Source organism: Streptomyces griseiscabiei, from assembly GCF_020010925.1.
Taxonomy (GTDB): Bacteria; Actinomycetota; Actinomycetes; order Streptomycetales; family Streptomycetaceae; genus Streptomyces; species Streptomyces griseiscabiei.
On record NZ_JAGJBZ010000002.1, the window covers coordinates 2,930,028 to 2,987,698 of the forward strand.

Annotated in this window: 47 protein-coding genes and 1 pseudogene (2 of these 48 cut by a window edge); 20 read left to right on the top strand and 28 right to left on the bottom strand. The window is 72.2% G+C overall.

Features of this window, described 5'->3' with window-relative positions; translation table 11 throughout:
• A protein-coding gene (locus tag J8M51_RS30005) for a bifunctional serine/threonine-protein kinase/ABC transporter substrate-binding protein (protein WP_267299594.1) crosses the window boundary here: on the top strand, positions 1-545 show its end. Its footprint begins 1,576 nt before the window's first position; only the last 545 of its 2,121 coding nucleotides appear in the window; its start codon lies beyond the left edge, outside the window; it ends in the stop codon at positions 543-545.
• Positions 546-575: 30 nt separating this feature from the next.
• On the opposite strand, the gene J8M51_RS30010 is transcribed toward J8M51_RS30005, so the two are convergent.
• From J8M51_RS30010 to J8M51_RS30035, 6 genes are all read right to left on the bottom strand, one after another.
• Positions 576-917 carry a VOC family protein gene (locus J8M51_RS30010; RefSeq protein WP_086760541.1) on the bottom strand — a complete coding sequence of 114 codons (342 nt, stop codon included), beginning with the start codon at positions 915-917 and terminating at the stop codon, positions 576-578.
• Positions 918-945: 28 nt separating this feature from the next.
• Positions 946-2,949, bottom strand: coding sequence for a GDSL-type esterase/lipase family protein (locus J8M51_RS30015; protein WP_086760543.1), 2,004 nt, complete (start codon positions 2,947-2,949; stop codon positions 946-948).
• A gap of 119 nt (positions 2,950-3,068) precedes the next feature.
• Complete coding sequence (locus J8M51_RS30020) at positions 3,069-4,049, bottom strand: phosphotransferase family protein (protein ID WP_086760544.1); 981 nt, start codon at positions 4,047-4,049, stop codon at positions 3,069-3,071.
• 157 nt (positions 4,050-4,206) lie between these two features.
• Positions 4,207-5,580 (bottom strand): DEAD/DEAH box helicase, encoded by a 1,374-nt coding sequence (locus tag J8M51_RS30025; RefSeq protein ID WP_086760546.1) that lies wholly within the window; start codon positions 5,578-5,580, stop codon positions 4,207-4,209.
• Between the two features lie 151 nt (positions 5,581-5,731).
• Positions 5,732-6,661 carry a phosphatase domain-containing protein gene (locus J8M51_RS30030; RefSeq protein ID WP_256965871.1) on the bottom strand — a complete coding sequence of 310 codons (930 nt, stop codon included), beginning with the start codon at positions 6,659-6,661 and terminating at the stop codon, positions 5,732-5,734.
• A 2-nt stretch (positions 6,662-6,663) separates the two neighbouring features.
• A complete protein-coding gene (locus J8M51_RS30035) occupies positions 6,664-7,872 on the bottom strand; it encodes an RNA ligase (protein WP_086760548.1) in 1,209 nt (402 codons plus the stop codon).
• Between the two features lie 611 nt (positions 7,873-8,483).
• On the opposite strand from J8M51_RS30035, the gene J8M51_RS30040 reads away from it, so the two are divergent.
• Entirely contained in the window at positions 8,484-9,269 is a 786-nt protein-coding gene (locus J8M51_RS30040; protein WP_086760550.1) for an alpha/beta fold hydrolase, read from the top strand.
• 18 nt (positions 9,270-9,287) lie between these two features.
• On the opposite strand, the gene J8M51_RS30045 is transcribed toward J8M51_RS30040, so the two are convergent.
• Positions 9,288-10,226, bottom strand: coding sequence for a C45 family autoproteolytic acyltransferase/hydolase (locus tag J8M51_RS30045; RefSeq protein WP_086760552.1), 939 nt, complete (start codon positions 10,224-10,226; stop codon positions 9,288-9,290).
• Positions 10,227-10,422: 196 nt separating this feature from the next.
• On the opposite strand from J8M51_RS30045, the gene J8M51_RS30050 reads away from it, so the two are divergent.
• On the top strand, positions 10,423-11,184 hold the full coding sequence (locus J8M51_RS30050; protein WP_086760554.1) for a carbonic anhydrase family protein: 762 nt from the start codon (positions 10,423-10,425) through the stop codon (positions 11,182-11,184).
• 24 nt (positions 11,185-11,208) lie between these two features.
• Here J8M51_RS30050 and J8M51_RS30055 read toward each other — a convergent pair whose 3' ends face one another.
• Both J8M51_RS30055 and J8M51_RS30060 read right to left on the bottom strand, forming a co-directional pair.
• On the bottom strand, positions 11,209-12,882 hold the full coding sequence (locus J8M51_RS30055) for an ABC-F family ATP-binding cassette domain-containing protein (RefSeq protein WP_256965872.1): 1,674 nt from the start codon (positions 12,880-12,882) through the stop codon (positions 11,209-11,211).
• Between the two features lie 360 nt (positions 12,883-13,242).
• Positions 13,243-13,572 (bottom strand): 2Fe-2S iron-sulfur cluster-binding protein, encoded by a 330-nt coding sequence (locus J8M51_RS30060; protein ID WP_086760558.1) that lies wholly within the window; start codon positions 13,570-13,572, stop codon positions 13,243-13,245.
• A 294-nt stretch (positions 13,573-13,866) separates the two neighbouring features.
• On the opposite strand from J8M51_RS30060, the gene J8M51_RS30065 reads away from it, so the two are divergent.
• Positions 13,867-15,027: a CaiB/BaiF CoA transferase family protein gene (locus tag J8M51_RS30065; protein ID WP_086760560.1), complete on the top strand. Its 1,161-nt coding sequence runs from the start codon at positions 13,867-13,869 to the stop codon at positions 15,025-15,027.
• A complete protein-coding gene (locus J8M51_RS30070) occupies positions 15,024-16,238 on the top strand; it encodes an acyl-CoA dehydrogenase family protein (RefSeq protein ID WP_267299595.1) in 1,215 nt (404 codons plus the stop codon). The genes J8M51_RS30065 and J8M51_RS30070 overlap by 4 nt, the downstream gene beginning before the upstream one ends.
• Positions 16,239-16,289: 51 nt before the next feature.
• Here J8M51_RS30070 and J8M51_RS30075 read toward each other — a convergent pair whose 3' ends face one another.
• The 4 genes from J8M51_RS30075 to J8M51_RS30090 all read right to left on the bottom strand — a co-directional run bounded on the left by J8M51_RS30075 (position 16,290) and on the right by J8M51_RS30090 (position 19,969).
• On the bottom strand, positions 16,290-17,189 hold the full coding sequence (locus J8M51_RS30075) for a LysR family transcriptional regulator (protein ID WP_086751325.1): 900 nt from the start codon (positions 17,187-17,189) through the stop codon (positions 16,290-16,292).
• Between the two features lie 106 nt (positions 17,190-17,295).
• Entirely contained in the window at positions 17,296-17,958 is a 663-nt protein-coding gene (locus J8M51_RS30080; protein ID WP_086751322.1) for a lysophospholipid acyltransferase family protein, read from the bottom strand.
• Between the two features lie 112 nt (positions 17,959-18,070).
• The gene (locus J8M51_RS30085) at positions 18,071-18,880 is read right to left on the bottom strand and encodes a methyltransferase domain-containing protein (RefSeq protein ID WP_086751320.1); all 810 of its coding nucleotides are present in this window, start codon (positions 18,878-18,880) and stop codon (positions 18,071-18,073) included.
• A gap of 75 nt (positions 18,881-18,955) precedes the next feature.
• Positions 18,956-19,969, bottom strand: a complete 1,014-nt coding sequence (locus J8M51_RS30090) for a hydroxyacid dehydrogenase (RefSeq protein ID WP_086751318.1) — start codon at positions 19,967-19,969, stop codon at positions 18,956-18,958.
• 311 nt (positions 19,970-20,280) lie between these two features.
• Between J8M51_RS30090 and J8M51_RS30095 the strand changes: the two genes are divergently transcribed.
• The 7 genes from J8M51_RS30095 to J8M51_RS30125 all read left to right on the top strand — a co-directional run bounded on the left by J8M51_RS30095 (position 20,281) and on the right by J8M51_RS30125 (position 30,045).
• Positions 20,281-21,609, top strand: coding sequence for an ABC transporter substrate-binding protein (locus tag J8M51_RS30095; protein WP_086751316.1), 1,329 nt, complete (start codon positions 20,281-20,283; stop codon positions 21,607-21,609).
• Between the two features lie 81 nt (positions 21,610-21,690).
• Complete coding sequence (locus J8M51_RS30100; RefSeq protein ID WP_086751314.1) at positions 21,691-22,644, top strand: carbohydrate ABC transporter permease; 954 nt, start codon at positions 21,691-21,693, stop codon at positions 22,642-22,644.
• On the top strand, positions 22,641-23,507 hold the full coding sequence (locus tag J8M51_RS30105; RefSeq protein WP_086751313.1) for a carbohydrate ABC transporter permease: 867 nt from the start codon (positions 22,641-22,643) through the stop codon (positions 23,505-23,507). The genes J8M51_RS30100 and J8M51_RS30105 overlap by 4 nt, the downstream gene beginning before the upstream one ends.
• A gap of 14 nt (positions 23,508-23,521) precedes the next feature.
• Positions 23,522-26,923, top strand: coding sequence for a Tat pathway signal sequence domain protein (locus tag J8M51_RS30110; RefSeq protein WP_086751311.1), 3,402 nt, complete (start codon positions 23,522-23,524; stop codon positions 26,921-26,923).
• Between the two features lie 74 nt (positions 26,924-26,997).
• Positions 26,998-28,599 carry a glycoside hydrolase family 43 protein gene (locus J8M51_RS30115; RefSeq protein WP_086751309.1) on the top strand — a complete coding sequence of 534 codons (1,602 nt, stop codon included), beginning with the start codon at positions 26,998-27,000 and terminating at the stop codon, positions 28,597-28,599.
• Positions 28,596-29,396: an alpha/beta fold hydrolase gene (locus J8M51_RS30120; RefSeq protein ID WP_086751308.1), complete on the top strand. Its 801-nt coding sequence runs from the start codon at positions 28,596-28,598 to the stop codon at positions 29,394-29,396. Before J8M51_RS30115 ends, J8M51_RS30120 begins: the two co-directional genes overlap by 4 nt.
• Positions 29,397-29,478: 82 nt before the next feature.
• Entirely contained in the window at positions 29,479-30,045 is a 567-nt protein-coding gene (locus tag J8M51_RS30125; RefSeq protein ID WP_086751306.1) for a hypothetical protein, read from the top strand.
• Between the two features lie 13 nt (positions 30,046-30,058).
• Here J8M51_RS30125 and J8M51_RS30130 read toward each other — a convergent pair whose 3' ends face one another.
• Positions 30,059-30,772, bottom strand: coding sequence for a hypothetical protein (locus J8M51_RS30130; protein ID WP_086751304.1), 714 nt, complete (start codon positions 30,770-30,772; stop codon positions 30,059-30,061).
• Between the two features lie 224 nt (positions 30,773-30,996).
• Here J8M51_RS30130 and J8M51_RS30135 point away from each other — a divergent pair.
• From J8M51_RS30135 to J8M51_RS30145, 3 genes and pseudogenes are all read left to right on the top strand, one after another.
• Positions 30,997-31,107, top strand: a pseudogene (locus J8M51_RS30135) (DUF2975 domain-containing protein); the annotation flags it as partial.
• Entirely contained in the window at positions 31,107-31,367 is a 261-nt protein-coding gene (locus J8M51_RS30140) for a helix-turn-helix domain-containing protein (RefSeq protein WP_086751302.1), read from the top strand. The pseudogene J8M51_RS30135 and the gene J8M51_RS30140, both read left to right, overlap by 1 nt.
• Entirely contained in the window at positions 31,364-31,867 is a 504-nt protein-coding gene (locus J8M51_RS30145) for a hypothetical protein (RefSeq protein ID WP_086751300.1), read from the top strand. Before J8M51_RS30140 ends, J8M51_RS30145 begins: the two co-directional genes overlap by 4 nt.
• Positions 31,868-31,885: 18 nt before the next feature.
• Here the strand turns inward: J8M51_RS30145 and J8M51_RS30150 are convergent, their stop codons facing one another.
• The 8 genes from J8M51_RS30150 to J8M51_RS30185 form a co-directional block, all read right to left on the bottom strand.
• On the bottom strand, positions 31,886-33,634 hold the full coding sequence (locus J8M51_RS30150) for an RICIN domain-containing protein (protein ID WP_086751297.1): 1,749 nt from the start codon (positions 33,632-33,634) through the stop codon (positions 31,886-31,888).
• A gap of 121 nt (positions 33,635-33,755) precedes the next feature.
• Positions 33,756-35,939, bottom strand: a complete 2,184-nt coding sequence (locus J8M51_RS30155) for a beta-galactosidase (protein WP_086751295.1) — start codon at positions 35,937-35,939, stop codon at positions 33,756-33,758.
• 67 nt (positions 35,940-36,006) lie between these two features.
• Complete coding sequence (locus tag J8M51_RS30160; protein WP_086751293.1) at positions 36,007-36,894, bottom strand: carbohydrate ABC transporter permease; 888 nt, start codon at positions 36,892-36,894, stop codon at positions 36,007-36,009.
• Positions 36,891-37,769, bottom strand: coding sequence for a carbohydrate ABC transporter permease (locus J8M51_RS30165; RefSeq protein ID WP_086751291.1), 879 nt, complete (start codon positions 37,767-37,769; stop codon positions 36,891-36,893). The genes J8M51_RS30160 and J8M51_RS30165 overlap by 4 nt, the downstream gene beginning before the upstream one ends.
• 6 nt (positions 37,770-37,775) lie before the next feature.
• Entirely contained in the window at positions 37,776-39,170 is a 1,395-nt protein-coding gene (locus tag J8M51_RS30170; RefSeq protein ID WP_086751289.1) for an ABC transporter substrate-binding protein, read from the bottom strand.
• 371 nt (positions 39,171-39,541) lie between these two features.
• Positions 39,542-40,615 (bottom strand): LacI family DNA-binding transcriptional regulator, encoded by a 1,074-nt coding sequence (locus tag J8M51_RS30175; RefSeq protein WP_216588396.1) that lies wholly within the window; start codon positions 40,613-40,615, stop codon positions 39,542-39,544.
• A gap of 160 nt (positions 40,616-40,775) precedes the next feature.
• A complete protein-coding gene (locus J8M51_RS30180; RefSeq protein WP_086754243.1) occupies positions 40,776-42,467 on the bottom strand; it encodes an amidohydrolase in 1,692 nt (563 codons plus the stop codon).
• Between the two features lie 91 nt (positions 42,468-42,558).
• Positions 42,559-44,073: an APC family permease gene (locus tag J8M51_RS30185; RefSeq protein ID WP_086754241.1), complete on the bottom strand. Its 1,515-nt coding sequence runs from the start codon at positions 44,071-44,073 to the stop codon at positions 42,559-42,561.
• A 147-nt stretch (positions 44,074-44,220) separates the two neighbouring features.
• On the opposite strand from J8M51_RS30185, the gene J8M51_RS30190 reads away from it, so the two are divergent.
• The 4 genes from J8M51_RS30190 to J8M51_RS30205 all read left to right on the top strand — a co-directional run bounded on the left by J8M51_RS30190 (position 44,221) and on the right by J8M51_RS30205 (position 48,178).
• Positions 44,221-44,913 (top strand): TetR/AcrR family transcriptional regulator, encoded by a 693-nt coding sequence (locus J8M51_RS30190; RefSeq protein ID WP_216588399.1) that lies wholly within the window; start codon positions 44,221-44,223, stop codon positions 44,911-44,913.
• A 179-nt stretch (positions 44,914-45,092) separates the two neighbouring features.
• The gene (locus J8M51_RS30195) at positions 45,093-45,533 is read left to right on the top strand and encodes a hypothetical protein (protein WP_267299596.1); all 441 of its coding nucleotides are present in this window, start codon (positions 45,093-45,095) and stop codon (positions 45,531-45,533) included.
• An 89-nt stretch (positions 45,534-45,622) separates the two neighbouring features.
• The gene (locus J8M51_RS30200) at positions 45,623-46,144 is read left to right on the top strand and encodes a hypothetical protein (RefSeq protein ID WP_236067554.1); all 522 of its coding nucleotides are present in this window, start codon (positions 45,623-45,625) and stop codon (positions 46,142-46,144) included.
• 81 nt (positions 46,145-46,225) lie between these two features.
• On the top strand, positions 46,226-48,178 hold the full coding sequence (locus J8M51_RS30205; RefSeq protein WP_267299597.1) for a copper resistance CopC/CopD family protein: 1,953 nt from the start codon (positions 46,226-46,228) through the stop codon (positions 48,176-48,178).
• A 69-nt stretch (positions 48,179-48,247) separates the two neighbouring features.
• Here J8M51_RS30205 and J8M51_RS30210 read toward each other — a convergent pair whose 3' ends face one another.
• From J8M51_RS30210 to J8M51_RS30235, 6 genes are all read right to left on the bottom strand, one after another.
• Positions 48,248-49,030: a DUF1775 domain-containing protein gene (locus tag J8M51_RS30210; RefSeq protein WP_398857132.1), complete on the bottom strand. Its 783-nt coding sequence runs from the start codon at positions 49,028-49,030 to the stop codon at positions 48,248-48,250.
• Between the two features lie 848 nt (positions 49,031-49,878).
• Entirely contained in the window at positions 49,879-50,565 is a 687-nt protein-coding gene (locus J8M51_RS30215) for a DsbA family protein (protein ID WP_086765006.1), read from the bottom strand.
• The gene (locus J8M51_RS30220) at positions 50,562-52,769 is read right to left on the bottom strand and encodes a bifunctional copper resistance protein CopD/cytochrome c oxidase assembly protein (RefSeq protein ID WP_267299598.1); all 2,208 of its coding nucleotides are present in this window, start codon (positions 52,767-52,769) and stop codon (positions 50,562-50,564) included. Before J8M51_RS30220 ends, J8M51_RS30215 begins: the two co-directional genes overlap by 4 nt.
• Complete coding sequence (locus tag J8M51_RS30225) at positions 52,759-53,361, bottom strand: copper resistance CopC family protein (RefSeq protein ID WP_086758411.1); 603 nt, start codon at positions 53,359-53,361, stop codon at positions 52,759-52,761. Before J8M51_RS30225 ends, J8M51_RS30220 begins: the two co-directional genes overlap by 11 nt.
• An 87-nt stretch (positions 53,362-53,448) precedes the next feature.
• Positions 53,449-54,120 carry a hypothetical protein gene (locus J8M51_RS30230; RefSeq protein WP_086758409.1) on the bottom strand — a complete coding sequence of 224 codons (672 nt, stop codon included), beginning with the start codon at positions 54,118-54,120 and terminating at the stop codon, positions 53,449-53,451.
• Positions 54,121-54,363: 243 nt separating this feature from the next.
• The gene (locus J8M51_RS30235) at positions 54,364-55,413 is read right to left on the bottom strand and encodes a LacI family DNA-binding transcriptional regulator (protein WP_256965398.1); all 1,050 of its coding nucleotides are present in this window, start codon (positions 55,411-55,413) and stop codon (positions 54,364-54,366) included.
• 216 nt (positions 55,414-55,629) lie between these two features.
• Here J8M51_RS30235 and J8M51_RS30240 point away from each other — a divergent pair, with 216 nt between their 5' ends.
• On the top strand, positions 55,630-57,671 hold the 5' portion of the coding sequence (locus J8M51_RS30240) for an alpha-L-rhamnosidase-related protein (protein WP_086758408.1). It continues 1,324 nt past the right edge of the window; the window shows 2,042 of its 3,366 coding nt (coding positions 1-2,042); the start codon lies at positions 55,630-55,632; its stop codon lies off the right edge, out of view.

Sequence of the window (57,671 nt, forward strand, 5' to 3'; positions counted from 1 at the left end):
CCGCCGACGAGGGCTTCACCGAGGTCGCGCGCCGGATCGCCGCGCGGCCCCGCGACGCCGTCCTGTTCGCCGGGGTGAGCCCCGACCGCGCCGCCGCCTGTGCCCGCGCGCTGCCCGAGGCGGGCCACCGGGGCGCCCGGGTCGCGGGCGAGCATGTCCTCGGCGCCGCCTTCCTCGCCGCCGGCGAGGGCTGGCGGATCGGCACGGGCTACACCGACGCGAACGCCGACCCCCGGACCAGGGCGTTCGCCGCCGCGTTCCGCGCCCGCCACGCGGGCGCCGCGCCCGGCCCCTGGGCGGCCGAGGCGTACGACGCCGTCCGGTTCGCCGCCCAGGGCCTCGCCTCCGTCGGGGACGACGGCCGCTCCGCCCTGCGCTCCGAACTCCTGCGCCGCCCCTGGCAGGGCATCACCCGCCGGATCGGCTTCGACGCCTCGCTGCAGTACTTCCAGGTCGGCGACGACAGCGGCGGCTTCCTGTTCCGGGTGTCCGGGGGAGCGGCCCGCTTCGTGGCGCGCTCCGACGACATCGGGAAGCGGAAGTGAGACCCCGCCGCCCGCCGTCACCCGGACCTGTCAGACGGGACCGCCGCCGAACGCGATCTCGTTCCCGTCCGGGTCGTGGTACGTGACCTTGCGGACGCCGTTCGCGTACGACTCGCGGCTGCTGGGCTCCAGCCCCCGCCCGGAGATGTGGGCGACACGGTCGTCGAGGTCGTCGACGAAGACGGTGTGCAGGGCGTGACCCGCGCGCCCCGGCCGGTGCTCGACATACACGTACCGGTGCTCCGCCAGCTCCCACACCGCCTCCGTGTCGTTCGGGAAGAACGTCGGCGGCGCACCGAACAACCGCTCGTACCAGGAGAGCGCCACGCTGTAGTCGTTCACGGGAATGCCTGCGAAGAGGACGACGGCCATGGCGCCATCGTAGGCCCGGCGGCCGGCCTCAGGCGCCGATCCGCGCGGCGATCAGCGGGGCGAGCCGGTCGGTGACGGCACGATGCCCCTGGTCGTTGGGGTGCACGGAGTCGGTGAGGTCACCGGAGCCCAGCCAGCCCGTGGTGTCGACGAAGGACACCCGGGAGTCCCCGCCCGCCACCGCCTCCCGCACGGCGGCCTCGGTCTGGGGCACGAACCGCCCCCGGAACGTCTCCAGGGCGAAGATCCAGGCCCCCGGATGCGCGGCGCGGACCTTGCGCAGCAGACTGGAGTAGCCGGCCTGGAACTGCGCCGAACTCACCCCGTGCCCCACGTCGTTGGTGCCCAGATTGATCACGACGGCGTTCGCCCGGTAGCGCGCGGGATCCCAGTCGGGCGTCGCCGCGTTCGGGTTGAGCTTGGTGTACTGCCGCTCCAGGCCCACACAGCCGTCCGCCGCCGCGACCAGACAGGCACCGCCCTGGGCGATCTGCGTGTGCTCGGTGCCGAGCCGCTCCCCGATCAGCCAGCCGTACGCGGTACGGGCGTTCTGCGAGCTGGTCGTGCCCACGGTGATCGAGTCGCCCACGAACTCGACCAGCCGGGTGGGCGCGGACGGCGCGAAGGTCGTCGCCCCGCTGTCCAGGACCAACCCCTGGAAGACGGCGTCACCGCGATAGGAGCCCGCCACCACCTGGTAGTTGACCTGCAGCGTGTGCCGGCCGGACGACAGCGCGGCCGGAGTCAGATTCACGGTCCCCTGCACGTCGTCGTAGAACCTCACGGGCCCGTCGTCGATCCGCGCCCAGAAGTCGATCGTGCCGCGCTGCCTCAGCTGGACGGTCCGTCCGGTGAAGCCGACGCGGTAGTAGGCACCGGCCCAGTACGGCGTGTACGCGGTGCTCGACGTGGTGGTGTCCCAGCGGCCGACGAACTTGATGTTCGGATCACCGGGCCGGCCCGGCGCCGCCGCCCGCGCCGAGGCGGACGCCGTGCCGTTCAGGGCGGCGCCGATCAGCGGGGCGAGCCGGTCCGCGAACTTGGTGTGGCCCGCCTCGTTCGGATGCCCGTTGCCGTCCTCGTAGTCGGCGCCGTCCGTCAGCCAGCCGCTCGTGTCGACGTGACGGACCCTGCCGTCCCCGGCGGCGTTGCGCGCGGCGACGGCCGCCCTCGTCTCGGCGACGTACCGCTTCTTGAGTGTCTGCACCGCGAAGAGCGTCGCGTCCGGGTACTTCGCGCGCACGTCCCGCAGGAAGGCGGTGTACGCCGCCTGGAACTCGGCGCCGGTCACCCCGTGCCCGATGTCGTTGGTGCCGAGGTTGACGACGACCGCGCTCGCCCGGTACCGGGAGAAGTCCCAGTCCGTGGCGCCCGTACTGGCCACCTTGAAGAACTGGCCGCTCAGCCCGGTGCAGCCGGACCGCGCGACGAGGCAGTACCCGGCGCGCGCGATCCGGGTGTGCCGCATGCCCAGCCGTTCGCCCGTCTTCCAGGCGTACGAGTCGAGCGCCAGCCGGTCGGTGAGGGCCCCGGCGGTGATGGAGTCGCCGACGAACTCGATCAGCCCCGGCGCCGCGCCCGGAGCGACCGTACGGGCCCCGGCGTCCAGCACCAGCCCCTGGAACACCGTGTCCCCGGACCGGTAGGTGATCCGCAGGGTGTGCGTGCCCGGGGCGAGGGGCCTCGGGGTGAGGTTGACGGTGCCGCGCACGCCCGCGTGGAACACGTCGGGGCCGCCGTCGACGCTGACGTAGAAGTTGACCGCGTCGCGCGCCTTCGCCTTCACCGTGGTGCCGGTGAACGACGTCCGGATGTACGCGCCGGTCCAGTTGGCGACCGCCGTCGTGCCGGAACCCGTGTCCCAGCGGCCGACGTAGACGATGTTCGGATCGGAGACCGAACCGTCGCCCGGCGCGGCGTGGGCGCGGGTGACACCGGCCAGTGACAGCAGACAGACGACGAGCGCCGTGGTGAGGACGGCCGCCAGGGCTCGTCCGCCGCGTCTGCCGGACCTGTGGGGGGAGGTCAGCATGGGGATCCTTTCTCACCGGAGGTGGGAGCGCTCCCATGAGCAGCCCTCCCAAGGAACCAGCGAGCCGGATCGTGGTCAAGGGGGCGTACGGTGAAGGAAGTTGACGCCCGCTGTCGGTCCTATGCGCCGGAGACCGTCGCCAGCGCCTCGCCACCGTGGTGCTCCGCGATGCCCCGCATGAACTCCCGGTCGGGGAAGTCCCCGTCGAGCAGCCGGAGCGGGCCCGCCGTGAGCGACAGCCGCTGGGTGAGGGTGTACAGCGCGAGCCGGTCCTCGTCGAGGCCCTCCACCGCGAGCGGGCGGTGGTGGCCGTCGGGATGGCGCAGCCGCAGGAACACGTGCTCCCACTCGACGTCGAAGTACAGCAGTTCGTCGATGTCGATCAGCACCGGGTCGCCGTTCCCGTCCACCAGGACGTGGTCGAACCCCAACTCGCCGTGCACGACCGAGAATTCGGCGCGCGGTCGCACCGCGGCGGCCAGCTCGCGCAGCCGTTCGTCGAGCCGGTCGCGGGCCTCGGCGATCCGCCGGTCGCGCGCCGCCGCCTCGGCGAGACAGCGCAGGGCGAAGGTGAGCGCGGCACTCTCGCACGTCGCCGCCGCCGGGCTTCCTCCCGCGTCGACCACGGCCACCTTGCCGAAACGCGGCGCCCGGTACGCCCGCATCGCCTCCAGGGCCTCCGCGAGCCGTGCCACCGTCGGCTCCGCCGCGCGCGGGTCTCGGTCGAACAGGTCCAGCAGGTTCTCGCCGGGGACGTCCTCCACGATCGCCAGGTCGGCCGGGTGGTGGGTGTGCCCGCGGTCGATCAGACGGATCTCGGGCACCCGCAGCCCCAGCGCGTCCAGCCGCCGGTGGGCCGCCTCGAACAGATCGAGTCCGACGCCGGGCGAGAAGGGGTCCGTGAGATCGCCGTCGCCCTCGGTCGCCGGCCAGTAGTTCTCCGACTCGTCCCACAGATAGGCGATCGCCGTCGTGGTGTCGTCCATCGTCAGGCGGTACACGCCCTTGGTGGTGCCGCCGGTGAGCCGCTCGACGGCCGCCAGCCGGCGCCCGGCCCCCAGCGCGGCGCGCGCCGCCCCCGCCCACCTGTCTCGCGCCACGTTCCCGTTCCGGGGAGCCACGCCCACCACCGCCTTCGCACTCGGCAACCCGGGCACCTTACGCGAGGCGCTGTCGGGCGCCGAACGATTCACCCGCGCCGACGGTCCCGGCATCAACACCGCCGGCGCCAACACCCTTGCGCCAACACCCCTGGCGTCAACGGCCCTTGCGCACCCGGGCCGCCGCGCGGGCCTCCGCCGCCTTCCGGGCCTCGGCGGCCTTGCGGGACTCCTTCGCCGGACGGCCCGGACGGGTGCCGAGGCCGCGGAAGGGGGCGTTGCCGCCGCTCTGCCTCGTCTCCGCCGGTGGACGCTTCGCCCCGGTGATGGCGGTCAATTGGGCCTCGCCGGAGCGCACTTGGGTGACGGTCGGGCGGACCTTGGCCTCGGACATCATCCGGTTCACGTCGCGCCGCTGGCTGTGGGTGACCAGGGTGACCACCTTCCCGGACTCCCCGGCGCGTGCCGTGCGCCCGCCCCGGTGCAGATAGTCCTTGGCGTCGGCGGGCGGGTCGACGTTCACGACGAGGTCGAGCGCGTCGATGTGGATGCCCCGCGCCGCGACGTTGGTGGCCACCAGCACGGTGATCGCCCCGTCCTTGAACTGGCCGAGCGTGTGCGCGCGCTGCGGCTGCGACTTGCCGCTGTGCAGCGCGCCCGCCCGTACACCGCTGGCCCGCAGATGACGGGTGAACTGGTCCACCGCGGCCTTGGTGTCCAGGAACATCAGCACCCGGCCGTCGCGCGCGGCGATCTCGGTCGCGGTGGCGTACTTGTCGGCGCCGTGGATGTTCAGCACATGGTGTTCCATCGTGGTGACCACGCCCGCGACCCGGTCGACCGAGGCGTGCACCGGGTCGTGCAGGTAGTCGCGCACCAACTGGTCGACGTCCCGGTCGAGCGTGGCGGAGAACAGCAGCCGCTGCCCGTCGGGGCGGACCTGGTCCAGGATCTCCGAGACCTGCGGCAGGAAGCCCAGGTCGCACATCTGGTCCGCCTCGTCCAGCACCGTGATCCGTACCTGGTTCAGCAGGCAGTCCCGGCGCGACACCAGGTCGGCGAGCCGCCCCGGCGTCGCCACGAGCACCTCGACGCCGGTCCTCAGCACTGCCTGCTGCTTGTTGATCGACAGCCCGCCGACCACCGTCCCCAGCCGCACCCCCAGCGTGCGCGCGTACGGGGTCAGCGCGTCGCTCACCTGCTGCGCCAGCTCCCGGGTCGGCACCAGCACCAGCGCGAGGGGCCGCTTCGACTCCGCCCGCCGGCCCGCCGTACGGACGAGCAGCGCCAGCCCGAACGCCAGCGTCTTGCCCGAGCCGGTCCGCGCCCGGCCGAGGACGTCGCGTCCGGCGAGCGCGCTCGGCAGGGTCGCCGCCTGGATCGGGAACGGCTCCGTCACCCCGAGGTCGGTCATGGTCCGCAGCAGCTCGGGCGGCAGGCCGAGCGAGTCGAAGGACTCGGCCGGGGGCGCGTCGGTGGGCTGCGGCGGCCCGGCGGGGGCGGACTCGGAGGCGGACGGCTTCGCGTTCAATGGGGAACCTTTCCTGTGATGGCGCCCGGAACGCGCCGGGGCCCGTACCCCTCGGTACGGGCCCCGGCGGTGTCGAAGCGTGCCCCCATTTTACCAGCGGGCGCACGGGGGCGGACCGGCCCGCGCACTGCCCGCCCGATCGGCCCGGTGGTCAGAAGGCGCCGTAGTTGACCTGCCAGGTCGGCAGCCCCATCCGCCGCCACACGGCGACGACCCGGTCCCGGTCGTCCAGCGAGACCCGCACCGCGAACCGGTGCCGGACATGCCGGTCGAACAGCTCCGCCTTCACCACGTCGTCGCGGCGCTGGTCCTTGGCGGCCCGCATCCACAGCTCGTCGTACGGCACCTCGTGCGCGCGCAGCCACGCCTCCGTCAGGCCGCGATGCTCCTCACCGCGCCCGGAGAGCAGCACGATCACATCGCCGTCGGCGCTCCGGAAGGAGCGCAGCGCCCCGCGCACCGACTCGTTGAGCAGGTCCTCGTCGCAGCGCGTGAAGTCGTAGGCGCCCCGGTCGCCCCGGAGGGCGAGCGTGCCGTCGATGTCGCACATGACCGCCGACGGCAGCGCGGGGTCGGCGGTGTACGGCTCGACGGCGGGCTCGTCGTTCAGCCATTCCGCGGTCAGCCGCCAGCCGCCCCTGCGGGACTTGGCGTGCTTGTCGGCGAGGAGCCGGATGATCTCCTCACCGACCGGCCGCTCCCGCTCGGCGTCGCGCCTGAGGCACTCTTCCACCGGTACGTCGGTGAAGTCGTGCACCACGAACGTGGCCAGCCCCGCCACCGCCGCCTTCAGCCGCTTCGGGATGTGCGGCGTCATGTGCGTGTTGTCCACGACGACGTCGAAACCGCCCTCCACGGCCGCGCGCACCGCCGCGTCCTGGATCGCCAGCACGGTCTGCTCGTGCGCGTACGACCGGCGCTCGGCCCCCTCCGGCAGCGGGACGTCGAGCATCTGCCGCAGATCGTCGAGGTTGACGCGGCGCATCCGCCCCTCGGACTCCGCCTGCAGCCTGCGCGCCGCCGTCGTCTTCCCCGAGGCGGGCAGCCCCGACATGACGTGCACCACGGGCACGGTCGGCACGATCAGTTCTCCTCGTCGTTCTTGAAGGGGTCGGACGCCTCCGGCCGGGTGGAACGGTACGTCACGAGCTCGGTCGGGCGGCCGTCCAGCCGCTGGAACATGGCGGGGCGCACGGCGGCGTCCGGCAGCTCCCGCACCGCGCGGGCGAACGCGCCCCGGTCGCCGGTGAGATGCGCCAGCGACCGGAACGCCTCGTCGATCGCCCGCTCCCGGTCCGCCACCTGCTTCTCGATGCCCGCGACCACCCCGCGCACCCAGGCGTCGAACTCGTCCGGCACCTGCTCCAGCAGCGCGTCCAGGGGCCGGCCGCCGGACGCGGCGACGTCCTCGGCCGAGCAGTTCAGCGCCTGCGCGATCTGCTTGGCGGGCAGCCCCGCGAACCGCTGGACGCCGTGCCCGCGCCAGATGTCCCGCTCGGTCACCCCGGTCAGCACCCTGTGCAGCCGTACGTACTCGGCGAACTTGGCCTTCGCCCGCACGCCCGAGGCGAAGCGCAGCACGAAGCCCTCGGCGTCGGTGCCGGTGGCCGCGCTGCCGCCGGGCAGCCGGTTGCCCTCGGTCATCGCCAGCAGTTCGGCGAGCGGCACGGCGGGCCGGACGGTGACGACCGAGCCGATGCCCTGCCAGCCGGCCGCGGCCTCCGCGAGGGCGATCTCGGTGCCGTCCTTCGCGAACGCGGCCAGCAGCACCACGTCCCGCCGGTCGCCGTAGTCGACGACGATCCGGTTCTCCGGGTACAGGATCTCCGCCAGGTACGTCACCCCGGGCACCAGACCGGAGGTGTCCTTCCCGTCGAGCAGCCGCTGCGCCCAGGTCGCCTGCACACTGATGAACGACCCCTTGGACGCCACCCGCCACCGGCCCGCGTAGTGGAACACCACCGCGAGGCTGCCGTCGACCTTGTCGTACACCTCGAACGGCTCGTCCGGGAGCGCCGTCGCGTACGGCTGACCCGCCTCGTGCTCACCGACGTTGAAGAACTTCGGCAGCGGCAGCGCGACGATCTCCCCGGTGGCGTCGTCGGCCACGAGTCCCCGGCAGCGCGTGGTCACACGGTTCCAGACCCGCTCGTACTGGCAGGTCCTGGTGTACGTGTAGATGGACAGCGGCAGTTCCGGGTGCGACTTCCGCGTGACGTGCCCCGCTTCGAGCGCCGCGGCGAGTTCCTCCGGCGGCAGCAGGCCATGAAGAGTCAGGTGGGCCCGGCTCATGTGTTCCTCCCCTTGGTGGTCCCCGATTGTCACGTGGGGGAGGCGTTGTACGCACGCGGGTTTTCGGGGACCCCGCAGCTCAGTGGCCCAGGCGCCCTCCGACGCCCTCATCCCCGCCCGTGCTCACGGACCAGCCGCTCCAGGTACTTGATCAGCCTGACGTCGTTGCGCACAAGGCGGTCCCGCTCGTCCTCCGGCAGCGAGGCCAAGGGGTCGACGACGACCTGTGCGCGGGGTACGTGGACCAGCGAGCCGCAGTGGATCCGGCAGCCCGTGCACCACGCGAGCCCGACGCAGCGCTCGTACGCGGCGGATTCGGGCGGGTGGAAGCGGTAGTGGTACGAGCGGACGGGCGTCCCGCAGTCACCACAGACCCGCCGGTCCCCGTCGGCGACCGTGTCCCAGGTCGCGACCCGGCGCCAGATCAGCCGTGCGTTCCGCTCTCTTCAAGTCCTCGGGTCCGTCATACCGGCCATAGTCCCCCACAACAGGGGCCGAGCGGGAGGGACTTACGGGTACTGACACACTGTCGAGGACTGTCGGCGTCGAGGACTGTCTCTCCCCTCCCCCCCCGAGTCGACGCGGTACCGGAACGGGAAGGAAGTACGGCGATGACCCCGATCCATGTGACGGTGTGGGACGAGACCGGCGGTGGGGGAGCGCCCTCGGTCCTCGTGCACAACATCTTCACCTGGGGTGGCGACGAGCTGTACGGCTTCGCGGCCCAGCGGCCGTTGGCCGACCGCCACCGGCTGCTCCTGGTGGACCGACGGGGCTACGGCGACAGCCCCGACACCGAACGCGGTGACTTCGACACCGACGCGGACGACCTGGTCGCGCTGCTGGAGGCCCAGGACGGCGGCGCGCACCTCGTCGGTCACGGCAACGGCGGACTGATCGCCATGCTGGCCGCCGGACGCCGCCCCGACCTCGTCCGCTCACTCACGCTGATCCAGCCCTCCGCCTTCGCGGCGGCGGCCGGGCACCCCGTGATCGAGACCATGATGCGGCGGGTGCGGGAGGGCGCCGCCGTGCCGGAGTCGGTGACACCGGAGCAGTATCTGCGCGCCTCCACGGAGGGCATCGGCATGGCCATGCCCGACCCCACCCCGAGGCGGCTGCGCGCCGTCGCCACCTCGATGCGCGAACGCCCCGTCTGGGAGGCGACGGCGCCCCTCGAACCCTTGCGCACCGCACCCTGGCCGACCCTGATCATCTGCGGGACCTGGGAGGACGCCCCCGAGCTGTACCGCACCTACGTCGGCGAGCCCCTGATCGCCTGCGCCGAGGCCCTGGCCGACACCCTCGCCGCCCGCCTCCTCCGCGTCCCCGGCCACTACCCCCACACCCAACAGCCCGCCACCGTCAACGCGGCCCTGCGCGCGCTGTGGTCCTGAGCGCCGGGAAGGCCACGCTCACCGGCCCAGTGCCACGGTCCGGGCGCCCGGAGTGAACGCGTCGAAGGACTGTTCCCAGGACTCGTCGGGCCAGTGGTAGGTCACACGGCCCTCCGAGGGCCGGTAGTGGGCGGTGTAGACCGTGCCCAGTCCCTCGTCGTACGCGTACTGGTACAGCGGAGGCTTCAGCATCGCCGCCACGTCCGAGCCCGCGGCGCGGACACCGGCCAGCCGCTCCTGGGTCCGGGAGAACCGCTCCTGCTCGTCGGGCACCGGCAGATGCTGGTGGTTGGCGGCGCAGGCGTCCGGCGCCTCGGTCAACGGGATGTCGGGTCCCACGAACACCGTCACCGCGCGTTCGCGGTCGACGAGGGTGACGTTCTGCGGGATGCCGACGGGTATGGTCCGCAGCCGCTCGACCGCCTCCCCGACGGTGTCGCAGGTCTCCAGCAGATAGCGCAGCACGATGAGGATGGCGAAGCCGGGGCCGTGGACGAACCGCCCGCCGAAGGTGAGCGACACCGCGAGCCCGGCGTCGTTCATCCCGTCCAGCAGGCCCCAGCCCGCGTCCTGCATACCGATCACCGGCCGGAGGAAGTGGGAGGCGACGATCGTGCCCTCGCACTCGTCGGGACTGAAGTCGTAGTTGCGCAGCAGGCTGCCCGGGCCGCCGATCTGTGTGCAGCCCGAGAAGAACGGCCGCAGGACGGCGAGGGTCAGGAAGGTGTCCCCGCCCGGCCGGTCCAGCTGACGGGCGAGCCGGTCGAGCACCGGGACCAGCTCCGGCATGTGCTCCTCGAACAGGTTCCTGGCCCGGGCCGCTCCCTCCGGAGTGCGGCCCTCGTCGCTCGTCCAGCTCTCCGCGAGCGGCCACAGTTCCTGTGTGTGCGCGGCCCACCGTCCGTCGGCGCCGTCACCGACGTCCATGGCGCGAAAGGTCATCTGCTGTGGGCTCATCACGGCCGCTCCCTCGTGTGTCCGTGCCAGGTCCCGGGCAACCTAGCCAATTCCGCAGGCAGTTCGCCCCTCCTGCCGTCAAGTTCGCGCCGTCTGTTCAGCAGTTCAGGTGAGGTTGTGCGTCCTGGGGCGGCGGGACGGGGAGATATGGGGCGATTCCAGCCCGGAGTTTCCGACTCAGTCGAAGGTGCCGCCCATGTCCCAGACCGCGTCCGCGTCGTCCGCCGTCGATACCTCGTGCGAGAAGCTGAGCCCGGTGGACATCCGGCCGGAGGACACCGACTCCTCGGCTCTGCCGCCCCTGCGGTTCCGTCATCCGAGGGAACTGGTGCTGGACCTGCACTTCGACGATCCCGGGAAGCCCCGGCGCCGACCTCCGCGCGACCGCGCGCGGGGAGACGGATACGACTGTGTGCGGACCGACGAGGGCAGTGTGAAGGCCGCGCCGCAGAAGGGTGACGAGTGCCTGCTGTGGGTGGGCGACGACCTGTTCGCCCTGGTCGACGTGCACTGGCACACACCGTCCGAGCACACGGTCGGCGGAGTGGCGTTCCCGATGGAACAGCACATGAAGTACCGGCGCGTGGACGGTGACACCGGCGCCGCCGAGGGGGACGGCGAGTTCACCGTCATCGGTGTCTTCGTCCACCCGGGGCAGCCCAACGACTCCCTGGACCGTCTGCTGACCTCGGCCCGCCGATCGGACGGGCACTGGACGGTCGGCGGGGTCGGACTCGACGCACTGCTGCCGTCCTGCACCGAGTCCTACCGCTACGTCGGCTCCACCACCACCTGCCCCTACATCCCGGGAGTGCGCTGGACTTTGCTGACCCACCCCGTCCAGGCATCCGCCGAGGCGCTGGCCCACTACCGGAAGGTCTTTCCCAAGGGAAACGCCCTGGAGACACAGCCGCTCCGGGACCGACGCGTCCTCAGCGACCGACACCGCTGGTGGTAGCGCCGGGCCCGTGCGACGGGGTGGTCAGCCCTGGTCGGGAGCGAGCGCGGCCCGCCGTGCCGACGCCCGCTCGGGCGGGCTGAGCCGCAGCCGCGGCCAGTCGTGGATGTCGCGCCGCAGCTGCCGGTCGTGCGTGGCGACGACGACCGCCGCGTCCGTGGCCCGCAGGGCTTCGGTGAGCTCGTCGACGAGGGCGATGGACAGGTGGTTGGTCGGCTCGTCCAGCAGCAGGACATGCGGGCGGGTGGCGAGCGCCAGCGCGAGGTCGAGCCGGCGCTGTTGCCCCGTCGACAGGTCGGCCACCGGTTTCCCGGCGTCGCGCGAGGTGAGCAGACCCAGCGCCCCGAGCCCGACGACCTCGCCCTGCTGGAGGACCCCGGCGGTCACCAGCCGTGCCGTGTGCGCCTCGTACAGATCCCGGGCCCGTCGCCGCGTCGGGTGCGGCGACTCCTGCCCCAGGAGGTGCAGCCGGACGGTACGCGCCCGGTGCACCCGGCCCGTCGTGGGCGCGAGCCGCCCCGCCAGGACCGACAGGAGCGTCGACTTGCCCGCCCCGTTCGGCCCGGTGACGGCCAGCCGGTCGCCGGACGCCACCGCCGCGGTCGTCGGCCGGTGCAGCCGACCGTCCACGCTCACCTCCTGCGCCCGCAGCAGCGGGGCGCCGGGCCGGGCGGGCAGCTCGGGCATGTGGAACCGCCGGGGCGGCACGGGCGCGGTGACCTTGTGGTGTTCCAGGTCGTCCTGGCGGCGGTGCACGGAACGGGCCAGCGCACCGGCCCGGGTGGCCCGCTGGTGCTTGCCGGTGCCCTTGTCCGGGCGCCACCCCGTGACCAGCCTGTTCCGTGCCTCCGACAAGGCCTGTTCCAGCCGGGTCTGTTCGGCCCGCTGCTGCTCGTACTCGGCCTCCCACCGCACCAGTTCGGCCTCCCGGCCCTCGCGGTAACCGGCGTATCCGCCGCCGTGGACCTGCGGACGGCCGTCCCGTGTGGGGTCGAGGTCGAGGATCGTGGTGGCCACGTCGGCGAGCAGCGCCCGGTCGTGGCTGACCACGACCACACCTCCCGCGTGGGCGCGCAGCCGGGTGGTCAGATACTCCAGCCCGGCGAGATCGAGGTGGTTGGTCGGCTCGTCGAGGAGCAGGAAGTCGTACTCGGCCCCCAGCAGACAGGCCAGCCGGATCCGATAGCGCTGGCCGACGGAGAGCGTGGCGAGAGGGCGGCCGCGGTCGCCGACGGCGCCGAGTCCGACGAGGGCGACGTCGACCCGGCGGTCGGCGTCCCAGGCGTCCAGCGTCCGCGCCGCCTCCAGCGCGTCGGCGTACGCCTCGTCCGCGCCGGGCCGCTCCTCGGCCAGCGCCGTGGCCGCCGCGTCCAGGGCCGCGAGCGCCGCACGGGCGTCGGCCAGGTGCTCGTCGATGACATCGCCGACCGTACGCTCCTCCTCCGCCGGCATCTCCTGCTCGGCCAGCGCGAGGGTGCCCACCCGGTGGACCTCCCCCTCGTCGGGGGTCAGGACACCGGCCAGGACGTGCAACAGGGTCGACTTGCCGCGTCCGTTCTCGCCGACCACACCCCACCGCGATGCGGGGGACACCTTCATCTCGACGTCGTGCAGCACGGTGCGCCCACCGCGATCGACACGGACGGCGGCGCAGGTCAACTGGGCCCGGGCGCGGGCAGGCAGGGCTGGGGCAGTCACGTTCTCTTCCTCCGGAAGGAGGCACACCTCACCCCTGGGACCACCGGGGGAGTGCACCGTCTCTGACGAACGACCCGGCCGCCGTGGAAGGAAAAACGGAAGGCAGCGGAGCGGGGTCGCGGGCGAACTCGTGGCCCGTCGCTCACCACCCGTGCGAGGACGGGTGAGTACGGAGCGGGGCCGACGGCCCGGTCAGAGATAGAAGACGTGAATCATGCGCCGAGCGTAGCAACCCGCCGAAACGGACGGCCACCGAATATCGAACCCCGGGAAGGACCGCACCGGGACCGCACGGGACCGCAGGGGTACGTGCGGATACGTGCGGATACGTGCGGGAGACGGATGCCGAGCCGCGGCCGGTCATGTCTGGGAGTGCGGGACCCTCACGACGACATCGGCGGTCCGCTCCGTCAGACCGAGTTGGCAGCTGAGCCGGCTGCCGGCCTCGCGGGGTGCGGCCGTGCAGTCGAGGAGTTCGTCCTCGTCGGGGGTGACGGGGGAGAAGGGGGCCTCGGTGTCCTCGCCGAGGTCGACATAGACATGGCAGGTGGCGCACATCAGGTTGCCGCAGCACTCGGCGACGATGCCGCGCACTCCACCGGTCACGGCGCCTCGCATCACGGTGGTGCCGGGGGCCAGATCGAGGACGGTCTCGGTGCCGTCGGGCTGGGCGTAGGTGACTTTCGGCATGATCGGACTTCCTTTCGTGAGTGGGGGCGTCCGCCGACTGTGACCCACGGGAAGAGCCCCCGGTAAGCCCGTGGACACCCGGAATTCCTGATGCGCTGCATCAGGAATTCCAGGGTTGGGAGCGGTGTCGAGGCCGTGGACCCGGTGCGGTCCGTGGGCCCGGTGCACGCGGCGGTACATGCGGATCTCGCGCACAGACATGCGTCAACGCGTCGTTGACGTGCCGAGTCCCGCCGCACGACGCTTGACGCCGACCGGACAGGACAGGGCGGGAAGAACGACGAGGAGCCGAGGATGCCGACGGGTGCGCTGGACGGGGTGCGGATCGCGGACTTCTCCCGGGTGCTCGCCGGGCCGTACGCGACGATGCTGCTGGCCGACCTCGGCGCGGAGGTCGTCAAGGTGGAGCGGCCCGGCACCGGGGACGAGACCCGCTCCTGGAGGCCACCCGTCGACGCGACCGGGACCTCGACGTACTACCTGGGCGTCAACCGGAACAAGCGGTCGGTCGCCCTCGACCTCACCACGGACGAGGGCCTCGTACGGGCCCGGCGGCTGATCGCACGCTCCGATGTCCTGGTCGAGAACTTCCGCCCCGGCACCATGGAGAGACTGGGACTCGGCGCCGAGGAACTGCGGGCCGCCGACCCGGCGTTGGTGTACTGCTCGATCACGGGCTTCGGCACCGGCCCCGGCGCCCCGCTCCCCGGCTACGACCTGCTCGTGCAGGCCGTCGGCGGCCTGATGAGCGTCACCGGCGAGCCCGACGGGGACCCCACCAAGGTGGGCGTGGCACTCGTCGACGTCATCACCGGGCTCCACGCCTCGCTGGGCATCCTGGCCGCGCTCCGCCACCGCGAACGCACCGGCGAAGGGCAACTGGTGGAGGTGACCCTGCTGGGCTCGCTGCTGTCGGCGATGGTCAACCAGGCCTCCGGATATGTCGCCGCCGGGGTGGTGCCGGGACGGCTCGGCAACGCCCACCCCAGCATCGCCCCGTACGACACCTTCCGTACGGCGGACCGGCCGATCGCCCTCGCCGTCGGCAACGACCGGCAGTTCACCGCGCTGGTCACCGCCCTCGGCCGGCCGGAACTCGCCGAGGACGGCCGCTTCCGCACCAACCCCGACCGGGTGGCCCACCGCGCCGAACTCCGGGTCGCCCTGGAGCAGGCGACCGTGACCAGGCCGGCGGACCACTGGGCCGAGGCGCTGCCCGCCGTCGGCGTACCGGCCGGGCCGGTCAACTCGCTCGACGAGGCCTTCGCCCACGCCGAACGGCTCGGCCTCGGCGCCCTCGCCGATGTCGCCGGGACCCTCCAGGTCGCCCACCCGATCCACCTCAGCGGCTCACCCGCCCGGTACCGGCTCCCGCCGCCGGAGCTGGGCGAGCACACCGAGGCCGTGTTCAGCCCGCCCGAGGAAGAGACGACTAGGGAAGAGACGAACATATGACCGCCTCTGAAGCCACCGCTGAAACCGCAACGGAAACCGCAACTGAAGCCCCCACCGCTGCGACACTCGACCTCGACTGCGCGCACCTCTTCACCGCCGAGGAGACCGCCTGGCGCGACAAGGTGCGCGCCTTCGCCCGTGAACGCATCGCGCCGACCGTCGACGCCGACTTCGAGGACCGGCACTTCCGCCGCGAACTCGTCCAGGAACTCGGCGGGTTGGGCGTCCTCGGCATGCATCTGCGGGGGTACGGGTGCGCCGGCGCGAGCGCGGTGTCCTACGGGCTGGCCTGCCTGGAGCTGGAGGCCGCCGACAGCGCCTGGCGCACCTTCGTCTCCGTGCAGGGCTCCCTCGCGATGTCCGCGATCGCCAAGTGGGGCTCGCAGGAGCAGCGGACACGCTGGCTGCCGGAGCTGGCCGCCGGGCGGGCCATCGGCTGCTTCGGGCTCACCGAACCGGACGGCGGCAGCGACCCCGGGTCGATGCGGACGACGGCCCGGCGGGAGGGCGGCGACTGGGTGCTCGACGGGGCCAAGCGCTGGATCGGCCTGGGCAGTGTCGCCGATGTCGCCGTGGTCTGGGCGAACACCGAGGACGGCGTACGCGGCTTCCTCGTCCCCGCCGGCACACCCGGCTTCACCGCGACGGAGATCACCAACAAGCTCTCCCTGCGCGCCTCCATCCAGTGCGACCTGGTCCTCGACGGCTGCCGGCTGCCCGCCGACGCCGTCCTGCCGGGCGTCACCGGTCTGCGCGGGCCGTTCAGCTGTCTCAACGAGGCCCGCTACGGCATCGTCTGGGGCGTCATGGGCGCGGCCCGGGAGTGCCTGGAAGCCGCCGTCGAACGCTCCCGCACCCGGCGGGTGTTCGGCAAGGCGCTCGCCGAACTCCAGCTCACCCAGCAGAAGGTGGCGGACATGGCGGTGGAGTACCAGAAGGGGCTGCTGCTCGCCGTGCACATCGGCCGGCTGAAGGACGCGGGAGCACTCGCCCCGGCGCAGATCAGCGTGGGCAAGCTCAACAACGTCCGCGAGGCCCTCCGGATCGCCCGCACCGCCCGTACGATCCTCGGCGGCGACGGTGTGACCAGCGACTTCCCCGTCATGCGGCACATGGCCAACCTCGAATCGGTGCGCACCTACGAGGGCACGGACGAGGTGCACGCCCTGGTGATCGGCCACGCGGTCACCGGCCACCGCGCCTTCTCCTGACCCCTTCCTGACCCCTTCGCCCGGCCCTTCGGCCGCCCCGTGCGGCATGCGTCATCCGTCGTCCGACGCGACGGCCCGCAAGCGGCGGATCACCCGGCGGACGGCGGGGGAGTTCTCGTCCCGGCGGTGCACGCCGACCAGCCGGGTGGTGAGGGACACGTCGGCGAGCGGCCGGTGGACCACCCCGGGCATCCGCACCCGGCACACCGACTCCGGTACGAGGGCGACGCCGAGGCCACCGCCGGCGAGGGTGAGGGCGGCGACGAAGTCCTTGACGGGCGGGGCCAGCCGGGGCGGGAAACCACCGGCGTCCGCCACCTGGCCGAGCTGGTCGCGGAAGTCGTGCTCCTCGTCGAAGTGGGGCACCACGAACCGCTCCTCGGCCAGCTCGGCGGCGGGCACGGCCGAAAGACCGCCGAGCCGGTGCTCGGCGGGCAGGGCGAGCACCATCTCCTCCGTCAGCAGACAGACCGCCGTCAGTTCCGGCGGATACTCCGGCCGCCACCGCAGGAAGCCCACATCGATCCGGCCCGAGCCGAGCGCCGCCAGCTGCGCCGGGGTCTCCAGCTCCCGCACCCGCAGCGTCACGTCCCGCTCGTGCCGTCCGCAGTCGGCCAGCACCCGGGTCAGTACGCCGGAGAAGGCGGCGGAGGCGACGTACGCGATCTCGGCCTCGCCCAGCTCGCCCCGGCCCGCCCGGCGGCCCACGGCCTCGGCCCGCGCGACCTGCGCGAGGGTCAGCCGGGCCTCCGGCAGGAACAGCTCGCCCGCGCCGGTCAGCCGGATCCGGGAGCGGCGGCCACGGTCGATCAGCCGTACCCCCAGCTCCGTCTCCAGCGCCTTGATCTGGGCGCTCAGCGCGGACGGCGCCAGATACAGCCGGTCGGCGGCCTGACCGAAGTGCAGATCCTCGGCGACCGTCACGAACGACGTCAGCCAGCGCAGCTCCACAGTGGCCCCTCGCTTCCGCGGCGTCTCGCGTCGCGATCCTCGTCCCCACGACCCTCGCACTCTACGAAGGCCGGCGCCGCGGCGGGAACGTACCCGTGCGCCGGTGTCACGCGGCGAGCGCGGCCGGTTCGCCCAGGTGGGCGGCGGCCGTGCGCCAGGCGGCCGTCACCGCGGCGTGCGCCTGCCGGGTGTTCGTGGTGTGTCCGGCGGCCAGGGTGAGGGGTGCTCCGACGTGGACGTGCAGGTCGGGGCGGCGCAGGGGCGCGGTGAACAGTCCCGCGAGCTGTTTGGCCGTGCTGCCGGAGGTGACCCGGCGCGCTCCGGCCTGGCCGACCGGGACGACGGGCGCGCCGGTACGTTCAGCGAGCCGGGTCAGGCCGCTGCGGAACGGTGCGGGCGGCGCCTCCGCGGCGTCCTTGCGGAGCGGGATGCCGCCCTCGGCGTAGATGAGGATCGTCCGGCCGTCCGCCAGCGCGGCGGCGGCGAGGTCGAGCGCGTCGGCGGCGCGCGGGTCCCCGCGGTACACCGGGATGTGCCCGCCGCGGTTCAGCGCACGGCCGAGCACAGGGACGCGCCACAGACCGGCGGCGCCCATGACGACCGGCTGGACGCCCAGTCGGTGCAGCGCGGCGAGGACGATCGCGGGATCGGCGAGCGAGGTGTGGTTCGCGACGACGATGCTGCCCGGCGCCCACACGGCCGCGGCGTCGGCGGTCACCGTGAGACGCCCGAACGCGGGTACCAGGACGTCGGCGAGGCGGCTGAACATGGGGTCACTCCCGGTCTCTACGAGGATGACCTCATCGTCGGGGCGCGGACCGCCCCGGATCTTGAGTGCGCGTACTCAACTTCGGGCGTGCCCGTACCCAGAGCGCGGGTGGTCACGGCCGGGGTTTGCGGCCCCACGCCGAGATCATCGGGGAGGTCGCCAGATCCAGGCCGCCCGCGGCGATGCCGGCGAGATGGGTGTCGATCTCCTCGCGCGTCGCGTGCCCCTTGGCGATCAGCTGCTCGCGGACCTGCCGCACGGTGGCCGTCTCCAACGCGGTACAGGCCGGGCCCGACAGGGGGAAGTAGGCGTCCGCCCGCACCTCGGTGAGGCCCGCCTCGCGCAGCAGACGCGGGAGGCGGCGGCCGTAGGACAGATCCGCGCCGCGCTCGGCGAGCAGCTTGCGGAAGCCGTGGCGGAGCCTGTTGGCCAGCCGCTGTTCGGGACCGTGCTCGTCGGGACAGATCAGGGGCTGGAGCGCCGGGTCGGCGTCCTCCAGCAGCAGCCACCCACCGGGGCGCAGGGAGTCCACCATCACCCGCAGGGCCCGCTCGCGGTCGGTGACGTGGACCAGCACCAGCCGGGCGTGGACCAGGTCGAAGAGGCCCTCCGGGGGCTCGTCGGCGGCGACGTCGTGCCGGCGCACCTCGACCTGCGGCGCGGTCGCGGCGGCCTGCGTCCACGAGGTGTCGATGTCCGTCGCCAGCACATGTCCCGTGGGCCCGACCCGCTCGGCGAGTCCCCGGACCACCGAGGGGCCCCCGGCCCCCACCTCCCAGCAGCGCCAGCCCGGTGCGATCCCCAGGTCGTCGACATGACGGAAGGTGGACGCGTCGAACAGCGCGGCGAGCGCCCCGAAGCGCTCACCCGCCTCGGAGCGCCGGTTGTCGAGGAGATAGCCGTCTTCGGTGTGCTCGCTCATGCCCCGATCATGCCGCGCCGGGGTGTCCAGCACTTGCGGGTGTCTCGGGCGGTGCCGGCGCGGGCCGGGCCCCGGTCAGGCGCTGATCGTCAGCTCTCCCCGGCGCACCCCGTGCGACAGCGGCAGTCCGGCCGTGAGCCGCTCCAGTTCCTCGACGACGGTGCCGCCGAGGCGGGCCAGCTCGTTGCCGAGGGAGCCCGCGATGTGCGGGGTGAGGAAGACGTTCGGGAGGCGGTAGAGGGGGGAGTCCGCGGGCAGCGGCTCCGGTTCGGTGACATCGAGCACCGCGCTGATCCGGCCGCCGACCAGTTCGGCGGTCAGCGCCTCGGGGTCCACCAGGGCACCGCGCGAGGTGTTGATCAGTACGGCGCCGTCGGGGATGAGCGCCAGCCGGTCGCGGCTGAGCATCCGGTGGGTCTCCGGGGTGTCGGGCGCGTGCACGCTGACGATGTCGCTGGTGCGGAGCAGTTCGTCGAGGGGGAGGGGCACCGCGCCGAGCGCCGCCGCCCCGGCCGCGTCCACGTACGGGTCGTACAGGCCCACCCGGAGGTCGAAGGGGCGCAGCAGTTCCAGCACCCGGCGGCCCACGCGGGACGCGCCGATGATCCCGACCCGCCGGCCGAGGTTGCCGACCGCCGTGTACTCGTCCGGCGCGGGATACACCCGCTCGGCCCGGAAGCGTTCCCGCAGCCCGAAGGCGTCCTTGCCGGCGAGCAGGATCGCGGCGAGCGTGTACTCGGCCACCGGCAGCGCGTTGGCCCGGACCGCGCTGGAGACGGTGAGCCCCCGGTCCCACACCGCGTCGCCGACGAGCCCGCGCACGCTGCCGGCCGCGTGCAGGACGGTCCGCAGCCGGGGCGCCGCGTCCAGGACGACCGCGTCGACGCGGGGGCAGCCCCAGCCGGTGATCAGCACCTCGGCACGGGCCAGCGCGGGGGCCGCCGCCAGATCGGCGAAGTCCTGGACGACGAGTGCGGGATCGACGGTCACCAGCCGCCGCAGCCGGTTCATGAGAGGCGACGGGAACAGCTCCGGCAGATGCACCGGGTTCATGGCGAAGACGGCACGGGGAAGCGAGTGCGGGGGCATGGCGCTCCTGCTGGGACAGGGGACAGGGAAGTAAACGATTACTAAGCTAGAGAGTCGCTGACGGGCAGGTCAACGTTCGTTCGGTCGTCATTCTGTGTGGCCGCTTTGTCTACCGAACGTCACGTGAATGATAAACGTGCAGGTAGATGCGGTCCCTCCGGTAACACCGTGGAAGGCACGACGAAACAAACCGGCCTCGCCTCTTGTGGTTTCGGCCGTGCACGCCCTACCGTCCACAACAACCGGTTACTGCCCTGACCGCGCCGGTTCCCCCACCCCAAGCGCCGTCCTGTTCCGTCCGTGGAGGACCGATGTCCCAGTTCCGTGCCAGAGCCCTCGCCTCGGCCGCCGCAGCGGCGTCCCTGTCCCTTCTGCTGGCCGCCTGCGGGGGCGGCGACTCCGGATCCGACTCCAGCGCGAAGACCACCAAGGGCAAGGTCACCCTGGAGTTCTGGAGCTGGACCGACGGCATCGAGGCCCAGACCGAGGTGTGGAACAAGGCCCACCCCGACACCCAGGTCAAGTTCGTCAACCCCGCGGGCGAGACGGCGTACCAGAAGCTGCGGGCCGCGGTGAACGCCGGCACCGCCCCCTGTCTGTCGAAAATGGACGGGATGAACCTGGCGAACTTCGCCGCCGACGGTCTGCTCACCGATGTCACCAAGATCGCCGCGCCCTACAAGGACAAGTACACGGCCGCCGCGTGGAACGCGGTCAGCCCCGGCGGCGCCACCTACGGCATCCCGATGGGTTCCTCGCCGCTGTTCACCGCCTACCGCGCGGACCTGTTCGAGAAGTACGGCATCGAGGCGCCGAAGACCTGGGACGACCTGATCGCCGCGGGCAAGAAGGCCCAGAAGGAGAACGACAAGGTCAAGATCTTCAACATGGCCGGTGAGGACCCGAGCACCCTGGTCGACCTGTCCTGGCAGGCCGGAGCCCAGTGGTACAAGGTCGAGGGCGACCACTGGGTCGTCGACTTCACCTCGCCCGAGGCACTGGAGGCCGGTGACATCGTCCAGCAACTGGTCGACGGCGACCTCGCCTCGGGCGCCTCCTACGCCGACCCGGGCGTCTTCAAGACCTGGGACCTCGGCACGACCATCGCGATGACGACCTCGACCTGGCAGCTGCCGATCTACGACACCAACTTCCCCAAGTCCAAGGGCCGGTGGCAGCTGGCGGACGCCCCCGTCTTCGACACCGCCGAGCCGCGGACCTCCTCCAACTTCGACGTGCTGGCCGTCCTCAAGGGCTGCAAGTACCCCGACCGCGCCGCCGAGTTCGCCTCCTGGCTGTCCAGCAGCGAGGAGTCGCTGACCGCGCTCACCGACCCCGCCTCCAAGTCGGGCCTCTTCCCGGCCGTCCCGGACGTCACCCCGTACGTCGACAAGATCATCCCCACCGAGATGTTCAACGGGAAGTCCGACAGCGCGAAGGTGATCACCGACGCCGCCTCCCGGGTCGGCGACCAGTGGCAGTACGGCCCGAACTACGCGGCCATGTACTCCGAGATGCAGAAGCAGTGGGGCAAGGTCATGAAGAAGGAACTCACGGTCAAGGCGATGCTCGAAAGCCTCCAGAAGTGGACCGTCGACGACCTGAACGGCAAGGGCGTCAAGGCCGTCGCCGGCAGCTGACGCCGACGGAGGGCGGAGCGGTCGAGCCCCGCCCTCCCCGGCCCGTCGAACCACCCTCACCCGGAGACATTGGAGACACCCGTGTCCACCCTGACGCGACCGGCGAAGGCCGCGACCGACTCCCCGGCCCGGCGGCCCTCCCCCCGCCGGGCGGGGAGGCGGGGAGCCTACAAGGGGCTGCTGTTCATGCTCCCCTTCCTGCTGGGCTTCCTCGCCACCTATGTCGTGCCGATCGGCTACGCCTTCAGCCAGAGCCTGCACGAGAAGAAGAGCAGCGGCCTCGGCTTCGGCCCCACCCGGGTCGTCTACACCGGCTTCGCCAACTTCGCCTCGGTGCTGGGCGACAGCGCGTTCTGGGCGAGCATGGGACGCACCCTGCTGTTCGGCGCGGCACAGATCACGGTGATGCTGGGCATCGCCCTGCTGCTGGCCCTCCTGCTCGACGGGGTGGCCGCCCGCGCGGTGCGCTTCTTCCGCGCCGCGCTGCTCATCCCGTACGTCATCCCCGCCGTGGTCTCCACCCTGATGTGGCTGTTCCTCTACAGCCCGACGGGCAGCCCGCTGCTGGACCTCGCGGAGCGCGCCGGCACGGAGATCTCCTTCTTCGGCGGCCTCAACACCTATCTCTCGCTGGGCAATCTGCTCACCTGGCAGGGGATCGGCTTCAACATGATCCTGATCTCCGCCTCACTGCAGGCCCTGCCCCGCGAGCTGTACGAGGCGGCCCGGCTGGACGGCGCCCGCGAGTGGCGCATCGCCTGGTCGATCAAGATCCCGAACATCACCGGAATCCTGGTGCTGACCGGCATGTTCTCCCTGATCAGCCGGCTCCAGCTGTTCGGCGAGCCACTGATCATGCGGCAGATCGCCCCCGAGTCCATCAACACCGACTTCACGCCGATGATGGAGATCTACGACAAGGCCTTCAAGGTCGGCGACTACCAGTACGCCGCCGCCGAGTCCCTGGTCCTGGCCGTCGTCACCGGCATCCTCGCCTTCGTCTTCTACCGCGCCACGAACAGGAAGATGTCATGAGCAGTGTCGCTTCCGGGGGCGGCGTCCGCCCCTCCCGCCGTGCGGTGGTGCTCACCACCGGGTTGCTGGTGGTCTTCCTGCTCTACTCGCTGGCCCCGACCTGGTTCCTGATCGTCTCCGCGACCAAGGACCAGACGGACCTCTACTCCACGTTCGGGCTGTGGTTCTCCGACAACCACCTCGGCGACAACCTGCACGACATCGCGACCTACCACGACGGGGTGTTCCTGCGCTGGCTGGGCAACTCCGTCCTCTACTCCACCCTCGGCGCGGCCGGCTCCACCCTCGTCTCGCTCGCCGCCGGGTACGGACTGTCGAAGTTCGACTTCCGCGGCCGGGGCGTCGCCTTCGCCGTCATCGTCGGCGCCTCGCTGCTGCCGAGCACCCTGCTGGCCTTCCCGCTGTACCTGGTGTTCTCCGAGGTCGGGATCACCAACACCATCTGGTCGGTGCTCATCCCGTACTTCATCAACCCGTTCGGGGTCTACCTCGGCAAGGTGTACGCCGACAGCTCGGTCCCCGCCGAACTGATGGAGGCGGCCCGAATCGACGGCGCGAGCGATCTGCGGGTCTTCGTCTCGATCGCCCTGCCGCTGATGCGCACCGGCGGCATCACCATCTTCATGCTCGAGTTCATCAACATCTGGAACAACTTCTTCCTCCCCCTGTTCATGCTCAACGGTGAGCGCACCTTCCCCGTGACCCTGGGCCTGTACTCCTGGCTCCAGCAGGCACAGACCGCCCGTGACATGAACACCCTTGTCCTCACCGGGTCCCTGCTGTCGATCGTCCCGCTCGCGGTCTTCATGTTCACGCTCCAGAAGTACTGGCGCAGCGGAATTCTCATGGGCAGCCTCAAGTAAGAAGGAACAGAGCCGTGTCCCACGCCCCCAGAAGACGTGAAGTGCTCAAGTACGCCGGAACGACCGGCGTCGCCGCCGCCGGCCTCGGTCTGCTGAACTCCCAGCCTGCCGCCGCGGCACCGGCCACCCCCGCGGCCCTCAGGAAGGCCGTGTGCAAGCCCCTCGACATCGTCGTCCTCGGCAACGCGAAGTCCGAGTCCGCGCACGGCCTCACCGCGACCCTCTCCGACACCGTCACCGGCGGCCTCGGCCAGAGCGCCCGGGTCCTCAACCCCACCGAACCGGCCGGCTACTGGGGCGGCACCCTCACCTTCGACGTCGCCGTCAGCCCCACCGACACCACCTATGTCACAGTCCGCCTGTGGGGCGACGACCACGACGACACCTCCGAACAGGCCGGCTCCGGCACGAACATGTGGCGCCTGCAGCTCTTCGTGGACGGCCTCCAGGTCGGCTACCAGGACGAGGGCGCCGTCGACAGCCTCGACATCCTCGACACCGCGCCGCGCGCCCCGGGCCGCTTCTTCTTCCACACGCTGCCGCTGCCGGAGCGCATGACCGCCGGCAAGAAGAAGGTGACGCTGGAGATCCGCGCCATGGGACGCATCTGGTCGTACGGCCAGAACCCCGAGCAGCTGTACCGGACCATGACGACGCCCTCGCGCGGCATCTACCGGATCTACACCCACACCGAGCCGTACTTCATCCCGCCCAAGGGCGAACGGCAGGGCCCCGCACCGGAGTTCAAGCCCCGCACGGTCGAGGGCGCCGAGGTGCTGGAGGCCGTGCGCGCACGCGTCGACAAGGATCAGAAGAACTACCTCACCACCGCCAACCCGGCCGGTATGGACGCCTGGGCCTTCCAGTCCCTCGCCGAGGGCTACCTCTGGTCCGGCAGCCCCGCGTACCGCAAGCCCGCCGCCCTGGACCGGGTCCTGCGGGCCATCGACGGCCGCTACACCGCCTGGAAGTCCGACGCCTCCGTGCTCACCGGCTCCGACCAGCAGTGGCAGGGCTTCGGACGCGTCGGCCTGGTCCTCGCCCTGCTCTGGGAACACCTCGGCGACCGCCTGGACCAGAAGGTCACCGGCTCCCCGTACGAGATCTCCAACCCGGGGTTCGAGGAGGGTGACGAGACCCCGATGGGCTGGGAGGTGCCGGGCTGGGGGAAGACCGCCGACGCCACCTGGACGCGGGACACCGGTGTCTCCCGCTCGGGCTCCGCCTCTCTCAAGGTCTCGGCGAGCGCGGCGAACGGCTTCATCACCGTGTACAACTCGCCCAAGACCCGCGTGGGCAAGGGGAGGTACACCTACGGCGCCTGGGTCAGGACGGACGGTGTCACCGGGACGGGCGCGCACATCGACCCGCTGTTCTTCGACAAGGACGGCAAGCTCGTCGGCAGCGACCACCGCCAGTTCGCCGCCACCGGCACCCACGGCTGGGAGTACGTCTCCATAGACCTGGACACCCCCGACGGCGCCACCCAGATGGAGATGCACCTGCGGCTGTCCGGCCCCGGCACCGCCTGGTTCGACTCCGTCGGCCTGGTCGAGCCGACCGAACTGCGCAACCCCGGCTTCGAGCAGGGCACCGGCACCCCGTCCGGCTGGGAGGTGCCGGGGTGGGGCAGGACCGCCGACGCCTCCTGGACGCGGGACACCTCCGTCAACCGCTCCGGCTCCGCCTCACTGAAGCTGGCGGCCACCGCGTCCAACGGCTTCGTCACCGCCTTCAACACGGCGAAGGTCCAGGTCGGCGAAGGCACGTACACCTATCGCGCCTGGGTCAGGACGGACGGTGTCACCGGGACGGGCGCGCACATCGACCCGCTGTTCTTCGACAAGGACGGCAAGCTCGTCGGCAGCGACCACCGCGCGTTCGCGGCCACCGGCACCCACGACTGGGAACAGGTCTCGATCGACCTGGAGACCCCGGCCGGCGCCACCCAGGCCGAGTTCCATCTGCGGCTGTCCGGCCCCGGCACCGCCTGGTTCGACGATCTGACCGTCACCGCGCCGAAGAGCACCGGCACCACCGAACAGCCGGTGCGGCGCGCCGCGTACACCGACATGCTCAGGTCGAGCCTGGACTACTGGCGGCAGCACTTCCCCCACTACACCAACCAGTCCCAGATCTGCGCCATCGGCCTCTACCAGGCCAACCGGGGCCTCAGGCTCCTCGACCCGGACCTCGCACTGCCGGAGGACCGGGCCCGCGACTACATGTACCAGTCGCTCGGTATGAAGCCCTACCTCGGCCGCGAGGACAAGGACGGCAACCCCACCAAGCCCCTCGGCGAGACCTACCACCAGGTCACCCGGGCCGGACTCACCCGCGAACTGGGCTATGTCGGCAGCTACGGCGAGGTCACCGACTGGCTGGTCATGATGTACGAGTCGGTCACCCGCGGCCACGACGCCCGGGAGGCGCCCGAACTCCGCGAACAGATGGTCAGGATCATCAAGGCGCGCGGCCGGTTCCGGGTGGTCGACGTCGACGAGACCGGCGCCCGCGTCTCCCGCATCGAGACCGTCATCGGCTGGCGCAACGAGGTCTACCCCGGTGAGATCGCCTACGCCTCCCGCACCGCCTGGGACTCCCACCCCGTGATGTCCGCCGCCGTCTTCAAGGACCCCGACATCGTCGGCTGGACCCAGGAGATGGTGGAGGACGGCCAGTTCCACCGCCAGCTCGACCTGCTCGTCCACCACACCTGGACCCGTGTCGGCCTCGCCGCGCTGCGTCTGGTCTCCCGCGACTGGGACACCTTCCAGTCCCTCGCCGGCCGCCCGGCCCGCGTCCCGACCGCGTGGGAGCGGCCCGACTTCGTCTTCGCCGACGAGGAGAACGGCTGCCTGGCCGTCAAGAACGGCGAGGAACTGCTCTTCGCGTCCCTGTACTGGCGGTCCCGGCAGGGCGTCAACGACTATGCGCGCGTCCACCACCTCACCCCGGTCGACCAGCGCTCGGCCACCGTCCGCCAGCGCTCCGCCGGCACCACCGACGAGACGTTCACGGCACGCGACTGGGTCCTGTGGGACTACGCCGTCAACGATCCCGGCGCCGGACACCTCCCGCCGGGCGGCTTCCCGCCACCGGGGGACACGCTCCACCAGTCCCAGAAGGGCGACGTCCACCACCTCGCCCCGATCCCGGACGACATCCCGGACCCCGCCCTCGGCGTCCACTTCGACGGCGTGGAGACCATGCTCGTCGGCCGCGCGCCGTTCTACCTCTGCGAGTACGGCGACTATCTGATCGCCATGAACACCACCACCGACCGGACGTTCACCCTCCCCGCCCGGCAGGACTTCGGCCCCGCCCGTGACCTCGCCACCGGCAGGACGATCGGCGCCGGGCAGCGGCCCCGGCTCGGACCGCTGAGCACGCTCGTGCTCCACCGGGGCCGCTGAGCCGGTGCTGTGCCGGGGCCGCCGACCAACCCCCCCCGCTGTCCGCCCTCTGATGTCCCACCGCGGAGCGTTTCGTGATCCACAACCCCGTCCTGCGCGGATGCGAACCCGACCCCGCCGTCCTGCGGGTCGGCGACGACTTCTACCTCGCCACCTCCACCTTCGAGTGGTACCCGGGTGTCCGCGTCCACCACTCCCGGGACCTGGTGAACTGGCGTCCGCTGGGCGGGGTCCTGGACACCCGACGCCTCCTCGACCTCACCGGCGTCCCCGACTCCGGAGGCATCTGGGCCCCCGGACTGTCGTACGCCGACGGCCTGTTCCACCTCGTCTTCACCGTCGTCGACACCTACGCGGAGGGCTGGAAGGACCTCCCCAACCACGTCACCACCGCCCCGTCGATCGACGGCCCGTGGTCGGACCCGGTCCCGCTGCACGGCCGCGGCTTCGACGTGTCCCTGTTCCACGACACCGAGGGCGACGGCCGCAGCTGGCTGCTCAACATGCGCTTCGACTGGCGGCCGGAGCGGGAGTCGTTCGCCGGCATCGAACTCCAGGAGTACGACCGCACGACACGGAAGCTGCTGGGCGCGCCCCGGACGATCTCCGTGGGCACCGCCGCCGGGGTGGCCGAGGGCCCGCACCTCTACCGCAGGGGCGACTGGTACTACCTCGTCCACGCCGAGGGCGGCACCGGCTACGAGCACGGGGCGGCGGTCGCCCGCTCCCGGGACCTGTTCGGCCCCTACGAGCCCGACCCGGCCGGACCGCTGCTCACCTCCCGGCACGATCCGGCGCTGGAACTGCAGAAGGCCGGGCACTGCTCGCTGGTCGAGACCCAGGACGGCCAGTGGTACGCCGCCCACATCACCGCCCGCCCCTACACCGAGCGCGGCCGGTGCGTGCTCGGCCGGGAGACCGCTCTGCAGCCGGTGACCTGGACCGAGGACGGCTGGCCGCGTATCGCCGGGGCCGTCCCGGCCGTTGTCGTCCCGGCGCCCGCCCTCCCATCGGCCCCGGTACCCGAGCCGCCCGCCACCGACCGCTTCGACGCTCCGGCCCTCGGCCCGCAGTGGTCCACCCTGCGCCGCCCGGCGGGCCCGGAGTGGGTGGAGCCGCTGCCCGGACGGCTGCGCGTCCGGGGCGGTCAGTCCCCGGCCGGCCGACGGACCCCCAGCCTGGTGGCCCGGCGGGTGACGGCACGCAGCTGCGTGTTCGAGACCGAGCTGACCTTCGTACCCGGCTCCGTCGACCACATGGCCGGACTCACCGCGTACTACAACACCCGCAACTGGCACTACCTGTACATCACCGCCGAGGACGACGGCTCCCCGGTGCTGCGGGCCCTGAGCTGCGCGGCCGGCGCCCTCACCGCGCACCCGCCCCGGATCCCCCTGCGCCCCGGACACCCCGTCGTCCTGCGCGCCGAACTCGACGGCCCCGCTCTGCGGTTCTCGTACGAGACGAAGGGCGGGAGCCATCAGACGGTGGGCCCGGACCTCGACGCGACCGTGCTGTCCGACGAGCACGCCGACGAGTTCCACGACGGACAGCTCAGAGTGCTCGGCTTCACGGGGGCGATGCTGGGACTCTGGGTCCAGGACCTCGACGGCTCCGGCGTGCACGCGGACTTCGCCCACGCCACGTATCGCACCACCCCGGACGACCACTCATGACACTGCACGACCTGGGCCGCATCCGCCTCTTCTGCACCTCCCTCGGCCCCGACGACGCCCCCACGCTGCTGCTGGTGCACGGCTGGGGCGGCGACGGACGGGAGTGGTCGCCGCACGCGGAGGCGCTGGCCGACCGGTTCCGGATCCTCGTCCCCGATCTGCGCGGCCACGGCCGCTCCGAGGTGCCGGACGAGGGCAACACACCGGCGGAGATGGCGGAGGACCTGGCGGCGCTGCTCGACACCCTGGGCGTCGGGCCGGTCGTCGCCGTAGGTCACTCCATGGGCGTCCAGGTCGTCAACCTGCTCGCCGTCCACCACCCGGGGGCCGTGCGGTCGGTCGTCGCCCTGGACCCCGCCCACGGCGCGCACGAGGCCGAGGTCGCGAAGATCCCCGGCCGGCTCGCCGAGTACCGGGCGCACGGCGCACGCGCCGCCGCCGCCTTCGTGGCCGGTGCCTTCTCCGCACAGGCCCCGCCCGGCCTGCGTACGGCACACCTGCGCACCATGCTCGGCACACCGGACCATGTGATCGCCCAGGCCTACGCCGGTATGTACACCGACCCCGGTGCGGTGGGCGTCCGCCCGCACAGCGAGGAGTATCTGCTCCGCCGCCCTCAACCGGCGCTGACGGTGTGGACGTTCGAGAAGGCCGCCGAGTGGGAGCGAGGCACGCTGCGGGTGCCCGGCTCCCGCGTCGAGTACTGGCCGCACACCGGCCACTATCTGCACGAGGAGCGCGCCGAGCGCACGATCCGTCTCCTGCGCGACTGGGCCGCCGGCCGGACGTCCGGCTGACGTGTACGTGGAGGTACGTACCCGCACACGTAACCGCTGAGCTGGGCGTCCTCGCTCCGGTCCGCTCGACTAGCCTCGCCCCATGTCACTCACCGTCGAGCAGTTGACCGGATACGTGGAGCGCGACCTGGACGCCGATCTGGCGCGCTGGTTCCCCGACGGTCCCCGCGTCGAGATCCCCGCGTCGACCCGCCCGGTCGAACCGTTCCTCGCCAGGCTCCCGCCCGCCGCCGCCACCGCGCTGGCGAGTTTCGACCGCCGGGTCCGCTCGGGGACCCTGGCGCGGTTCTTCGACATCGACGAGTGGTCGTACGCCTTCGACTTCGCGAAGAACGACGCGGTGATCCTCGACACCGACTACGAGACGGAACTCTCCGACGACGACGTCTGGTCCCTCGGCGCCGACGGCTCGGGCAACCACTTCGTCGTCCTCACCAGCGGCCGGATCGCCGTGTGGTTCCACGAGGAGCAGGTCATAGAGGCCGACACCCAGTACGACGGCCTCGACGTCTTCCTGTGGTCACTGGTCCGCTACCACGCGGTGCGCGCCGGCGTCCTCCACCGGGCCGACGTCGAGGACGACTTCCGGTCCCTCGCCCAGCCCGGGGCGCTGGCCCCGGAGATCGGACTCCTCGCCTACATGTCCTGATCACGGCCGTCCGTCACAACCGCCACCACCACGCCTCCAGTTCGTGATCGTCGGCGAACTCCACGGGAACCGCGTAGGGCGACCGCCGGGCGGTGGCCAGTGCGCCGGTGCGGCGGACCACGGCGCGCAGATCCCGCACGGCGGGCATGCCGGCGAGTTCGTCGACGTCGAAGGGGCAGCCCGCCGGGCCGCCGAGCAGGGCTTCACAGCCGAACGCGTACCACTCGCCGACGAGTTCGGGCTCGCCCCGCTGCTCGGCGGCGACGGCGATCTCACGGACCACGTCGATGAGCGGGGTCGGGCGCGGCGGATCGGCATCGGCACCGCGCAGCTCCCCGGCGGAGACCATCCGGCGCCACAGATCGGTGCCGGCGTCGCAGTAGAGGAACGGCGGATCGACATAGCCGTCCTGCAGCCGGCCGTCGTAGCCGTGGAAGTCGGGCGCGTCCTCGTCGAACGTGCGCAGTGCGGTGAACTCCGTCAACGCGTCCAAGTGGGCGGACCGTTCGGCATGGTCGGGATGCCGGTCCAGGGGGAACCGGTACACGTATCCGCGCCGCAGCGAGATGTCCCGCACACGAAAGCGTGTGAACGAGCAGTCGAACCCGTCCTGGAAGTCGTAGAGTCTCGCGATCCAGTCCCGGACGCGTGGATCGTCCGCCGGGGCGTGACGGTCCAGGAGCCGGATCGAGTCCGCCACCAGATCCTCGATCACATGCTCGGACATGGGTCCCCGTCCTCCGCGTCGCTCATCGGCCTCCCCGCATCCAACCAGCCCCCACCGACACCGACACCACGGCCCCGGACGAGACCGGGCCCGCCTCGGACGAGGTGAGCAGCCGGAAGCCACTTGGCTGATCTATCGATTCTCGATAGATTTCTATCGCTGGGCGAGTGGGTCTCCGGATGGAGGAGGGCGTCGTGGGAAAGCTGACGATGCTGGTGTTCGTGGTGCTGGGGGTGGCCCTGATCGTTCTCGTCCTGCGGATGCTGCTCGCCCAGGCCGTCCACCGCGACATCGAGGCGACGCGGATGCGGGCCGAACCGGCCGAGGTGATCTGATGCCGATCGCCGTCGACATCGATGTGATGCTGGCCCGCAGGAAGATGTCCGTGGGCGAACTCGCCGACCGCGTCGGGATCACCCCCGCCAATCTGGCCGTGCTCAAGAACGGCCGGGCCAAGGCGGTCCGCTTCACCACCCTCGCCACCCTCTGCGAGGTCCTCGCCTGCCAGCCGGGAGACCTGCTGCGCTGGGAGAGCGACACGGGGGACACCGACGCCGAGGGCGCCGACACCGCCGCGACAGGGGTGCGGCCATGACCGCGCACGCGGAACGCCCGCTCCTCTTCCTGGACGTCGACGGCACACTGCTGCCCTACGGCGGCGCGAGGCTCCCCTCGGTCGCCGAGGAGTGGGTCGCCTGGCAGCACACCTCGAACCCCCAGCTGGCGAAGATCGACCGCGAGCACGGCCCGCGCCTGCTGCGGCTGCCCTGCGAGACGATGTGGGCCACCGCGTGGATGCACGACGCGAACGACGTGGTCGCCCCGCTGCTCGGGCTGCCACCGCTGCCGGTGGTGGACCTGCCGGAGGCGCCGGAGGAGGACCGCGCCGATCTGCTGCACTGGAAGACCCGGGCGCTCGTCCGCACCGCCGCCGGGAGGCCGTTCATCTGGGCCGACGACGAGATCACCGGCCTCGACCGGGCCTGGGTGTCACGGCACCACCCGGGGCGGGCCCTCCTGCACCGCGTCGCATCCGAAGTGGGGCTGACACCCGCCGACTTCGCCGTGTTCCGGAGCTGGCTGGGCGGCGGGTGAGCGGCTGCCTCGGGTCCGCTACCGCACGAGCTTCCAGTCCTGGGAGCCGTCCGAGGCCGCGTTCCGCAGGGTGAGGGGTGCGTCGGCGGACGCGCCGGTCAGGTAGAGGTCCTTGTTCTTGACCGACTGCAGCTTGACGTGACCGTTCGCGGACTGGACGACGTTCCACGTGCCCGTGGCGGTGTCGTCGACCCACTGGCCGATGCGCTGGCCGGCCGTCGCGCTGCCCGTCCAGACCGACGCCGCCCGGCCGCCCGACTTGTTGAGCAGGGTCACACCGCCGCCGGATTTGGTGACGACGTGCCAGTACTGGGTGGCCGGGTCGGCCGCCGTTCCGGCGTCCTCCAGGACGACGTCGGGGACGTCACCGTTGCCGATGTTCGCGTCGGTGCTGTTGTTGCCCGTGCCGATCACCTGGCCGGTCTTCCGGTTCACCAACTGCCTGTAGTCGCCGGCGGAGTGGCCGAGGTCGACCTCGGCGTGCGCGATGACCGACGTGCCCTGGTTGTTGAGGATCACGACGCGGCCGGTGCCGTCCACGTACTGCAGGTTCCGGCTGTAGCCGGCCCGCGAGGTCGTCTGGAACTCCTTCCACACGCCGTCGGAGCGTCCGCTGTCGTTGACCCAGACGTTGCCGCTGCCCGCGGCGTTGTAGACCAGGCGCCCGTCGGGAAGCCGGATGAGGACCGGACTGCCGCCTCCCGCCAGGGGACGCGAACCGGCGACGACCGGCAGCGCGTCGACCCCCATGCCGGTGGCCGACCCCTGGAAGAACTTCAGCGGGTCGTCCGCGATCCGGTACCGGGTGTTGGCCCCGCCGCCCCAGTATTCGTAGGTCAGCAGCCACTTCTCGTCGGCCGTCGGCACGAGGTTCGTCATGCCGGGCCTGCCGCCGCCGATCTCCGTCTTGCCGCCGCCCATGTCCTCGGTCAGGCCGGCGATGTCGACGACCGGCTCGCTCCACCTCTTGCTCTTGCCGTTCCAGGTCTTGTGGACCAGGATCTGGCCGTGCGAGTCCTTGGCGGTGTCGTTCGCCGGGTCCGGCTTCGGGACCCCGGTCGCCGGGTCGAAGCCGACGTAGTCGTTCTCGTCGGAGTAGAAGCAGACCAGCTTGTTCTTGCGGACCATCAGGTACGGCTCCCACAGGGGATCCACCTGCTTGTACGTGTTCGCCTCGGCGACGTTCTGCCCGACCGCGCCCGCGCTGCCGCCCTGCCAGCCGCCGGTCGCGACGATGTTGAGGATCTTCCAGGTCGAGCCGTTGTCGGTGCTGGAGTACAGGGCGATCGCCATGTCCTCGCGGTCACCGTCGTTGGACGGCGTCCAGCTTGGGTCGGCCGCCTTGCGCTCCTTGTAGTACCGGTCGTCGCCCGACACCACGCTCGCCAGGAGCAGCGTGCCCGCCGCCAGATCGCCGACGCGGTCCGGAAGCACGTACAGGAACGGGTTCGTCCAGTTGCTGGTGTACTTCGCGTACTGAGGGTCGTCGGAGAGGTACGCCGGGGCCTTGACCTCGGACAGCGGCCGCCACGTCGTCCCGTCGTCGTCGCTCTTGTAGACCGGCAGGGTCTGCCGGTCGGCGCTCCCCGTGGCCGTCACGACGGTGGACTTCTCGAACGACGCGACCAGGCGGCCGTTCGGCAGCTGCGCCGACTTGGGGTAGACCGCGCAGTTGCCGCGCCCCTTGAGGCAGGGTTCGCTGCCGAGCTGGTACACGGTCCCGCCCGTCGGGGCGTACGCCTGGGCGGTCAGGGGCATCGCGAGCATCGCCGACGCTCCGACGACACCTCCCAGCGCTCTGCCGAGTCTTCTTCTGTGCACAACCACTCCTTCGGGGATGGAACAGGACGGACGGTGGTCCCGGGCCCCGGTGCTGGGCCCCGGGCCCTCAGGCCCCGGTGTCGGTGCCGGTGCCGGTGCCGGTGGCGGTGGCGGTGGCGACGAGTACGCGCACGTCCCACGGCCCCAGTTCCAGCGGTGTCCCCGCCGGAAGGGCCGTGCCGGTCAGCGCGTCGGACAGGGACACCGGCACGGGAACGCTCGCGGGCTCCCAGGACCAGTTGTGGACGATGTGGACGCGGCGCCCGTCGGGCGAGGTGCCGGTGGTGGCGGTCACGGACTCCGGGAGGGCGCCCCAGGCGTGGCGGGCGGCCGGCGCCAACCACTCGGCCAGGGCCCGGCCGAGGGCACGGCCGGGAACCGTACCGACCTGGGTGACCCGGCCCGCGCCGTGCCGGTGGGTGGTGACGGCGGGCCAGCGCCCGAAGTGCGGGTGGTCGTAGGTGACGAGCGGCTCGGCGTCGGTGACCGTCAGCCCGTCCGCCCAGCGGGTCGCGGTCGCGCCCTCGGGCAGCGGGAGCGAACCGCCGGGCGCCGACCGCACCGGCACCTCCCGTACGAGGTTGCTGAACTCGTCGTAGCCGACGCCCGCGGCCTCGGTGAGGCGCCCGGGGGCCCGCTCGGTACGGGCACGGGCCTCGTCGTCGGCGTATCCGGTACGGGGGCCGAGGACGAGATGACCGCCCGCGTGGGCGTAGGCGGCGAGCCAGTCGAGGGTGGAGTCGGCGGCCAGATACAGCGCCGGGACGACCAGCACCGGATGGCGGCGCACGGCCTCCTCGGGCGACAGACCCTCCCGCTCGCCGCTCGGGTCGTGCAACTGCCGGGCGTGGACGATACGGACCTGACGGCCCGCGTCGAAGGCGCCCCGGTAGAACGGGTCGAGGATGCGGTGGTACGCGGCGGGGTCCGGGTCGCCGTCCGGCTTCGCGAGCGGCGGGTACTTCTGCATCAGCCACTTGCTGGGCGTCGAGTACACCAGCGTGATGTCGGCGTCCGGTTCGAGTCCGGCGACCAGCGGCCCGGCCGCCTCGAACTCCGCCCCCAGCCGGGCGAGTTCGGCGTACGTACGGCCGGGGCGGCCGGTGTGCGGCAGGACGCCGCCCCAGTAGGTCTCGGCGCCGAAGTGCAGGGTGTGCCAGTGCCAGTACTCGATCATCCGCGCGCCGCGCGCGACGAGCGCCCAGGCGGCCTGGCGCCACTGACCGTCGTAGGCGGGCCGGTTGTCCCAGGCCATGCCGATCGAACCGGCGTCGGTCTCGGTGACGAGGAACGGCTCCTGACGGGAGGAGAACATCCAGTCGGCGGTCTGGTACAGCGCCCACACCCCGGTGGTCTTCCACTTCTGCTCATGGGCGTCGGGGGTCGGGTCGGGGAGGAGCAGACCGTCCTGCATGTCGTAGTAAGGGTTGCCGGTGGCGATGTCGAGGCGGTCGGTCAGGTCGTCGTCCTCCACCCCCTGCCGGGTGTAGGAGATACAGGTGGTGACGAACTGCTCCGGCGAGGCGTACTCACGGACCAGATCGGCCTGCCAGCCGATGAACTCGGTGACCTGCCGGGCCTGGAACTCCCGCCAGGCGACGTCGTACTGCGGCTGCTCGTTCCCGTCCGGCGTCCACAGGTCCGCCCAGGTCGACAGCCGGTGCGACCAGTAGACCAGCCCCCACTCGCGGTTGAGGGTCTCCACGTCGCCGTACTTCTCGCGCAGATGGTCCACGAAGCGCTGGAACACCCCGTGGTTGTGGAACAGGTGCAGACCGGGTTCGTTGTCGACCTGGAAGCCGATGACGGCCGGATGGCCCGCGTACCGGCCGACGACCTTGCGGATGACCCGCTCGGCGTGGAAACGGAACGCCGGGTGGGTGAAGTCGACCTCCTGACGGGCGCCCCAGCCGACGCGCTCACCGGTGCGCCGCTCGGCGGTGATCTCCGGGTACTGACGGGCCAGCCACGGCGGAACGGCGTACGTGGGGGTGCCGAGGACGACGGAGATACCGCGCTCGTGGGCGCCGTCCAGGACCGGCTGGAGCCAGTCGAGATCGAACCGGCCGTTCTCGGGCTCCCAGGTCGACCACACCGACTCACCGACCCGGATGACGGTGAAGCCGGCGTCGGCCATCAGGTCCAGGTCGCTCTTGAGCCGGTCGGCGGGATGCGTGGGGGAGCCGTGGGCGGGCGCGTACTCGTGGTAGTACGCGGCACCGAACAGGACGCGGGCAGGCAGAGCCGCCATGAAGGGGAACCTCCGGGAGAAGTGGGGGAGTCGGTACGAGAGGTGAGGGTGGGAGGAGGCGGATGTCCTACTGCTTGACACCGCCGGTGGCCAGGCCGCTCTGCCAGTACCGCTGGAGCATCAGGAACGCCACGACCAGCGGGACGATCGAGATCAGGGAACCGGTCACCACCAGCGCGAGCATGTCGCTGCTGGCCCCGGCACCGCCGTTCTGCGCCTGCGCGGCCCAGGAGGCCAGGCCCACGGTGATCGGGTACAGATCGGGGTCGTTGAGCATGATCAGTGGCAGGAAGTAGTTGTTCCAGGTGGCCACCAGGGTGAACAGCAGGACCGTCACCACCCCGGGGCCCATCAGCCGCAGCGCGATCCGGAAGAAGATCCGGGCCTCGCCGGCGCCGTCGATCCGGGCGGCCTCCAGGATGCTGTCGGGGACGGCGTCCGCCGCGTAGACCCGCATCAGATAGAGGCCGAACGGGTTGACGAGGGAGGGCAGGATGATCGCCCACGGGGTGTTGGCGAGGCCCGCCTGCGCGAACAGCAGATAGGTCGGGATGGCCAGCGCGGTGGTGGGGACCATGACGGCACCGAGGACCAGGTTGAACGCGGCCCGGTCGCCGCGGAAGCGGTACTTGGCGAAGCCGTACCCCGCCGCGGCGGCGAGCAGCGCGGCGCCGACCGCGCTGATCCCGGCGTACAGCACGGTGTTGAGCAGCCAGCGCACGAAGACCCCGTCGTCCTGGGTGAGGGTCTCCTTGATGTTGGCCAGGAGCTGTGGGGTGTCGGAGAACCACAGCCCGAAGCTGTTGAACAGGTCCTGGGTGCTCTTGGTCGAGGCGACCAGCAGCCAGAACAGGGGGAGGAGGAAGTAGGCCAGGGCGGCCAGCATCGCGATCGTCAGCGGGGTGCTGCGGCGGGAGGTGGAGGGGGACGTAGTGGTGGACGTGGAGGTGGTCACGGGGTCCTCCGGCGGTTCGCGGTGAGCAGGACGCCGTAGGAGGCGATCACGATGATCAGGCCGAGGAGGAAGGAGACCGTGGCCGCGTAGTTGACCTGCTGGCCGGTGAAGGCGAGGGAGTAGGCGTAGAGGTTGGCGGTGTAGGAGCTGGTGATGACGTCCGGGGCGATCTTCATCAGCAGGTTCGGCTCGTTGAACAGCTGGAAGCTGCCGATGACCGAGAAGAGCAGCGTGAGCAGCAACGCCGGTCGCAGCGCCGGGAGTTTGATCGACCAGGCGATGCGCCAGGCCCCGGCGCCGTCCATCGCGGCGGCCTCGTACAGCTCGTGCGGGACGGTGCGCAGCGCGGCGTACAGGATGATCATGTTGTAGCCGACGAACTCCCAGGTCACGATGTTCGCCAGGCTCCCCAGCATCCAGCTCTCGCTGAGGAAGTTCGGGGCCGGCAGGTCCAGGTTCCGGCTCAGCTGGGCGAACGGGCCGAAGTCAGGGCCGTACAGATAGCCCCACATGAGCGCGGCGACGACGCTGGGCACGGCGTACGGGACGAAGATGCCCAGCCGGATCACCCGTGCGAGGCGCAGCAGACCGCTGTCGAGCGCGAGCGCGAACAGCAGGGCCAGCAGCAGCATCACCGGGACCTGGATCACGAAGAACAGCGCGACCCGGCCGACCCCGTGCAGGAACTGCGAGTCGCCGAAGGCCTTGGTGTAGTTGTCGAGGCCGACGAAGACGGTCCCGCCGATCAGCCGCTCCTGGAAGAGGCTGAGGTAGGCGGCGTAGCCGAGCGGGGCGAGGAACAGCAGGAGGAACAGCACCAGGAAGGGTGCGACGAACAGGGGTCCCGCCGAACGGCGGCGGCGTGTGGCGGCCATCTCGGTTCAGCCGCCCTTGACGGTGAAGCCCTGGTTCTTCGCGTACGTCGTCAGCCGTGACTGCCAGCTGCCGAGCGCCTTGACCGTGTCGGACTTGTCGGCGAGGGACTTGCCGACGGTCTCCGTCCAGTCGGTCGCCGCCTGGTCGAGGAACGGCGGCCACTGGAAGGACGGGTCGACGCTGGAACTGATGTCGGCGAAGACCTGGTTGACCTTCTGGCCGCCGTAGAACGACGGCGCGTCCGCGACGAACTCCGCGTCCGTGAGCAGGGCCTTGGTCGCCGGGAAGAAGAACTGCTCGGTGGCGAACATCTTCGCGCTGGCCGGGTCGCTGTTGAGGAACTGCGCGAACACGGCCGCCGCGATGGGGTTCTTGGTGGAGCGGATGACGGCGGTGGTCGAGCCGCCCCAGTTGCCGGAGCTGGGCTTGGACGCGTCCCACTGGGGGAGCGGGGCCGCGCGCCACTTGCCGGCCGTCGCCTTGGCCGAGCCGGAGAGGAAGGCCGGGCCCCAGGCCGCGGTGATCCAGGAGGCGTACCGGCCCTGGTTGAGGGCGGCGTACCAGGCGTCGGTGAAGTCGGGCTCGACGCTGATCACGCCCTCCTTGGCGAGCCCGCCCCAGTACGCGCCGAGCTTCTTGGAGACGGCGTCGTCGACGCTGATGGTGATGTCGCTCTTGCCGGAGGTCGCGTACGGCTTGGCGCCGGCCTGCCAGAGCAGTCCGTGCCAGGCGGCGGGCTGGTTGGCCGCGAGGTTGGTCAGATAGACGTCGGGGTCCGCCTTGTGCAGCTTGCGCGCCGCCTCCGCGAACTCGTCCCAGGTGCCCGGCACGTCGATGCCGTGCTTGTCGAAGATGTCCTTGCGGTACAGCAGTCCCATCGGCCCGGTGTCCTGCGGGATCGCCCACACCTCGCCGTCGCTTCCGCTGACCTGGCTCCACGTCCAGTCGACGAACCTGTCCTTCAACTCCGAGGCGCCGTACGGGCGCAGGTCCAGCAGACTGTCGGTGATCGTGAAGGTCGGGATCGCCTGGAACTCCATCTGCACCATGTCCGGGGCGCCGCTGCCGGCCTTCAGCGCGGTGCGCAGCTTGGTGTACTGCGGGGTGCCCTGACCGGCGTTGACGACCTTGATCCTGACGGCCGGGTACTTCTTCTCGAAGAGCGCGATCTCCTTGGCGATGTTCGGGACCCAGGTCCAGAACGTCAGCTCGGTCGGCGTCTTCATCGCCTTGTCGATGTCGGCCTGGCTGACCTTCTTCGTGGAGCCGGAGGCCCCGCCGGAGTCACCGCCGCCGCAGGCGGTCAGGGCCGCCCCGAGCGACAGGGCACCCGTGGTGGTGAGGAACAGCCGGCGGCTCATGGGAGAGGAGGCGGCGGCGGTGAACGCGTTTCTGGGCATGGTGAACTCCGGGCTGGTGGCGAGGGTGGTGGCACGCCCGATACGGACGTACGGAGATGTGCGGGAGGCGAGGGGACGCGACGAACCGGCTCCGGCGCGGACAGGGCCGGGAGCGCGTCCGGGACACGGGGTCGGCGGGACACCGGGTGCCGCGGGCACGGCGGGGGTCGCGGCCGGGGGGAGGGAGGGGCGTGGACACCTGAGGCAGTGCGGGGATCTGGCTCAGGAGACGCCGTGGGACACGGGGGCGGCCTCACGTCGAGCGGGTGAGGAGCGCGCCGGGGCGGCGGGGGCGTGACGGGTGGTGCGGCTCGTCCGAGGGGTCACGCGCCGGCCGTGCGGGGAGGGCGTACGGGCGGGGGAGGCGGTGGTCAGCGTCGCGTGGCGGTGCCTCCGTCCGGACTCGGCGGTGGCGCGGTCGAGGCGCGGACGACGAGGTCGACCGGTGGGTCGCTCGGCGGCAAGGGGTCCGCGCCGGGGTTCTCGATGGTGTGCACGAGACGCTTCAGCCCCTCCTGCGCCACGGCGTCGAACGGCTGCCGCACCGTGGTCAGGGGAGGAGTCACATAGGCGGCGACCGGGATGTCGTCGAAGCCGACGACGCTGACGTCCTCCGGCACCCGCCGCCCGGCCTCCGCCAGCGCGCGGATCAGACCGATCGCCATGTCGTCGTTGGCGGAGAACACGGCGGTGACGCCGGCGTCCTCGGCGAGGGCGCGTCCGGCCGCGTAGCCGGACGCGGCCGACCAGTCGCCCCGGACGACCTCGGGCACGTGCCTCCCGTGGGCCGTGAGTGTCGCCCGCCAGCCCTCCAGACGGTCCCGGGCGGCGTACCACCGCTGCGGACCGGCCAGGTGATGGACCGTCGTGTGGCCCAGCCCCAGCAGGTGTTCGGTCGCGGTGCGCGCCATCAGGTCGGCGCCGTCGCCCGCGTTCAGCACCGCGGGCGCGGTGAGGAACGGCGGGGCGCCGAGGACGAGCACCGGCACGGCGACCCGGGGAGCGGGGTCCCCGTCCCCCTCGGCCTCGTCGATCGGCTCGGAGACGACGATGCCGTCCACGCCCTGGTCGAGCAGCGAGTCCACGGCTCCCGCGATCCCCGCCGGATCACCCTCCACCGTGTTGACCACGCGGAGGGCGTACCCGGTGTCCCGGACCGCCCGTTCGACGCCCATCAGCAGCGAGGCCGGGCCGTACAGCGCCGTCCCCAGCGTCACCACCCCGATGGAGCGGGTCCGCCCCGAGGCCAGCGCCCGCGCGGCGTTGTTACGCCGGTAACCGAGCTGCTCGGCCGCGTCCAGGACCCGTCCGCGCACCTCGGCGGAGACATACGGCTCGTCGTTGAAGACCCTCGACACGGTCTTCTGCGAGACCCCGGCCAGCCGCGCCACATCCGTGCTGCTCGGCGCCGCGGGGCTGCCGCCCCGTCCTGTACCTCGCGTCATGACGCATGCCTCCCGGTGACCGTGTGGACCGAACCGATGATGTCAGACATCGCCTCTCTGACTGCGCTGTCATGTCTGCGTAGTCATGTCTACGCAGTCAGACGACCGTCGTCAAGGGTTCGGTACGGATCCGTGGGCCCGGCTGCCCGTCGGGGCCCGGCTACGCGTCGGGGGCCGCGTGGACGCGCTCCCCGTCCACGAAGGTCTGCAGGACCCGGGTGGCCGCGATCTCCTCGGGCGGGCCGGCGAACGGGTCGCGGTCGAGGACGACCAGGTCGGCGGCCCGGCCGACGGTGATGCTGCCGGTGAGGGTGTCCAGGTGGTTCGTGTGGGCGCTGCCCGCCGTGTACGCGGCGAGGGCCGTGCCGAGGTCGAGGCGCTGCCCGGGCAGGAACTCGGGGGTGCCCTCGGGGGCGTCGGGGGAGCGGCGGTTGACGGCGACGTGCAGGGCCTGCAGCGGGTCGGGGCTGCTGACCGGCCAGTCGCTGCCCGCCGCGAGCGTCGCCCCGGCCCGCAGCAGATCGCCGAACGGGTACTGCCGGGCGCCGCGTTCGGGGCCGAGGAACGGCAGGGTCAGCTCGTCCATCTGCGGTTCGTGCGCGGCCCACAGCATCTGCAGGTTGGCGCCGGCGCCGAGCGGGCGGAACCGCCGTACGTCGTCGGGGTGGACGACCTGGAGGTGCGCGAGATGGTGGCGGGTGTCCCGGTGCCCGTTCGTGGTGCGGGCGGCCTCGACGGCGTCCAGCGCCTCGCGCACCGCGCGGTCGCCGAGGGCGTGGAAGTGCACCTGGAAGCCGAGCGCGTCGAGTTCGGTGACGTACTTCTTCAGCTCGCCCGGTTCGACGAAGCTGATGCCGCTGCCACCGCTGTCGCTCTTGCTGGTGCCGTCCGGGGCGCAGCCGCAGCCGGTGAGATACGGGTCGAGCATGGCGGCCGTGTGGTTCTCGGCGATGCCGTCCTGCATGATCTTCACCGTGCCGGCCCGGAACCGGCCCCCGCTCAACTCCGCGCGCCGCGCGACGAGTTCGGGGATCTGCTCGGCACCGCGCTCACGGTCCCACCACAGCGCGCCGACGACCCGGGCGGTGAGCAGGCCCCGGTCCTGGGCCGTGCGGTAGGAGGGTGCCGGGTCGGTCATGTTGGCGTACGCGCCGACGATGGCGTCCTGCCAGGCGGTGACTCCGTGGGAGTGCAGCACGGCCTGGGCGCGCAGCAGGGCGGTCAGCTGTTCCTCGGGAGTGGGGTCGGGCACCAGCCGGCCGACGAGGTGGACGGCGCCCTCCTGGAGCATGCCGGTCGGGTTGCCGTCGGCGTCGCGTTCGATCCGGCCGTCGGCGGGGTCGGGGGTGCGGGCGTCGATGCCGGCCCGTTCCAGGGCACGGGAGTTGACCCAGGCGCCGTGATGATCGCGGTTGGGCAGGAAGACGGGCCGGTCGGGCACGATCGCGTCGAGCGCGGCGGCCGTGGGGGCGCCGCCGGGGAACGCCTCCAGGGACCAGCCGCCGCCGGTGATCCACTCGGCGTCCGGGTGCGCGTCGGCGTACGCCCGGATCCGCCGCAGATACTCGGCGGGGTCGACCGTGTCGGCGAGATGGCACAGGCCCAGTTCCAGGCCCGCGCCCTGCGGGTGGACATGGGCGTCCTGGAAACCGGGCAGCAGCAGCCTCCCGGCGAGGTCGACGACCTCGGTACCGGGCCCGATGAGCGCGTGCACCTCGTCGTGGCCGACGGCGACGATCCGCCCGCCGCGCACGGCCACGGCGGTGGCACGGCTCCGGGCGGGATCGACGGTGTGGACGGGCCCGCCGGTGAGGACGAGATCGGCGGGGCCCGTGACCTGAGACTGCGACATGCGGATGGACTCCATGGGAGATACGGGGGATGGAGGTACGGGAGATGGAGATACGGGAGATGTGGGGGGGCGAGGGAGAGCGCGGGCGGGCTCAGACGGCGGTGTGGTCCATCGGCAGGGCGATGGCCTCGGCGTCGGTGCCCTGACCGGTGGTGAAGTACGGCGACCGGCGGACGTACTTGGCGACCGCGGCCATCACCAGACCCGCCAAAACGATGACAGCGGGCAGGGAGAACATGAACCACCCGTTGTCGGGGCTCAGTTCGAAGTGGTCGCTCATGGTGAGGTACGAGTATCCGAGGTAGCCGCCGAGGCCCAGCAGCACCAGCCCGGAGACGGCGGGCACCCCCACCGCGAGCAGCGCCTCCCGGGGCCCGTCGCGGAGGGCGGACCGGAAGCGGACGGCACAGGCGAGCGCGGTGAGGCCGTAGTAGAGGGCGACGAGCAGACCGATGGCGTTGACGGCGGCCAGCAGCATGTCGCTCAGCCGGGGGAGGGCGACGGCCAGCAGGGCGATCACGGCGGCGATCGACAGGACGACGACCGTCCCGGCGGCGGGGGTGCCGTAGCGCGGGTGCACCCGGGTCCACAGCGGGCCCATGGTGCGGTCCCGGCCCATCGCCAGCAGCCCGCGGGCCGTGGGGATCAGCGTGGACTGCACGGAGGCCGCGGCCGAGAACATCAGGGCCACCAGCGGCAGCGTCGCCCAGGGCTCGGCGGCCAGTTTCTGCCCCAGGTACGGCAGGGCCTGCGGGCCGTTCTCGATCAGTTCGGCGAGGCTCATCTCGCGCTGGAAGGCGACCGAGGCGAAGAGGAACAGACCCAGCATGGCGAAGAGCGCGATCAGTCCGCCGCGGGCCGCGTCGCCCGGCTCCCTGGTCTCCTCGTTGACGCTGAACGCCGCGTCCCAGCCCCAGAAGAAGAACACCGCGAGGACCATGCCCTGGGCGAAGGTGGTGCCGTCGCCGATCTCGAAGGGATTGAACCAGGACAGGGAGAAGGACTGCTCGCCGGTGACGAGGGCCCAGCCGCAGAACCCGATCAGCACCGCGTACTCGAAGACGAGCAGCGCGAACTGGAAGCGGGTGGTGGCCCGCATACCGGTGACGGCGAGGGCGGTCAGACCGAGCAGGAGGACCAGTCCGACGGCCGTGCTGACACCCGTGGACCCCGGGTCGAGGGCGATGCCCGCGAGGCTGGTCAGCCCGGCCTTGTTGGCGAACACCAGGACGACCGAGCCCATGACGGCGCTGGTGTAGGCACAGAAGATGACCGAACCGACGATCGTGACCCAGCCGGTCAGGAAGCCGGGCCAGGGGCCGAGGGTCTTGCCGACCCAGGTGTAGCCGTTGCCGCAGTTGGGCTCCGAGCGGTTGAGACGGGCGTAGGCCGTGGCGATGCCGAGCACCGGCAGGAAGGCGAGGAGCAGGAGCACGGGGCCCTGCAGACCCACGATGGTCGCGATCGTGCCCATGCCGATGGCGATGCTGGTGGTGGCGGCCGTGCTGGAGGCGGCGATGGCGACACCGTCGACCACGCCGAGGGAGCGCCGCAGCTGCGTGGCGGATCCGGTGGATCCGGTTGACCGGGTGGATCTGGAGGACATGAAGGGCTCCTCGTGGGGAGGGGACGAGGTTAAGCCGCGCGGGACTGTGATGGAACACCCGGCGTTCTCCTTGCGTCAATGCTGTTGACATAAGAACGCCCCGGCCCTTCACTGCCGGTACGTCCACCGGCCGACAGGAGCCCTCCGATGCCCAGCCGAGTCCCGCAGGAACGCAGACGGCGCCGCCCCACCCGCTCGGGTGTCGTGCTGTCGGAGGAGCTGATCGTGGAGACCGCGCTGCGGCTGATCGGCGAGCACGGCCCGGAGGCACTGAGCGTGCGCAGACTCGGTACGGCCCTGGGCTGCGACCCCAGCGCCCTCTACCGCTACTTCCACGGCACCGACGACCTGGTGCTCGCCATCGCCGACCGCATCATCGGCGACACCATGGCCGGCTTCGTCCCCGGCGACGACTGGGTGGCCGCGCTGCGCGAGATGGCCCTGCGGGTCCGCGCCGGATACCTCGCCCACCCCCGCGCGGCGGCCTTCGCCGCGTACCGGGTGACCCGGCGCCCCAACGAGATCCGCGCCGTCGACACCGGCATCGGACTGCTGCTCGCGGCGGGCTTCGCACCGGCCGACGCGACCCGCCTCTATCTGACCTTCATCGACACCGTGCTCAGCCACGCGGCCATGGAGGCGGCGTTCCAGGCGCTCCCGCGCGGGCAGCGTGAGGCCGACGAGCGGGCGTGGGGCGAGGTCTACCAGGGGCTCGACCCGGCGGCGTACCCCGCCCTGACCGCCGTGCAGCGGGAGCTGCGGAGCATGGGCGGCAGTTCCTTCGAGGAGGCCGTGGACCTGCTGCTGGAGGCGCTTGCGGCGCGGGCCCCGGCGAGGTGAACCCCCGGCCCGGCCGTCCGGCCGTCCGCGGGCGGTCGCCGTGCCGACCGGGACCGCCCGGGGTGTTGCTCATCTCACCCTTCCCCGAGCGGTGTTCGGCGTCGGCCGGGCTCGACGGCCGGTAGCGTCTTGGCGTCGGAGGAAGCAGCGGAAGCAAGGGTGCCGGGGGTCCAGTGGTGATGCGGCGAGTGGCGGCGGCCGTCGTGCTGCTGGCCGCGACGCTGCTCCTGCACCTGGCCACCCCGCACCACCCGGCCACCCCGCCCGACGCCTCCCCCGGGATCGCCTCCGCCGCTGTGACGGGTCCCGACGCCGTGACGGGGTCCGTTGTCGTGACGGGTTCCGCCGTCGTGACGGGTTCCGTCGTCGTGATGGGTTCCGCGCAGGCCAAAGAAGGGACGGCGGCGCATCACGAGGCGTCCGCCGACACACTCGTCCGGCCTGCGCGCGCGGACCGGCCCCGGACGGAGCCGACGACCGCCGTCGCCGGCCCGACCGACGCTCCGGCCGACGCCCGCCCTGCCTCCGGTACGACCCGGCCCCGTACGGCGAGGGACTCCCGGACCCCGAGCACCGGGGCGGCGCCCACCCCGAGCGCCCTGCAGACGTTCCGCCACTGACGGGCCGCGTGCGGCCCGCCTCCCGACATCCCGCCGGGCCGCACGTCTCTTCGCACCCCTTCCCGTTCACGAAGAGCACGAGGCCGACCATGCCCATCCCGCCGACCACGCGGTCACCCATCGAGCACGTCCGCACCTTCACCGGCCCGGCGCGCGGCGCCCTGTCGGTCGCGGCCCTGGCCCTGCTGACCCTGACCCTCGCCACGGCCTGCGGCGGGGGAGGGGACGACGACGCGGCGGCCGACCGCAGGGCCTCGAAGACCCCGGCGATGTCCGCGGCACCCGAGGCCGGTGTCGTGGCACCGGCGAAGGTCGAGGTGATCGCCGAACTGACCGGCTGCAAGCCCAAGATCCGCATCGACGCGGACGAACTGCGGCAGGGCGTCTGCCACACGCCCGAGGTCGACTACCTCGTCACCACCTTCCCGGAGGAGAAGTACAAGGAGACCTGGCTGGAGTCCGCCGCGATCTACGGCGGCAAGTACCTCGTCGGCGCACGCTGGGTCGTCAGCGCCAAGCCGGAACTGCTGGAGGGGCTGCGGGCCAAGCTCGGCGGGACCGTGCGCGAACTGAGCGGCCTGGGCCCCAGCCCGGCCCCGAGCACGTCGTAGCACCCGGAGCGACCTCGCCACCACCCCCTCCACGTGCGGTCCTGCCCGCACGTGCCCCCACCCCTCCGGAGGCTGCTTCCCATGCACACGGCATCGCGCCGGGCCAGGACACCGCTGACCGCGCTGCTGCTGGTCGGCGCCGTACTCGCCCTCCTCCTCGGCGGCGCGGGACCCGCCTCCGCGCACGCCGCCCTGAGCGATTGCGACCCGGCCGACACCGCCGTCCTCAAGACGGCCCCGACCCAGGTGACGCTCACCTTCACCGAGGCCGTCAGCCTCTCCGACGGCTCCCTGCGCGTGCTGTCGCCGAAGAACGAACGCGTGAACGACGGTCCCGTCCGGCGTGCGGACGGCCGGTCGAACACCGCCCAAGTGCCGCTCTCCGACGACCTGTCCGACGGCACCTACACCGTCGCCTGGCGCGTGGTCTCCGCCGACAGCCACCCGATCGCCGGCGCGTTCACCTTCTCCATCGGGGAGCCGTCCGCCACCACCGCCGAGGTGGCGGACGGCTCCCCGGACGACACCCCGCTCTCCCGCCTCTACGGAGTCTTCCGGTACATCGCCTACAGCGGTCTCGCCCTGCTCATCGGCGTCGCCGTCCTCGTCGTCGTCTGCCGCCCCGCCGGCGCCGCCCTGCGCCGACTGCGCGTCCTGCTGGTGGGCGGCTGGGCGGCGCTGTTCGCCTCCACGGCCGTACTGCTGCTGCTCCGGGGTCCGTACGAGACCGGTGAGGGGATCGGGGCGGTGGCCGACCTGTCGCTGCTGGGCCGGACGGCCACGGGCCGCACCGGGACCTCCCTGCTGACCCGGCTGGTGCTGCTCGCGGTCGCGGCGGTTCTCCTCGGACTGTTCCGGTCCCGGCTGCGTCGCCGCCGAACGGCCGAAAGGGCGGCCGGGGCGGGCGACCTGTTCCCGACGGGACGCCCGGTGGCTCTCCCCGTGGCTCTCTTCTCCGTGGCCCTGGCCCTCACCTGGGCCGCCGCCGAACACGCCTCGGCCGGAATCCAGGTCCCCGTGGCGATCCCGGTCTCCGTCCTGCATCTGCTGGCCATGGCGGTGTGGCTGGGCGGCCTGACCGCCCTGACCGCCGTCCTGTTCCGGGCACCCGCCGGCCCCACGCTCCCGGCGGCGGCCCTGGCCCGCTTCTCCCGGCTGGCGTTCGCCGCGGTCACCGTCCTGGTGGTCACCGGCGTGTACCAGTCCTGGCGGCAGGTCGGCTCCTGGAGCGCGCTCACCGACACCGACTACGGCCGTCTGCTCGTCCTCAAGGTCGGTGCCGTGGTGGTGGTGTTGGGGGCGGCGGCGTTCTCCCGGCGCTGGACGGCGGATCTCGGCCGGGCGCAGGGGAGCGAGGCGCTCGCCGAGGTCGAGCCGCGCGTGCGGGTGCGGGTACCCGAGAACGTGGGTGCGTCGTCCGGCGAGGGCGTCGCCCAGGGTGGTGGTGACGGTGACGGCGACGCCGGCGGTGGGGGTGTGGCGGAGCCGCGTCCCCCGTCCGGCCCCGTGGTCGACTCCGACCGCCACCGGCGCCGGCTGCGCGGGCTGCGCCGGTCGGTCGCCGTCGAGGCGGTGATCGGGGCCGTCGTGCTGGTGATCACCACGATGCTCACCGGGACCCAGCCCAGCCGCGCCGCCGCCGCGACGGGCGGCGGCGCCGGGGTGACCGGGCTGCGGCAGCCGCCCGCGAGGGTGGTGACCGTGCCCTTCGACATGGGCAAGCCGAACAGTGACGGCAAGGTGCAGCTCACCTTCGAGCCGGGCACGGTCGGCGAGAACGTCGTCGAGGCCCTGGTGTTCGGACCCGACCAAGGCGTGGCCACCGTCCCGGAGTTGCGTCTGACGCTCACTCATCGCGCCCAGCGCATCGGCCCGTTGGACGCGAAACTCGTCGACCAGGGCGGCTACTGGTCCACGGACAGCCTGCGCCTCCCGCTGCCCGGCACCTGGACGCTGCGGCTGACCGTGCGCACCACCGAGATCGACCAGGTCACCGTCACCGAGAACGTCGACATCAGGCCCCTGCCCGACTGACCGAGGCGCCCCCGCCCAAAGAGCGCCGAGGTGCCCCCGCCCAAAGAGGGCGGGGGCAGGATCAGCCGATCAGCTCTGTGGCGCGACGCCACGGCGCCTGATCAGCCACCACACCCCGCCTCCCGCGAGGAGCAGGGCCACGGCCACCCCGCCGATGACCGGGCCCGCCGAACCGCCGTCGTCCTCGGCGGCGGAGTCGGATGCGGGCTCCGACTCCGTGGCCCCGGTGGTGACTTCGGCGGCGGGTTCGGAGGCCGGTGCCGTCGGGGTCGGGGTCGTGCTCTCCGCGGTGTCCGAACCGGGGGCCGGGCCGACCGGTTCGGCGCCGGGGGCGGCCGCCTTCAGCCGCAGAACCGGCGCGGGCTGTTCGGGTTCCTCGCCGCCCGTGGGCAGTTCGATCCAGCGCGAGATCTTCCCGTCCTCGTAGACCTCGACGGTCCTGAACGCGACCTCGTTCGCGTCGGGCAACTGCCGTACCTGGATGGTGTGTTCGGCGTCGACCCCGACCTTCATGGCCGGGCCGCCGACGGTGTACCCGTCGTCGGTGGCCTTGAGCTTCCAGCCCTTGGGGGCCTCGGTGAGCCTCACATCACCGGGGGCGATGCCCTCGGGCAGGACGACGCGGAGTTCGGTGAAGCCCGCCTCGTCGGACTCGGCCTCGGAGACGAAGGTGAGGGCGACGTTCTCCGCGAGGGCCTGGGGCTTGTCGGCCTCGACCTCCGCGTGGGCGGCGGCCGGCCCGGCGAGCGCGAGGACGGCCGTCAGCGCGGCGGCCCCCACGAGCGCGGCACGACGGCCGGCCCGGGGGCGTACATATGTGGACACGCGGGGCGTGCGGAACGCGGTGGACACAGGGGAGTTCCTTGCTGGTGGGAGACGAGCCGGACCCGCGACGGACATGCCGGGGCCGGTGAAGGACCGAGGAGCGCTCCCCGCGCGGTGGTCCCCTGCGCACCACCGCGTGCTCCAGCACCTTCTTCCCCTCGGGAGGTGACACGGCGTACGCGCCGACGCCCTGCCGACCGTGCGGCCGGGGCAGGAACCGGTCCGGATCGGCGACGGGCCGGGGCCACACCCGGGCCAGGGCCGTGGCGGCGGCCCCGGCCAGCGTGCGCAGTGTGCCGAGCGCGGCGGTCAGCCGGGCGTCCGCCCGGTGCAGCAGCCAGGCCACGGCCAGCGCGGCGGCCAGGTGCACCGTCGTCATCGCCGCCCCGGCGTGATGCCAGGCGTGCCCGTCCCCCGCCATCGTGGCGAGGTGCCCGGCGTGCCCCGCGTCCGCCATGTGTGCCAGGTCCGCCGTGTGCCCCGGCATCGCCGAGGGCGGGTCGCCGTCGGCGCGGGACAGCGCCAGATGCAGCACTCCCTGTGCGGCCAGCGTGAACACGACGGTCGCGGTCGACGAGTAGCGCCGCCGCGCGAGCGGCCACACCGCGGCGCACTGGGCCACGACCAGCGCGCCCAACAGCCGCCAGGGCACCGACTCTTCGGTGATCGCGTGGTGGCCGAGGACGGCGAGCACGGTGCCGAGCACGGCGAACAGTCCGGCCCGCGCGCACGCTCCCGCACGGCTGGCCGGACCCTCTCCGGGACGCCGGTCACACCCGGTCATCACGGCCGGGCGAGCCGGTGGGTGGCAGGGGCGCTCATCTCGTCGAATACGTCGGGCCGCTCGGGCTCGTTCACAGCGGTGCCGGGGTGCGTCATCGGCCGGCGGCCTCCAGTCGCTCGTCGATGAGGGCCTTGAACGCCTCGTAGGAGCCGGGTGTCCGGATCATCGTGCCGTCGACGAAGAAGGTCGGGGTGCCCTGGACACCCAGGCCGAGCCCGTCGCGCTGGTCCGCCCGGACGCGTCCGGCCGTCTCCGGATCGGCGAAGTCGGTGTCGTACCGCCGCATGTCCAGGCCCAGTTCCTCGGCGAGGCCGCGGAAGACGGACGCCTTCCACTCCTGGGACTCGCCCCACTCCTCCTGGGTGGTGAAGAGCTTGCGGTACATGCCCTCGAACTCGCCCTGCCGGGCGGCGGCTTCGGCGGCGCGCGCCGCGGGCTCGGCGTTGCGGTGGCCCGGCATGGGGAAGTAGCGGGCGACGAAGGTGACCCGGTCGCCGTACTCCTCGCGCAGCCGCTCCACGACCGGGTACATCGCGCCGCACGCCTCGCACTCGAAGTCGAGGAACTCCACGACGGTCAGCTCGCTCTTCTCCGGCCGGGTGAGACGGTGACTGGTGTCCCGGACGGGCATGGCCTCGGCGGCGGGTTTCACGTCCAGGCCGCCGGAGTCCCGGCCGCCGGGTGAGACCAGCACGAACGTGCCGAGCGCGGCGGCGAACGCGGCCACGATCACCGCGGCGGCGAACAGGTGCTTCTTCAGCTCGTTGAACTTCTTCATGATTCCTCGGGCGTCGTGGGCGTCGTGGGCGTCGTGGGCGTCGTACGTGTCGTGGGCGTTGCGGGAGAGCCGGGTGGGACAGGTGAGTTGGGCGCGGCGGGCCGGGCGGGCCGGGCGGGCCGGGCGGGCCGGGCCGGGCGGCGGTCGCGGGCGTGGAGGCTCGCCAGGTAGGCGTTGTAGGCGGCGAGGGGGTCGCCCGCGTCGCCGCGGTCGATCTGCCGGTCGACCCGGCGGGCCTCGCGCTGGTCGGAGCGGACCCACTGGACGGCCAGGATGATCGTGGTGATCAGGACGGGGATGTCCCCGGTGGCCCAGGCGATCGCACCCGCGTCGTACTGGTCGTCCAGCGGCTCCGGCACCCACGGCCGGTCCAGCAGCGACCACCAGCCCTCACCGATCAGGGCGGTGGAACTCATCAGCGAGATGCTGAACCACGAGTGGAACGGCATCGTCAGGATCAGCACGAACAGCCGTCCCAGATGCGGCGGCCGACGCGGGCCCGGATCGATGCCGATGACGACCCAGAAGAACAGCAGCCCGGCGGCCAGGAAGTGCAGCAGCATGACCACATGGCCGAGGTGGCTGCGCATCAGCGTCTCGAACAGCGAGGTGTGGTAGACCGCGAAGGCGCTGCCGACGAACAGGACGCTCGCCACCACCGGATGCGAGAGCAGCTTCACGTAGCGGCTCCGCAGGAGCTTCAGCAGCATCTCGCGCGGCCCGTCCGGCTCGCCCCGGGGCGCGGCGGGCAGGGCCCGCAGGGCGAGGGTGGCGGGCGCGCCGAGGACGAGCAGGATCGGCACCGTCATCGCGAGGATCATGTGCTGGCCCATGTGCACGCTGAACAGCACCTTGCCGTACACGGCCAGCCCGCTCATCGTCGCCACCACGGTCACCGCGAGGCCCAGCAGCCAGGAGACCGTGCGCCCGACCGGCCACTTGTCGCCCCGGGCGCGCAACTTCCGTACGCCCGCCAGGTACAGCAGCGCCGCGGCGGCCGTACCGAAGGCGAACAGCGGGTCGAAGTGCCACTGGGTGAACAGCGGGGTCCACGGGAAGTCGCCGAGCGGCGGCGGCATCGCGAAGCCCAGGAGTTCCTCGGCGGGTGAGACGGCCGCGTCGCCCGCTCCCGGCGGCGGGGTGCGGGACAGGCCGACGGCGAGGCCCATGGCGGTGGCCATGAGCAGCAGTTCACCGGCCGCCAGCCGCACGAACGCGCCCGGGCCGCCGTCCCGCAGGGCGGGCAGCGCGCGACGCCGGTGCCAGTGGCCGACGCAGCCGAGCAGGACGAGGGCCAGCGCCTTGCCGAGCACCATCAGCCCGTACCGGCTGGTGAACAGCTCGCCCGGGGACGGGAGCCGGACGACCGTGTTGACGACACCGCTGGCCGCGACCGCGACCAGGGCCCCGGCGGCGAGCGGGCCGAAGCGCCGGGCCGCGTCCGCCGCGCCCTCCTCCCGGCGCGCGACGACCACCAGGAGGAAGAGCAGACCGCCGACCCACACGGCCGCGCCGACCATGTGCAGGGCGAGGCTGGTGACGGCGGCGTCGTGATCGCCGGCCGCGGCCGAGTGGCCGGTGAAGACGGGCGGCAGGAGCCCGGCGAGGGCGACCAGGAGCGCGAGCCGTGCCCAGCGGGCGGTGGAGACGCCCACGCAGCAGGTCGCGATCAGCGCCGCCGCACCCGTCATCAGCGCGTACGAGCGGCCCTGGGCGTCCGTGACGACGAAGTCCGCCAGCACGGCCGGGTCCATGACCTCGCCGACGGGCCGGGCGAACAGGTCCGAGAGCGTGAACACGAGGGTGGCGGCCGACGCGACCGCCCAGGACGCCGCTGCCACCACGGCCCAGTCGAGATAGCGCGACTGCGTCGTGCCGAGCCGTCCGCCGCCCGGCAGCAGCACCACGACCAGCAGCAGCGCGCCGACGGTCGCCACGGCCGACGCGTCCGCCACCGTACGGGCCACCGGCAGCCCCCACGCGGTCCACGCCCCGGCGTCCCCGATCCCCGGAACCGCGACCGCGCCACCGCCCCCGACCCGAACGGCGACCACCGTCACGACGACGGCGAGACCGAGCGCCGAGGCCAGGAGCAGGGGCAGGGGCAGGGGCAGCGGAGAGCACCACCTTGGCCTTGCCTTCCCCCGGGCGGCCGTCTCGCCGGCCGACCCGTTGATCATTTCCGCGGTCCGCTCACTCGCCATGACCGGCCCGCTTCCGCCGCGCCAGGTACGCGCCCCCGCCCGCCGCCAGGAGCAGCGCGCCCCCGCCGGCCAGCGCGACCACCGGGGCGCCGGCGGTCGACCCGCCCTCCTCGCCTCTCTCCTCCTTCTTGTCCTTCTTGTCCTTCTCGGTGGTGCCGGTGGGCTGTGCCGTTCCCGGTGACGGGCTCGCGTCGCCCGCTTCCTCCACCGTGAACGTGTAGGAGCCGGAGACCGGATGCCCGTCGGCGGAGACCACCCGGTACCCCACGGTGTAGCGCCCCGACGGTGACCCCGGGCCGAGCGCGAGGGTGACCGTCCGCCCGTCGACCCGGGGGGCGCCCGCTGACGCGGACTTCCCGTCGGGCCCGGTGACGGCGACCTTGGCGTACTTCTGTGTCATCTCGTCGCTGAAGGTCAGCGTGACGCGCGTGGGCGGTGCGGTGAGGGAGGTGTTCCTGCCCGGGGAACCGTCGTCGAGCGCGGTGTGGGCCACGGCTTGTGGGCCGGTGGCGGCGAGGACCGCCAGGGCGGTCGCGGGTACGGCCAGGACGCGTGCCGCGCTGCGGGCGGCACGCCGGTGGAGGGCGTTCATGGTGCGGGACTCTCTGTGTCCCCCGGCAGGGAGACGGCCGGGGCGAGGGGACCGGCGTGCCCGGCGGCAGGCCTCACCCCATGCCCGTCAGGGCAGGCGAGGACCGCCGGTCGGCATCGGCCGGAGAAGGACGAACGGGCCGTGCCCGAGACGCGGGGGAGCCCGGCCCTCGTTCAGCCGCGCCGGCAGCGCCGACCTCGGCGGCGCGCCGCTCTCCGGCATCGCGGGCTGCGGCCCGGCCTCGTGACGGCCGCTCAGCAGCGGCCACAGGAACACCAGCAGACGCCGTACGAACGTCAGCAGCGACCTGCTCTGCCACAGCAGACGCTCGGCGAGGCCCAGCAGACGGGCGGAGAGCAGCAGCGTGACCACATGACCGGCCAGCAGCACGCCGCTGGGCGGGCCGGAGGCGGCCTGGTGCTCCAGCAGGGCGGCGGGGCCACCGCCGGTACCCTCCCGCGCGGCGATCGCCGTGCACGCCCCGGGGAGGGCGTACGCCGCGTGGTAGGCGAGCTGCGCGGCGGTGAACACGCCCAGCAGCTGGGTGTCCGTCAGCCTGCGCCGGGTCAGTACCGCCGCACCGGGCACGGCCACCGCCGCCATGCCGGCCACGATGATCCACCGGGGGACATGGCACTGCGCCAGCACATGTCCGGCCAGCGGCAGCAGCACGCACAGCACCGCCAGCACACCGGCCCGCAGCCCACGCAGCCCACCGGAAGCCGGGGAGCCGGCTCCTCGTGGAGAGTGCGGAAGCATGCGTGGGGACTTTCGACAGCCGTCCGGGGCGGACGGGGAGCGGACGTCACGGGCGGACGAGGTGGACCGACGACCCGGGCGGACGATCCGGGCGGACGATCCGGCCGCGGGCCACGAGCAGCGTACCGACCACCGTGCCCCTCCTCGGCGACGGGGGCGGCGGGCAGCCCACGGCGGTCGGCCGCCGCTGCGTCGTGTGGCACGTTCTACGTCCCACCGGCCTCGACGGCCCGCGTGGGCGCGTCAGGCGCGGGGCGGTGCGGTGCTGCCGCGGGGCACCAGACGAGGGGTGGACGCCATGACGACGGCGCGGTCGCGTCGCTTCTCGACACGCTCCAGCAGCAGCCGGGCGGCCGTCTCGCCCATCATGGCCCCGGCCTGGTCGACGCTGGTCAGGCTCACCGGCGCCAGGGCGGCCACGGAGGTGTTGTTGTAGCCGGCCAGCGAGAGGTCGTCGGGGATGCGCAGGCCGAGTTCGGCGGCGGCGCGGAAGACGCCGGTCGCGGCGACGTCGGCGCCCGCGAAGATCGCGGTGGGCGGGCGCGCGGAGCTGAGCAGTTCCATGGCCCCCTGGTAGCCGCCCTCGTCCGAGTACCCCGAGTGCACGATCCGGGCCAGGTCCGCCAGACCGTGCCGGGCCATCGCCGCGCGGTAGGCGGCCCGTACGTGGTGTTCCGGCCGCTGTTCCCAGCGTGTGCCGCGCACCGTCGGATGCGACAGATGGGCGATGTCGCGGTGTCCGAGGGCGGTGAGGTGGTCGAGGACGAGGTCGACGCCGGCTCCGTCCTGGTTGACCACGCAGTCGTAGGCCGGGGACGGGTCGTGATGGCCGATCACGACCGTCGGCACGTCGGCGGCGAGACGGACCACCTCGGGGCGGGGCACGGCCGGCGCGATCAGGAGCAGACCGTCCATGCGCCGGTCGACCATGGCGTGGATCAACCGGGTCTGGTCCTCCTTCTCGGCGGAGCCGCTGGAGCCGAGGAACAGCGCGTACTCGGTGCCCCGCAGAGCGGTGTTCATGCCGTCCAGCAGATCGGCGTAGAACGCGTTGCGGATGCTCGCGAGGAGCACGCCGAGCGTGTAGGTGCGGCCCCGCATGCCGCGGGCGGCGGCGTGCGGGCGGTAGTCCAGCTCGGCCATGGCCGTCCGGACCCGCTCACGCATCGCCGGGCTCACCCCGTAGGCGTCGTTGAGGACCTTCGACACCGCCGAGGTCGACACGCCCGCGCGGCGCGCGACATCGCCGATCGTCACCCGCTTCGAACCGCCCGCCGCCGACACCCGGCCCACCTCCGCCGCTCCGCACCGTCGCCGCTTCCGGCCTTTCGGGAACGTTACACGCAGACTCCTTGACGTTTTCGCCTTCCTCACCTCAATCTTTGGGCGTCCCTTTGTGGCACGTTCCACACAATCCAGTACCGGCATCAGCACCCTGATGCCCGACCCCGGGCCCCGCTGGAGCCGTGTCGCGGGTTGAAACGTTTCAATCAGTGGAGGAGAGCCCCCATGCCCGGCATCACCCGTCGGTCCGCACTGCGTTCGGCCATAGCCGTCGCCCTCGCTCCCACGCTGGGCTCCGTGACGCTGCCCCGGCTCGCCGCCACCGCCTCGGCGGCCGTGGCCTGGACCGCCAAGTGGATCTGGGCGCCCTCCAGTTCGGCGAACCAGTGGGTGGCCTTCCGCAGATCGTTCACCCTCGCCTCCGCACCGTCGAGGGCGGTGACACGGATCGCGGCCGACTCCAAGTACTGGCTGTGGGTGAACGGCACGCTGGTGGTCTTCGAGGGCGGGCTCAAGCGCGGCCCCAACCGTACGGACACCTACTACGACGAGATCGACCTCTCCCCGTACCTGAAGAGCGGCGACAACACCCTTGCCCTGCTGGTGTGGTACTTCGGCAAGCAGGGCTTCTCGCACAACAGCAGCGGCAAGGGCGGACTGCTCCTCCAGTCGGACATCGAGGCCGGTTCGACGACCACCCGGCTGGTCAGCGACACCGGCTGGAAGCACACCGTCCACCCCGGCTACTCGAACGACACCAGCGGCACGCAGGTCAACTTCCGGCTGCCCGAGTCCAATGTGCACTACGACGCCCGCGCCGCCGCCGTCATGACGGGCTGGCGGTCACCCGGGTTCGACGACAGCCGCTGGACGGCGCCGGCCGACTTCGGTGCCGCGGGCTCCGCGCCCTGGAACGGCCTTGTCGAACGGCCGATCCCGCAGTTCCGCCACTCCGGTCTGAGGTCCTACACCAACGCCGCGTCCCTGCCCGGCACCGGCCAGGGCTCCACCGCGATCTCGGCCACCCTGCCGTCCAACCTCCAGGTGACCCCGTTCCTGAAGGTGGACGCCCCCGCCGGCGCGGTGATCGGCGTCCGGACCGACCACTACGACGACGGCGCGGGTCTGACCGGTATCGAGCCCGGCACGCAGTACAACATGCGTGCCACGTATGTCTGCTCCGGCGGCGTGCAGGAGTTCGAGTCACTGGCGTGGATGAGCGGTACGGCGGTGCGGTACACGATCCCCGCGGGGGTGACCATCCTGGAGCTGAAGTACCGCGAGAGCGGGTACGACACGGACTTCGCCGGATCCTTCAGCAGCAGTGACGCGTTCCTGGACACCCTGTGGACCAAGGCGGCCCGCACCATGTACGTCAACATGCGGGACAACTACATGGACTGCCCCACCCGTGAGCGCGCCCAGTGGTGGGGCGACGTGGTCAACCAGCTCAAGGAGGGCTTCTACACCTTCGACACCCGGTCCCACGCCCTCGGCGCGAAGGCCATCGCCCAGCTCGCCGCCTGGCAGAAGTCCGGCGGCGCTCTGTACTCGCCGGTCCCCACGACGATCTGGACCGCCGAACTGCCGGTGCAGATGCTGGCCTCGGTGTGGTCGTTCTGGACGTACTACCTCTACACCGGCAACGCGGACGCCGTCACCGTCGCCTACCCGGCGGTGAAGAAGTACCTGAACCTGTGGACCCTGGACGGCGACGGCCTGGTGAACCACCGCGCCGGGGACTGGGACTGGGAGGACTGGGGCTCGAACATCGACGCCCGGGTCCTGGACAACTGCTGGTACTACCTGGCGCTGGACACCGCCGCCAAGCTCGCCGGCCTCAGCGGCAACGCCGGGGACGTGGCGGGCTGGACGTCCCGCCGGGACAGCATCCGGGCCAACTTCGACCGCGTCCTGTGGAACCCCTCCCGCGGCGAGTACCGCTCACCCGGCTACACCCACGACACCGACGACCGCGCCAACGGCCTGGCCGTCGTCGCCGGTCTCGCCCCCGCCTCGCGGTACAGGGCTGTCACCGAGGTACTGCGCACGCACCTCAACGCCAGCCCCTACATGGAGTTCTACGTCCTGGAGGCGCTCTACCTCATGGGCGCGGCCACGGTCGCCGAGGAACGGATGCGCAACCGCTTCGCCGCCCAGGTGGCCGACCCCGACTGCCACACCCTGTGGGAGCTGTGGGACAAGGCCGCGGGCACCGACAACCACGCCTGGAACGGCGGCCCGCTGTACGCCCTGTCCGCCTATGC

Coding starts and splice junctions, on each gene's coding strand:
- J8M51_RS30010 (WP_086760541.1), bottom strand. CDS start 917: ATGGCCGTCGTCCTCTTCGCAGGCATTCCCGTGAACGACTACAGCGTG.
- J8M51_RS30015 (WP_086760543.1), bottom strand. CDS start 2,949: ATGCTGACCTCCCCCCACAGGTCCGGCAGACGCGGCGGACGAGCCCTG.
- J8M51_RS30035 (WP_086760548.1), bottom strand. CDS start 7,872: ATGAGCCGGGCCCACCTGACTCTTCATGGCCTGCTGCCGCCGGAGGAA.
- J8M51_RS30040 (WP_086760550.1), top strand. CDS start 8,484: ATGACCCCGATCCATGTGACGGTGTGGGACGAGACCGGCGGTGGGGGA.
- J8M51_RS30045 (WP_086760552.1), bottom strand. CDS start 10,226: ATGAGCCCACAGCAGATGACCTTTCGCGCCATGGACGTCGGTGACGGC.
- J8M51_RS30050 (WP_086760554.1), top strand. CDS start 10,423: ATGTCCCAGACCGCGTCCGCGTCGTCCGCCGTCGATACCTCGTGCGAG.
- J8M51_RS30060 (WP_086760558.1), bottom strand. CDS start 13,572: ATGCCGAAAGTCACCTACGCCCAGCCCGACGGCACCGAGACCGTCCTC.
- J8M51_RS30065 (WP_086760560.1), top strand. CDS start 13,867: ATGCCGACGGGTGCGCTGGACGGGGTGCGGATCGCGGACTTCTCCCGG.
- J8M51_RS30070 (WP_267299595.1), top strand. CDS start 15,024: ATGACCGCCTCTGAAGCCACCGCTGAAACCGCAACGGAAACCGCAACT.
- J8M51_RS30080 (WP_086751322.1), bottom strand. CDS start 17,958: ATGTTCAGCCGCCTCGCCGACGTCCTGGTACCCGCGTTCGGGCGTCTC.
- J8M51_RS30085 (WP_086751320.1), bottom strand. CDS start 18,880: ATGAGCGAGCACACCGAAGACGGCTATCTCCTCGACAACCGGCGCTCC.
- J8M51_RS30090 (WP_086751318.1), bottom strand. CDS start 19,969: ATGCCCCCGCACTCGCTTCCCCGTGCCGTCTTCGCCATGAACCCGGTG.
- J8M51_RS30095 (WP_086751316.1), top strand. CDS start 20,281: ATGTCCCAGTTCCGTGCCAGAGCCCTCGCCTCGGCCGCCGCAGCGGCG.
- J8M51_RS30105 (WP_086751313.1), top strand. CDS start 22,641: ATGAGCAGTGTCGCTTCCGGGGGCGGCGTCCGCCCCTCCCGCCGTGCG.
- J8M51_RS30120 (WP_086751308.1), top strand. CDS start 28,596: ATGACACTGCACGACCTGGGCCGCATCCGCCTCTTCTGCACCTCCCTC.
- J8M51_RS30125 (WP_086751306.1), top strand. CDS start 29,479: ATGTCACTCACCGTCGAGCAGTTGACCGGATACGTGGAGCGCGACCTG.
- J8M51_RS30130 (WP_086751304.1), bottom strand. CDS start 30,772: ATGTCCGAGCATGTGATCGAGGATCTGGTGGCGGACTCGATCCGGCTC.
- J8M51_RS30140 (WP_086751302.1), top strand. CDS start 31,107: ATGCCGATCGCCGTCGACATCGATGTGATGCTGGCCCGCAGGAAGATG.
- J8M51_RS30145 (WP_086751300.1), top strand. CDS start 31,364: ATGACCGCGCACGCGGAACGCCCGCTCCTCTTCCTGGACGTCGACGGC.
- J8M51_RS30150 (WP_086751297.1), bottom strand. CDS start 33,634: ATGCTCGCGATGCCCCTGACCGCCCAGGCGTACGCCCCGACGGGCGGG.
- J8M51_RS30155 (WP_086751295.1), bottom strand. CDS start 35,939: ATGGCGGCTCTGCCTGCCCGCGTCCTGTTCGGTGCCGCGTACTACCAC.
- J8M51_RS30165 (WP_086751291.1), bottom strand. CDS start 37,769: ATGGCCGCCACACGCCGCCGCCGTTCGGCGGGACCCCTGTTCGTCGCA.
- J8M51_RS30170 (WP_086751289.1), bottom strand. CDS start 39,170: ATGCCCAGAAACGCGTTCACCGCCGCCGCCTCCTCTCCCATGAGCCGC.
- J8M51_RS30175 (WP_216588396.1), bottom strand. CDS start 40,615: ATGACGCGAGGTACAGGACGGGGCGGCAGCCCCGCGGCGCCGAGCAGC.
- J8M51_RS30180 (WP_086754243.1), bottom strand. CDS start 42,467: ATGTCGCAGTCTCAGGTCACGGGCCCCGCCGATCTCGTCCTCACCGGC.
- J8M51_RS30185 (WP_086754241.1), bottom strand. CDS start 44,073: ATGTCCTCCAGATCCACCCGGTCAACCGGATCCACCGGATCCGCCACG.
- J8M51_RS30190 (WP_216588399.1), top strand. CDS start 44,221: ATGCCCAGCCGAGTCCCGCAGGAACGCAGACGGCGCCGCCCCACCCGC.
- J8M51_RS30195 (WP_267299596.1), top strand. CDS start 45,093: ATGCGGCGAGTGGCGGCGGCCGTCGTGCTGCTGGCCGCGACGCTGCTC.
- J8M51_RS30200 (WP_236067554.1), top strand. CDS start 45,623: ATGCCCATCCCGCCGACCACGCGGTCACCCATCGAGCACGTCCGCACC.
- J8M51_RS30205 (WP_267299597.1), top strand. CDS start 46,226: ATGCACACGGCATCGCGCCGGGCCAGGACACCGCTGACCGCGCTGCTG.
- J8M51_RS30215 (WP_086765006.1), bottom strand. CDS start 50,565: ATGAAGAAGTTCAACGAGCTGAAGAAGCACCTGTTCGCCGCCGCGGTG.
- J8M51_RS30220 (WP_267299598.1), bottom strand. CDS start 52,769: ATGGCGAGTGAGCGGACCGCGGAAATGATCAACGGGTCGGCCGGCGAG.
- J8M51_RS30225 (WP_086758411.1), bottom strand. CDS start 53,361: ATGAACGCCCTCCACCGGCGTGCCGCCCGCAGCGCGGCACGCGTCCTG.
- J8M51_RS30230 (WP_086758409.1), bottom strand. CDS start 54,120: ATGCTTCCGCACTCTCCACGAGGAGCCGGCTCCCCGGCTTCCGGTGGG.